At 69.7% G+C, this 55248-nt stretch carries 56 protein-coding genes and 1 pseudogene (1 of these 57 running past the window's edge); 30 read left to right on the top strand and 27 right to left on the bottom strand.

Annotation, left to right across the window (positions count from 1 at the left end; all coding sequences use genetic code 11):
• Positions 1–246: the final stretch of a GNAT family N-acetyltransferase gene (locus ACWDMM_RS07330; protein WP_449936479.1), read on the top strand. The gene continues 327 nt to the left of window position 1, outside the view; only the last 246 of its 573 coding nucleotides appear in the window; the start codon falls outside the window, past its left edge; it ends in the stop codon at positions 244–246.
• 22 nt (positions 247–268) lie between these two features.
• On the opposite strand, the gene ACWDMM_RS07325 is transcribed toward ACWDMM_RS07330, so the two are convergent.
• From ACWDMM_RS07325 to ACWDMM_RS07300, 6 genes are all read right to left on the bottom strand, one after another.
• The gene (locus ACWDMM_RS07325; RefSeq protein WP_357103925.1) at positions 269–799 is read right to left on the bottom strand and encodes a hypothetical protein; all 531 of its coding nucleotides are present in this window, start codon (positions 797–799) and stop codon (positions 269–271) included.
• A gap of 93 nt (positions 800–892) precedes the next feature.
• Positions 893–1693: a family 1 encapsulin nanocompartment shell protein gene (locus tag ACWDMM_RS07320; RefSeq protein ID WP_449936476.1), complete on the bottom strand. Its 801-nt coding sequence runs from the start codon at positions 1691–1693 to the stop codon at positions 893–895.
• A complete protein-coding gene (locus ACWDMM_RS07315; protein WP_449936473.1) occupies positions 1690–2748 on the bottom strand; it encodes a Dyp-type peroxidase in 1059 nt (352 codons plus the stop codon). The genes ACWDMM_RS07320 and ACWDMM_RS07315 overlap by 4 nt, the downstream gene beginning before the upstream one ends.
• A gap of 58 nt (positions 2749–2806) precedes the next feature.
• Positions 2807–3133, bottom strand: a complete 327-nt coding sequence (locus ACWDMM_RS07310) for a cupin domain-containing protein (RefSeq protein WP_449936470.1) — start codon at positions 3131–3133, stop codon at positions 2807–2809.
• A 183-nt stretch (positions 3134–3316) separates the two neighbouring features.
• Positions 3317–3817: a dihydrofolate reductase gene (locus ACWDMM_RS07305; protein WP_449936467.1), complete on the bottom strand. Its 501-nt coding sequence runs from the start codon at positions 3815–3817 to the stop codon at positions 3317–3319.
• Positions 3814–4641: a thymidylate synthase gene (locus ACWDMM_RS07300; protein ID WP_357103910.1), complete on the bottom strand. Its 828-nt coding sequence runs from the start codon at positions 4639–4641 to the stop codon at positions 3814–3816. The genes ACWDMM_RS07305 and ACWDMM_RS07300 overlap by 4 nt, the downstream gene beginning before the upstream one ends.
• A gap of 98 nt (positions 4642–4739) precedes the next feature.
• Here ACWDMM_RS07300 and cobF point away from each other — a divergent pair, with 98 nt between their 5' ends.
• Together cobF and ACWDMM_RS07290 are read left to right on the top strand one after the other, a co-directional pair.
• On the top strand, positions 4740–5483 hold the full coding sequence (cobF, locus tag ACWDMM_RS07295) for a precorrin-6A synthase (deacetylating) (RefSeq protein WP_449936464.1): 744 nt from the start codon (positions 4740–4742) through the stop codon (positions 5481–5483).
• Between the two features lie 61 nt (positions 5484–5544).
• Positions 5545–6414, top strand: coding sequence for an Fpg/Nei family DNA glycosylase (locus tag ACWDMM_RS07290; protein WP_449936462.1), 870 nt, complete (start codon positions 5545–5547; stop codon positions 6412–6414).
• 9 nt (positions 6415–6423) lie between these two features.
• Here the strand turns inward: ACWDMM_RS07290 and ACWDMM_RS07285 are convergent, their stop codons facing one another.
• The 4 genes from ACWDMM_RS07285 to pdxR form a co-directional block, all read right to left on the bottom strand.
• The gene (locus ACWDMM_RS07285; protein WP_357103901.1) at positions 6424–7932 is read right to left on the bottom strand and encodes a carboxylesterase/lipase family protein; all 1509 of its coding nucleotides are present in this window, start codon (positions 7930–7932) and stop codon (positions 6424–6426) included.
• Positions 7933–7945: 13 nt separating this feature from the next.
• The gene (locus ACWDMM_RS07280) at positions 7946–9382 is read right to left on the bottom strand and encodes a dihydrolipoyl dehydrogenase family protein (protein ID WP_449936459.1); all 1437 of its coding nucleotides are present in this window, start codon (positions 9380–9382) and stop codon (positions 7946–7948) included.
• A gap of 8 nt (positions 9383–9390) precedes the next feature.
• Entirely contained in the window at positions 9391–9636 is a 246-nt protein-coding gene (locus ACWDMM_RS07275) for a DUF2630 family protein (protein ID WP_357103896.1), read from the bottom strand.
• Between the two features lie 155 nt (positions 9637–9791).
• Positions 9792–11162 carry a MocR-like pyridoxine biosynthesis transcription factor PdxR gene (gene pdxR, locus ACWDMM_RS07270; protein ID WP_449936455.1) on the bottom strand — a complete coding sequence of 457 codons (1371 nt, stop codon included), beginning with the start codon at positions 11160–11162 and terminating at the stop codon, positions 9792–9794.
• 80 nt (positions 11163–11242) lie between these two features.
• Here pdxR and ACWDMM_RS07265 point away from each other — a divergent pair, with 80 nt between their 5' ends.
• Complete coding sequence (locus ACWDMM_RS07265) at positions 11243–11923, top strand: pyridoxamine 5'-phosphate oxidase family protein (RefSeq protein ID WP_449936453.1); 681 nt, start codon at positions 11243–11245, stop codon at positions 11921–11923.
• Between the two features lie 101 nt (positions 11924–12024).
• On the opposite strand, the gene ACWDMM_RS07260 is transcribed toward ACWDMM_RS07265, so the two are convergent.
• The 3 genes from ACWDMM_RS07260 to ACWDMM_RS07250 form a co-directional block, all read right to left on the bottom strand.
• A complete protein-coding gene (locus tag ACWDMM_RS07260) occupies positions 12025–12789 on the bottom strand; it encodes an MspA family porin (protein ID WP_357103886.1) in 765 nt (254 codons plus the stop codon).
• Positions 12790–13170: 381 nt separating this feature from the next.
• Entirely contained in the window at positions 13171–14412 is a 1242-nt protein-coding gene (locus ACWDMM_RS07255) for a hypothetical protein (protein WP_449936450.1), read from the bottom strand.
• 5 nt (positions 14413–14417) lie between these two features.
• Complete coding sequence (locus tag ACWDMM_RS07250; protein ID WP_397071548.1) at positions 14418–15191, bottom strand: crotonase/enoyl-CoA hydratase family protein; 774 nt, start codon at positions 15189–15191, stop codon at positions 14418–14420.
• Positions 15192–15244: 53 nt separating this feature from the next.
• On the opposite strand from ACWDMM_RS07250, the gene ACWDMM_RS07245 reads away from it, so the two are divergent.
• The 4 genes from ACWDMM_RS07245 (at position 15245) to ACWDMM_RS07230 (ending at position 19437) form a co-directional block, all read left to right on the top strand.
• Complete coding sequence (locus ACWDMM_RS07245; RefSeq protein ID WP_449936446.1) at positions 15245–15889, top strand: TetR/AcrR family transcriptional regulator; 645 nt, start codon at positions 15245–15247, stop codon at positions 15887–15889.
• On the top strand, positions 15876–17495 hold the full coding sequence (locus ACWDMM_RS07240; protein WP_449936444.1) for an acyl-CoA dehydrogenase family protein: 1620 nt from the start codon (positions 15876–15878) through the stop codon (positions 17493–17495). The genes ACWDMM_RS07245 and ACWDMM_RS07240 overlap by 14 nt, the downstream gene beginning before the upstream one ends.
• A gap of 261 nt (positions 17496–17756) precedes the next feature.
• On the top strand, positions 17757–18467 hold the full coding sequence (locus tag ACWDMM_RS07235; RefSeq protein WP_323124148.1) for a nucleoside/nucleotide kinase family protein: 711 nt from the start codon (positions 17757–17759) through the stop codon (positions 18465–18467).
• Positions 18468–18897: 430 nt separating this feature from the next.
• Positions 18898–19437: a potassium channel family protein gene (locus ACWDMM_RS07230; protein ID WP_195078360.1), complete on the top strand. Its 540-nt coding sequence runs from the start codon at positions 18898–18900 to the stop codon at positions 19435–19437.
• 9 nt (positions 19438–19446) lie between these two features.
• Here the strand turns inward: ACWDMM_RS07230 and pgi are convergent, their stop codons facing one another.
• Entirely contained in the window at positions 19447–21084 is a 1638-nt protein-coding gene (pgi, locus tag ACWDMM_RS07225) for a glucose-6-phosphate isomerase (RefSeq protein WP_449936441.1), read from the bottom strand.
• A gap of 103 nt (positions 21085–21187) precedes the next feature.
• On the opposite strand from pgi, the gene ACWDMM_RS07220 reads away from it, so the two are divergent.
• Positions 21188–22645: an NAD-dependent succinate-semialdehyde dehydrogenase gene (locus tag ACWDMM_RS07220; protein WP_195078362.1), complete on the top strand. Its 1458-nt coding sequence runs from the start codon at positions 21188–21190 to the stop codon at positions 22643–22645.
• 181 nt (positions 22646–22826) lie between these two features.
• Entirely contained in the window at positions 22827–24035 is a 1209-nt protein-coding gene (locus tag ACWDMM_RS07215; protein ID WP_357103868.1) for a hypothetical protein, read from the top strand.
• Positions 24036–24143: 108 nt separating this feature from the next.
• On the opposite strand, the gene ACWDMM_RS07210 is transcribed toward ACWDMM_RS07215, so the two are convergent.
• Positions 24144–24437, bottom strand: coding sequence for a chorismate mutase (locus ACWDMM_RS07210; protein ID WP_062977356.1), 294 nt, complete (start codon positions 24435–24437; stop codon positions 24144–24146).
• 385 nt (positions 24438–24822) lie between these two features.
• On the opposite strand from ACWDMM_RS07210, the gene pcrA reads away from it, so the two are divergent.
• The 3 genes from pcrA (at position 24823) to ACWDMM_RS07195 (ending at position 28554) form a co-directional block, all read left to right on the top strand.
• Complete coding sequence (gene pcrA / locus ACWDMM_RS07205; RefSeq protein ID WP_449936438.1) at positions 24823–27405, top strand: DNA helicase PcrA; 2583 nt, start codon at positions 24823–24825, stop codon at positions 27403–27405.
• A 57-nt stretch (positions 27406–27462) separates the two neighbouring features.
• Positions 27463–27888 (top strand): hypothetical protein, encoded by a 426-nt coding sequence (locus ACWDMM_RS07200; RefSeq protein ID WP_357208073.1) that lies wholly within the window; start codon positions 27463–27465, stop codon positions 27886–27888.
• A 357-nt stretch (positions 27889–28245) separates the two neighbouring features.
• The gene (locus ACWDMM_RS07195) at positions 28246–28554 is read left to right on the top strand and encodes a hypothetical protein (RefSeq protein ID WP_449936435.1); all 309 of its coding nucleotides are present in this window, start codon (positions 28246–28248) and stop codon (positions 28552–28554) included.
• Positions 28555–28626: 72 nt separating this feature from the next.
• On the opposite strand, the gene ACWDMM_RS07190 is transcribed toward ACWDMM_RS07195, so the two are convergent.
• The gene (locus tag ACWDMM_RS07190; protein ID WP_195078368.1) at positions 28627–29844 is read right to left on the bottom strand and encodes a M23 family metallopeptidase; all 1218 of its coding nucleotides are present in this window, start codon (positions 29842–29844) and stop codon (positions 28627–28629) included.
• A 15-nt stretch (positions 29845–29859) separates the two neighbouring features.
• Here ACWDMM_RS07190 and ACWDMM_RS07185 point away from each other — a divergent pair, with 15 nt between their 5' ends.
• From ACWDMM_RS07185 to purH, 7 genes are all read left to right on the top strand, one after another.
• The gene (locus ACWDMM_RS07185) at positions 29860–29988 is read left to right on the top strand and encodes a hypothetical protein (RefSeq protein WP_323124150.1); all 129 of its coding nucleotides are present in this window, start codon (positions 29860–29862) and stop codon (positions 29986–29988) included.
• 392 nt (positions 29989–30380) lie between these two features.
• Positions 30381–31547 (top strand): ADP-forming succinate--CoA ligase subunit beta, encoded by a 1167-nt coding sequence (sucC, locus tag ACWDMM_RS07180; protein WP_195078369.1) that lies wholly within the window; start codon positions 30381–30383, stop codon positions 31545–31547.
• 25 nt (positions 31548–31572) lie between these two features.
• On the top strand, positions 31573–32487 hold the full coding sequence (gene sucD / locus ACWDMM_RS07175; protein ID WP_195078370.1) for a succinate--CoA ligase subunit alpha: 915 nt from the start codon (positions 31573–31575) through the stop codon (positions 32485–32487).
• A gap of 411 nt (positions 32488–32898) precedes the next feature.
• Complete coding sequence (locus ACWDMM_RS07170) at positions 32899–33981, top strand: DUF5336 domain-containing protein (RefSeq protein ID WP_195078371.1); 1083 nt, start codon at positions 32899–32901, stop codon at positions 33979–33981.
• Between the two features lie 92 nt (positions 33982–34073).
• Positions 34074–35564 (top strand): cell division protein PerM, encoded by a 1491-nt coding sequence (locus ACWDMM_RS07165; RefSeq protein ID WP_195078372.1) that lies wholly within the window; start codon positions 34074–34076, stop codon positions 35562–35564.
• 58 nt (positions 35565–35622) lie between these two features.
• On the top strand, positions 35623–36279 hold the full coding sequence (purN, locus tag ACWDMM_RS07160; RefSeq protein WP_195078435.1) for a phosphoribosylglycinamide formyltransferase: 657 nt from the start codon (positions 35623–35625) through the stop codon (positions 36277–36279).
• Complete coding sequence (gene purH, locus ACWDMM_RS07155) at positions 36276–37847, top strand: bifunctional phosphoribosylaminoimidazolecarboxamide formyltransferase/IMP cyclohydrolase (RefSeq protein WP_195078373.1); 1572 nt, start codon at positions 36276–36278, stop codon at positions 37845–37847. The genes purN and purH overlap by 4 nt, the downstream gene beginning before the upstream one ends.
• 215 nt (positions 37848–38062) lie before the next feature.
• Here purH and ACWDMM_RS07150 read toward each other — a convergent pair whose 3' ends face one another.
• Positions 38063–38524, bottom strand: coding sequence for a hypothetical protein (locus ACWDMM_RS07150; RefSeq protein WP_449936431.1), 462 nt, complete (start codon positions 38522–38524; stop codon positions 38063–38065).
• 213 nt (positions 38525–38737) lie between these two features.
• On the opposite strand from ACWDMM_RS07150, the gene ACWDMM_RS07145 reads away from it, so the two are divergent.
• A complete protein-coding gene (locus ACWDMM_RS07145) occupies positions 38738–39313 on the top strand; it encodes a LysM peptidoglycan-binding domain-containing protein (protein ID WP_449936429.1) in 576 nt (191 codons plus the stop codon).
• Between the two features lie 87 nt (positions 39314–39400).
• Here ACWDMM_RS07145 and rpsR read toward each other — a convergent pair whose 3' ends face one another.
• The 4 genes from rpsR to rpmB are packed head-to-tail and all read right to left on the bottom strand — an operon-like array spanning position 39401 to position 40414.
• Positions 39401–39655 carry a 30S ribosomal protein S18 gene (gene rpsR / locus ACWDMM_RS07140; RefSeq protein WP_011211513.1) on the bottom strand — a complete coding sequence of 85 codons (255 nt, stop codon included), beginning with the start codon at positions 39653–39655 and terminating at the stop codon, positions 39401–39403.
• A gap of 34 nt (positions 39656–39689) precedes the next feature.
• Positions 39690–39995, bottom strand: a complete 306-nt coding sequence (rpsN, locus tag ACWDMM_RS07135) for a 30S ribosomal protein S14 (RefSeq protein ID WP_195078376.1) — start codon at positions 39993–39995, stop codon at positions 39690–39692.
• A gap of 1 nt (position 39996) precedes the next feature.
• Complete coding sequence (gene rpmG, locus ACWDMM_RS07130) at positions 39997–40167, bottom strand: 50S ribosomal protein L33 (protein ID WP_019049259.1); 171 nt, start codon at positions 40165–40167, stop codon at positions 39997–39999.
• 10 nt (positions 40168–40177) lie between these two features.
• Positions 40178–40414, bottom strand: a complete 237-nt coding sequence (rpmB, locus tag ACWDMM_RS07125) for a 50S ribosomal protein L28 (protein ID WP_063052922.1) — start codon at positions 40412–40414, stop codon at positions 40178–40180.
• Between the two features lie 102 nt (positions 40415–40516).
• Here rpmB and mrf point away from each other — a divergent pair, with 102 nt between their 5' ends.
• The 3 genes from mrf to rpmF are packed head-to-tail and all read left to right on the top strand — an operon-like array spanning position 40517 to position 42295.
• Positions 40517–41863, top strand: coding sequence for a ribosome hibernation factor-recruiting GTPase MRF (mrf, locus tag ACWDMM_RS07120; RefSeq protein ID WP_449936427.1), 1347 nt, complete (start codon positions 40517–40519; stop codon positions 41861–41863).
• Complete coding sequence (locus tag ACWDMM_RS07115; RefSeq protein WP_195078377.1) at positions 41860–42120, top strand: type B 50S ribosomal protein L31; 261 nt, start codon at positions 41860–41862, stop codon at positions 42118–42120. Before mrf ends, ACWDMM_RS07115 begins: the two co-directional genes overlap by 4 nt.
• A gap of 1 nt (position 42121) precedes the next feature.
• A complete protein-coding gene (rpmF, locus tag ACWDMM_RS07110) occupies positions 42122–42295 on the top strand; it encodes a 50S ribosomal protein L32 (protein WP_067795428.1) in 174 nt (57 codons plus the stop codon).
• 416 nt (positions 42296–42711) lie between these two features.
• On the opposite strand, the gene ACWDMM_RS07105 is transcribed toward rpmF, so the two are convergent.
• From ACWDMM_RS07105 to ACWDMM_RS07080, 6 genes are all read right to left on the bottom strand, one after another.
• On the bottom strand, positions 42712–43809 hold the full coding sequence (locus ACWDMM_RS07105) for a glycoside hydrolase domain-containing protein (protein ID WP_449936424.1): 1098 nt from the start codon (positions 43807–43809) through the stop codon (positions 42712–42714).
• 101 nt (positions 43810–43910) lie between these two features.
• The gene (locus tag ACWDMM_RS07100) at positions 43911–44720 is read right to left on the bottom strand and encodes an MHYT domain-containing protein (RefSeq protein ID WP_195078379.1); all 810 of its coding nucleotides are present in this window, start codon (positions 44718–44720) and stop codon (positions 43911–43913) included.
• Positions 44713–45270 carry a GTP-binding protein gene (locus ACWDMM_RS07095; RefSeq protein ID WP_039801302.1) on the bottom strand — a complete coding sequence of 186 codons (558 nt, stop codon included), beginning with the start codon at positions 45268–45270 and terminating at the stop codon, positions 44713–44715. Before ACWDMM_RS07095 ends, ACWDMM_RS07100 begins: the two co-directional genes overlap by 8 nt.
• A gap of 100 nt (positions 45271–45370) precedes the next feature.
• Positions 45371–45742 carry a DUF742 domain-containing protein gene (locus ACWDMM_RS07090; protein WP_040782732.1) on the bottom strand — a complete coding sequence of 124 codons (372 nt, stop codon included), beginning with the start codon at positions 45740–45742 and terminating at the stop codon, positions 45371–45373.
• A 7-nt stretch (positions 45743–45749) separates the two neighbouring features.
• Positions 45750–46160, bottom strand: a complete 411-nt coding sequence (locus tag ACWDMM_RS07085) for a roadblock/LC7 domain-containing protein (protein WP_039801134.1) — start codon at positions 46158–46160, stop codon at positions 45750–45752.
• Complete coding sequence (locus ACWDMM_RS07080) at positions 46157–48922, bottom strand: ATP-binding protein (RefSeq protein WP_195078380.1); 2766 nt, start codon at positions 48920–48922, stop codon at positions 46157–46159. The genes ACWDMM_RS07085 and ACWDMM_RS07080 overlap by 4 nt, the downstream gene beginning before the upstream one ends.
• A 356-nt stretch (positions 48923–49278) precedes the next feature.
• Between ACWDMM_RS07080 and ACWDMM_RS07075 the strand changes: the two genes are divergently transcribed.
• The 6 genes and pseudogenes from ACWDMM_RS07075 to ACWDMM_RS07050 all read left to right on the top strand — a co-directional run.
• The gene (locus ACWDMM_RS07075; protein WP_067795419.1) at positions 49279–49965 is read left to right on the top strand and encodes a response regulator transcription factor; all 687 of its coding nucleotides are present in this window, start codon (positions 49279–49281) and stop codon (positions 49963–49965) included.
• A 10-nt stretch (positions 49966–49975) separates the two neighbouring features.
• Complete coding sequence (locus tag ACWDMM_RS07070; protein WP_195078381.1) at positions 49976–51430, top strand: ATP-binding protein; 1455 nt, start codon at positions 49976–49978, stop codon at positions 51428–51430.
• Positions 51431–51678: 248 nt separating this feature from the next.
• Entirely contained in the window at positions 51679–53046 is a 1368-nt protein-coding gene (locus ACWDMM_RS07065) for a S1C family serine protease (protein ID WP_195078382.1), read from the top strand.
• Positions 53047–53147: 101 nt separating this feature from the next.
• Positions 53148–53642, top strand: a complete 495-nt coding sequence (locus tag ACWDMM_RS07060) for a MogA/MoaB family molybdenum cofactor biosynthesis protein (RefSeq protein WP_195044576.1) — start codon at positions 53148–53150, stop codon at positions 53640–53642.
• 691 nt (positions 53643–54333) lie between these two features.
• Positions 54334–55008 (top strand): MspA family porin, encoded by a 675-nt coding sequence (locus tag ACWDMM_RS07055; protein WP_195078383.1) that lies wholly within the window; start codon positions 54334–54336, stop codon positions 55006–55008.
• 66 nt (positions 55009–55074) lie between these two features.
• A pseudogene (locus ACWDMM_RS07050) lies at positions 55075–55248 on the top strand (MspA family porin); the annotation flags it as partial.

The following is a 55248-nucleotide window of genomic DNA, read 5'->3' as shown; positions in this document are numbered from 1 at the left end:
ACGCGCACATTCGGGCTCAGCGAGATCATGGTGTGTGCGGAATATGCCGGGCGGGGCATAGCGCGGGCAATGCATGACGAACTGCTTGGTGCCCGAACCGAACAGCGCGCGACACTGCTCGTCGAAGCGGACAACGAGCGCGCCTACCAGCGATATCGGCGTTGGGGCTGGGAAAGAGTCGGATGGCTACGCCCATCTTGGCCCGATGCCCCGCGTTTCGATGTGCTGATCCGCGAGTTGCGCTGAGCAGAAAGGCGAAGGATCCGGCTCAGTGCGTCGGCGGCGCGATCTGCCAGTGCTCCTGCAACGCGCCCGCGATCTGCGGCAGCACGGTCACCGGAATCCGCTTGTGCCGCAGGATCGCCCGGATTTCTGTGACCTGGTCGCGTTTACGCAGGTCGTAGGCGCCTGCGACCGGGCGGACCACCGGGGGGATGGACAGCAGCACCAGTTCGCCGTGTGGTTCGTCGCCGCCGGAGAGGTCCAGCGCCAGCGACCACCGGGCGCGCTCGTCCAGCGCGAAGCGCCCGGCTACCACCCGATCCCACGAGATCCGGGAGACCGTCCACGGCTTGCGCCGGTAGATGGCGTGATCGGTGAGCACGACGGCGTCGCGGGTGAACAGCGCGGCCAGCACAGCGATACCGACGACGGCTCCGGCCAGTAAACCGGTGAACACCCGGTTCACCCCGAACGCGGCGACGAACGAACCGCAGATCATGACCGTCGCCAGTATGCCGAGCACGCTGTAGAACACGGCACGCTGCGTCGGGACGACACCTGCCCGCACCGTCGTCATCTCACCTACCTGTTCATGGCGCATTTCCGGCCCACCGTACCGCCTGGAGCCCCGAGCGCACACACCCCGGCCGTTCCCAGTTCTGAACGGCGCTCACAGGGTGAGCGGGACCGCCGCCTCGGCGGTGTACACCAGGAACGTCAGGCTCTGCTGGAAGTACAGCTGCACCGAGTTGCTGTCATGTGACAGGTAACCGATGGACAGATCCTGGCCGATCCGCAGATCGAAGTCGCCGCCGCGGGTGGTGAGCACGATCGCGCCGTCGATGGCGGGCGCCCAAATGATCTCCCCTTCCGGGATCAGGCGCTCGATGTGCGTGCGGATCATGTGGCCGTGATCGGAGGTCTCGCTGACCGCAGTGTACAGATCGGCGCTGAGCAGCACCGAGTACGGTCCGTCCACACCGGCCAGCCGCAGGGCGCTCAACGCCTGCGCGATCGCCTCCGGCACCAGCCTGGTGTCACTCGGCAGGGTGATGGGGTCGTTGGACGAGCTGGCGCGGATGCCGGTGATGTGCGCGGCCGGATATCCCTCGAAGATCGCCCGGTCCTCGGCGAACGCGATTTTCTTCGCGGCGTCCTTCACCGGGTCCAGGTCGGTGTCCTGCGCGCCGCGCTCCACGTCGTCGAGTTCCTCGCGGGAGAGCGTGAACGGCACGCGCAGCTCGACCAGCGGCGCGACCACCCGCTGCCGGGCGAACACCCCGGCGTCCGGCGAGTCGATCGCGGTGGTGCTTCCCGTGCCCACCGCGGAGTAGTCGACGCCGTGCGGGCCGGACAGGTCGACGACGCGCCTGCCCGCGATGTGCCGCTTGAACGTGCGCTTCGCCTCCTCCTCGATGGCGGCCCACGCCTCGGAGGTGATCGGCGCTAGTTCGCGATGGAGGTTGTTCATGACCTGATGCTCCTTTTCAACGAGCCGATACCGAGGGCGCCGACGCCCGCGGGCGCGGCGGTGCCGGGCAGATCTGCGCGACCGGCGCCGTCGGTGTCCATCGACACCGAGGATTCCGCCGCCTCCCACGGCGCCGGGGGCAGGTCGTCGAGGAAATCGACGGTGGGTGCGAAGAACGAGGTGCCGGTGTGGGCGATGGAGAAGTCCAGGATGCGGTCGTAAGCCGCCTCCTCGGTGCCGAGGAACATCCGGGTGAGCATGCGTTCGGTGACGCTGGGCGTGGCCGCGTAGGCGATGTAGTAGGTGCCGAACACGCCCTCGCGCACGCTGCCGAACGGCATGTTGCCGCGCAGGATCTGGCGTTCGGTGCCGTCCGGATCGATCAGCGTGTTGACCTCGACGTGCGAGTCGGCGGGCTTCACCTCGTCGGGGAGTTCGAAGTCGTCCAGTTTGGTGCGGCCGATAACGCGCTCCTGCTCTTCCACCGACAGCGCGCGCCAGTCCTCCAGCGGATGGGTGTACTTCTGCACGATCACATAGCTGCCGCCGGTGAATTCCGGGTCGTCGTCGCCGACCAGCGCCGCCGCGAAAGCCGCGCGGCCCTCCGGGTTCTCCGTGCCGTCCACGAAACCGAGCAGGTCGCGCTGCTCGAAGTAGCGGAAGCCGACGGTCTCGTCCACGATCGTCCCCGCGCCAGCCAGCCGGTCACCGATGGCCATCGCCAGCTCGAAGCAGGCGTCCTGCACCTCGGACTTGATGTGGAACAGCAGGTCGCCCGGCGTCGCGGGCGCGGTGTGGCGTGCGCCGACGTAACCGGGGAACGGATGCAGCTCAGCCGGTTTCGGCCCGGCGAACAGGCGATCCCATGCGTCGGAGCCGATCGACGTGACGCAGGTCAGGTTCGCGCCGGGCAGGCGGAAGCCCACCGAGCGGCGCAAGCCGGTGATATCGGCGAGCAAGTCGCGGACCGCCGCTTCGCCACCCTCGTCGATCGTGGCGACCAAGAAGATCGCGGACGGTGTGAGCGGTTCGAGGATCGGCTGCGGCTCACCCATGATCGACACCCTAATGCCCGGCCGCGGCGGCCGGGGTGCCGACCCGCATCGTGGCGGACTACATCGCCACCGTCAGCAGGAACGCCACGTCGTCGATCGCCTTGACGCTGTGGCGCGCCTTGGGCACCACGATCAGGTCGCCCTCGGAGCCTTTCCATTCGTTGGCGCCGCTGAGCAACACCAGGGTGCCGCTGAGCACCAGCAAGGTGGCCTCGCCCGTGTTGTCGTGTTCGGCCAGACTGTGCCCGGCCCTCAGGCCGACCACCGTTTGCCGCAGCGTGTGCGTGTGGCCGCCATAGATTGTCTGTGAACTGCGCCCGCTCGTGGCGAGGGTGGCCAGCTTCAGTTGCTGGCGCGCTACCGCAGTCAGCGATTTCTTTTCCATGGACCGCCTTTCGCAGAGCACCACAGCCGATGCCGGGCTGGTGGCAACGGCTCAGGCGTTCGACCGGACGCGGGTCCGGCCGCCCGCATATCGCGAGTATGCCCGAGTCCGCCGCGACGCGGGCCGGGTTTCACCGGCCCCGCCCGTGACGGCGGCGTTCGCGGGTCGGCACGGCGTGGCGCGCTAAGCGGACCGCCGGGTGTAGTGCCGGATGCGGAAGCGCAGACCGGTGGTGGAGGTGCGCCACGGCTCCGGGTCGTCGGATCGCCACTCCGGTCCGATCGGCGGCGCGAAGGCGTCGCCCTCGACTTCGGTATCGATCTCGGTGACGCGCAACTCGGTCGCGAACTCGAGCGCGGCACGGTAGATCTCGCCGCCGCCGGCCACCCAGACCGCGTCCGGGGCGCATATGTCCAGCGCCTCCGGCACCGACGACGCCCGTTCGGCGCCTTCGGCCGACCAGTCCGGCTGCCTGGTCACCACGATGTTGCGCCGCCCGGCCAGCGGCCGGAACCGCGGCGGCAGCGAATCCCAGGTCCTGCGGCCCATCACGACGGGATGACCCCAGGTGACGTCCTTGAAGTGCGCCATGTCCTCCGGCAGCCGCCAAGGGATCTTGTTGCCGGATCCGATCACCCCGTCCAGGGTCTGCGCCCAGATCAGCCCGACCGTCCGCTCGCTCACACCGCCACCGGGGCCTTGATGGCCGGATGGTGCCGGTAGCCGTCCACCTCCACGTCCTCGTAGCGGTAGTCGAACAGCGTCGGCGCTGGATGCAGCCGCAGCGTGGGGAACGGGTAGGGGTCGCGGGCGAGCTGCTCGGCGACCTGCTCGAGGTGGTTGTCATAGATGTGGCAGTCCCCGCCGGTCCAGATGAAGTCGCCGGGGATCAGCTCGGTCTGCTGGGCCACCATGTGGGTCAGCAAGGCGTAGCTGGCGATGTTGAACGGCACGCCGAGGAACAGGTCGGCGCTGCGCTGGTAGAGCTGGCAGGACAGTTTCCCGTCGGCCACGTGGAACTGGAAGAACGCGTGGCACGGCGCCAGCGCCATCTTGTCCAAGTCGGCGACGTTCCACGCCGAGACGATGATGCGCCGGGAGTCGGGGTCGGTGCGCAGCGTGTGCAGCACCTGGGAGATCTGGTCGATGTGCGTGCCGTCCGGCGCGGGCCACGACCGCCACTGCACGCCGTAGACCGGGCCGAGTTCGCCGTCGGCATCGGCCCATTCGTCCCAGATGGAGACGCCGTGCTCGCGCAGCCAGCCGACGTTGGAATCGCCGCGCAGGAACCACAGCAACTCGTAGACGATCGACTTCAGGTGCACCTTCTTCGTGGTGACCAGCGGGAAGCCCGCCGCGAGGTCGTAGCGCAATTGGTGGCCGAAGATGCTGCGCGTGCCGGTGCCGGTGCGGTCGGCCTTCTTCGTGCCGGACGTCAGCACCAGCCGCAGCAAATCCTCGTACTGGGTGTCGGGAGCCGATGCCGGATCGAGCGCGTCGTGAGCCACGTCTGGCAACTCTAGTCTTCGTCCTCGCACTGTCCGCGAGCCGTTCGGGCGCGTCCCCGGCCCGGCCTGACGACGGCAGTCCTGGCAAGCTCGAGCCCATGCGCAAGCTCTACGTGATCGGCATCGGCGCCGGCGATCCCGACCAGGTCACCGTGCAGGCGGTCAAGGCGATGCGGCAGGTCGAGACGTTCTTCGTCATCGGCAAGGGGGAGGCCAAACGGGAACTGGCCGACGTGCGGACGGCGATCCTGGCCGAGCACATGGATCGGCCGTACCGGATCGTGCCGATCGCCGACCCGCCGCGGGACCGCACGCCGGCGGATTACGTCGACGTGGTCGACGACTGGCACGAGCGCCGGTCGGCGCTGCTGGAAGCGGCGTTCGCGGCGGCCGACGGCGTCGGCGGCATCCTGGTCTGGGGTGATCCCGCGCTCTACGACAGCACGCTGCGGATGGTCGAGCGGGTACTCGCTCGCGGCGCGGTGCGTTTCGAGTACGAGGTCGTTCCCGGCATCACCAGCGCGCAGGCCCTGGCCGCACGGCACCGGATCGTGCTGCACGGCATCGGTGAACCGGTGCGCATCACCACCGGCCGCCGCCTGCGCGAGGAGGGTATGGGCGCGGAGAACGCGCTGGTGATGTTGGACGGCGACTGCTCGTTCACCGCGATCGATGACCCGGACGTGCACATCTGGTGGGGCGCCTACCTCGGCATGCCGGACGAGACGTTGATCGAAGGGCCGCTGGCCGAGGTGGGGGAGCGGATCGTCCGGCGGCGCGCCGAGTTGCGCGAGCGGAAGGGCTGGATCATGGACATCTACCTGCTGCGCCGCGGGGCGTGATCCGCCCCGCCGCCGCGGGAGAACCGGCAGGTTGTCGGTAGGGCTGGGTAGTCTGAACCCCGTGCCTGAGCTACCGGAAGTGGAGGCGTTGGCTCAGTTCCTCCGGGAGCATGCGGTCGGCGCCGTGGTCGGCCGCGTCGACGTGGCCGCGTTGAGCGCGGTCAAGACGTTCGAGCCCCCGGTCACCGCCCTGTCCGGCCGAGACGTCACCGGCGCGGGGCGCTGGGGCAAATTCCTCGGCATGGAATGCGACGGGTTGTGGCTGGTCACGCACCTGTCGCGAGGCGGATGGCTGCGCTGGATCGATGACCCGAGCCCGATGCCGCCCAAACCGGGCGGCAAGAGCCCGCTGGCGTTGCGGGTGCACTTCTTCACCCCCGAAGGGGCGACGCCGGCGTACGACCTCACCGAGGCGGGCACGAAGAAGCGGCTGGCGGCGTACGTGGTGACGGACCCCAAGGCGGTGCCGGGTATCGCGCGCCTCGGCCCCGACGCGCTGGAAGTGACCGAGGCGCAGTTCGCCGACATCCTGCACGGCACCTCGCAGCGGATCAAGACCGCGCTCGTGGACCAGTCGCTGCTGGCGGGTGTCGGCAACGCCTACTCCGACGAGATCCTGCACACCGCGCGGATCTCGCCGTTCGCGAACACCAAAACGCTCCCGGCCGACAAGGTGGCCGAGCTGTACACCGCGATGCGCACGGTGCTCACCGACGCGGTGGGACGTTCCGTCGGCCAGGACGCGGCCCGCCTCAAGGGCGAGAAGCGCTCCGGCATGCGGGTGCACGCCAGGACCGGGCAACCATGCCCGGTCTGCGGCGACACGGTCCGCGAGGTCTCCTACGCCGAGCGGTCCTTCCAGTACTGCCCCACCTGTCAGACCGGCGGCAAGATCCTCGCGGACCGGCGGATGTCGCGCTTGCTGAAGTAGCGGCCCCGCTCAGGTCAGCGTGGGGACCCGCACGCCTTGCCAGGCGAGTCGTTTCTCCCGGTCCGGGTCGTGTTCCACGCGCGTGGGGTAGTCGATGATCAGAGTCGACCTGCGCGCCTCCGTGTACGCGGGCCAGGACGGCAGCGGAGCGCCGGTGCGGGCGAAAGCCAGCCAGTTGTCCTGGAACTGATCGGTGACCGCCCGCAGGCCGCGCCTGCCGCCCGCGGCCGTGAAGGCCCGGCCGATCGGAGTGTCCGTCACGCCGAACACCGGGATGAGGTCGGTCGCGTGCGTGGCGCCGATCCCGGCCAGCTGCAAGGCGCGCGGGGCGAAGTCGTAGCGGTAGGCGTAGGTCGGCGCGTGCTTGCTGTGACCTTCCATGACCGTCACCGAAGGACGCCAGAAGGTGTAGTCGCCGCCCGCTCGCACCGCGGCCTTCGGCTGCGGATAGCCGGGATAGGCCGCCTTGATCCGAGACTCGGCCTCGGTGGAGTTGCCGAGCGCCTTGCGCAGCCGGTCCGCGGTGGTGGGCAGTTCGTCGGCGAACCTGGCGAACAGCGTGCCCTCGTCCCGGTTCGTGCCGATGATCAGCGGCACCCGGTGCGCCGAGCCGTCGGCGATCGCGTCGACCGGGGAGAACGGCAGGAACGCACCGTCGACGACCGGGCAGACCGGGAAGGCGCCCGGGTGTTCGCGCACCACCTGTGCGATGGTGCGATCGACCGCGCGGCGGATGTCGTTGGCCCCCGCGGTGCGCAGCGCGGTGTGCGCGGTGTCCGGTGTGGCGCCCAGCGCGGCCACACAGCGGCGCGCGAAACCGCGGGCCTCCTCCGCGGTGACCGCCCAGTCGGCGGGCGGGCTCTGGGCGATGGCTCGATGGAACAGGCCCTTGGCGGCCGGTGTGGCGAGCAGGCTCAGCACGGCGTGCGCGCCGGCCGATTCGCCGAAGATCGTCACGTTGTCGGGATCGCCGCCGAACGCCGCGATATTGGTGCGCACCCACTCCAACGCGGCGAGCTGGTCACGCAGGCCGAGGTTGGAGTGGAACGGTTCTTCGTCGGTGCCGAACTCACTGAAATCGACATAGCCGAACGCGCCGAGCCGGTAGTTCAGCGAGACCACCACCACGTCGCCGCGCAGCGCCAGTCGCGCCCCGGAGTACAGCCCGAGCGCGGATGTCCCGATGAGATAGCCGCCGCCGTGGATGAACACCAGCACCGGGCGCGGGCTCGACGCCGTCGTCGCGGGCGCGGTGACATTCAGTGTCAGCGCGTCCTCGCTGGTCGGCTGATAGGCGCGCGCCCCGATCCGCGCTCCGGAGCGGTGCTGCATCGCCGCGGAGGTGAAGTCTGTCGCGGCCCGCACACCTGACCAGGGTTGGACCGGCTGTGGAGCGCGAAAGCGCAGGTCCTCGATCGGAGGAGCCGCGTAGGGAATGGACCGCCAGCGCAAGACGCGGCGGCCACGGCGACCGCGGACGACTCCGTCGGCGGTCGCGATATCCGTTGTTGCCACCATTTTCAAATGGTAGCTATGCGCGCCGCGCCTCCAACAGGCGCAGCCAGAACTCGCTGACCGCGGGGAATGCTGGCACGGCGTGCCAGAGGGTGGACAGCGGTACCCGGCCGACCACCGCGATGGTCGCCGCGTGCAGTTGCTCGCCCACGTCCGGCCCCACGAAGGTGGCGCCGAGCAGCGTGTCGGTGTCGCGATCGATCACCAGCTTCGCGTGGCCCGCGTAGTCGTCCCTGGACAGCGCCGATCCGGCCACCTCGATATCGAGTTCGACGGTCTCGACCGCATGCCCCGCGTCCCTGGCCGCGGCTTCGGTCAGGCCGACCGAGGCGACCTCGGGCGCGGTGAACACCACCTGCGGCACCTTGCCGTGATCGGAGCTCGCGACGAAACGCGGGTCGTCCAGCGGCTTTCCCTCGGCCCGCGCGGCGATCACGTCGCCGCACACCCGGCCCTGGTACTTGCCCATATGCGTGAGGGCGGCGCGGTGGTTGAGGTCGCCGACCACATACAGCCACTGGCCTTCGACATCGCGCGCGGTGAGATGGTCGTCGACCGCGACGTAACCGTCGGACAGCCCGACCGCGTCCAGTCCGAGCCCTTTCGCGGCGGGCGCGCGTCCGGCCGCGACCACGATCTCGTCGACCTCCAGCGCCGACTCGCCCTCGGGGCCGCGCAACCGGATCGTGACAGGCCCGCCGTGGATCCAGCCTTCGCCGGTGTCCTTCGCGGCCGGGCGTTCGACGGCGGTGGGCTCGGTGCCCATGCGCACTCGCACGCCCGCGTCGGTCAGCGCCGCCGCCACTCGCTTGCCCGCGAAGGGCTCGGCCGCGGCCAGCAGCGCCGAGCCGCGCACCAGCAGGGTGACCTCGGCGCCGAGGGCGGCCAGCCAGGTCGCGGCCTCACCGGCCACCACGCCGCCGCCGACCACGGCCACCCGGCGCGGGACCTCGTGCAGATTGGTCGCGTCGCGGGAAGTCCACGGCAGCGCGACGCGCAGGCCGGGCACGTCGGGCACGTTGGCGGTGGTGCCGGTGGCCAGCACCACGGCGTGCCGGGCCCGCAACTGCCGCCCGTCGACATCCACCGAACGGGGGCCGGTCAGTCGTCCGGCGCCGCGCACGATGTCGATGCGGTTGGCGCGCGCCCAGTCGGCCTGCGAGGAATCGTCATGGTCGTGCACGAAGGCGTCCCGGCGCCGCAGCACCGCCTCGACGTCGAGGCCGGTAGCCGAAACCCCCGGCATCGCCCGCGCGGCCGCGAGCACGTGGCCCGGCCGCAACAGCGCTTTGCTCGGGATGCAGGCCCAATAGGAACATTCGCCGCCGACGAGTTCACGCTCCACGATGGCGGCCGTGCGGTCGCTGCCCGCGACGGCGTAGGCGGCGGCGTTCTCCCCCGCCGGTCCGCCGCCGATCACGATGACGTCGTAGTCGGTCGGTGTGCTCGACATCGCCGCGCCTACTGCAGGTAACCCTCGACCTGCGAGACCGGATTGGCCTGGGCCGCGTCGGGGGACTGGCCCTGGTCGATCCGCGCACGGCGATGGCGGAGCAGGTCCCAGGCCTGATCCAGCATCACTTCCAGTTCGGCCAGGCGCTGGCGTTCGGTCTTGGGGTCCAGCTCGCCGTGGGTGGCCTGCGAGCGCAGCTGGTGCTCCTGGTCGACCAGATCCTTGATCCGCGCCAAGATGTCCTGTTCGCTCATGCTTCGTCCCTTCCGGCCAGAGCGGGCCCCTGCGTGGTCACACCGCGCTGCCGGCTCCGGGCCTGTTCGCTCATGCTTCGTTTCCGGCATGTGCGGGACCCCGCGTGGGCAACGCCGCGCTGCCGACTCCGGGCTGACCGCTCATGCCGACCATGCTACGGCCGGGCCAGGCACGCGGCGGCCCTCGGGACGGCCGCGGCGAGTTCCGGCCACGGCAGCGCGGTGTAGCCGAGCGCGACGCCGAAATGGTCCCGGCGGGATCCGAGGTGATACCTGGCCAATCCGTCGAGCGCGACGCCGTGCGCGGGGCCTTCGGCGACCACACGCCGCTCGTCCTCGGCCGACGCCACCGGCACGACGACGTGCGACCCGGCGTCGTCGCCGAGCACGTCGAGGCCGCGGCGGCGCAGTTCGGTCACCACCAGCGCACGGCGCGGTGGCAGCGCGCGGCGCAACCTGCGCAGGTGCCTGGCCAGATCACCGTGCGCGGCGAAGGCGACCAGCACGCGCTGACCCGCCGGGCTCGGACCGGTGCCGGTGCGCTCACGGTGGTCGAGCACCGCCGCGGCGATCTCCGGAGCGGCGAGCAGCCAGCCGACCCCGAGGCTGGGGGAGAGGATCTTGCTGGTCGTGCCCAAGTGGACGACGACGTCCGGAGCCATGGTGGCCAGCAGCGGCAGCGGCGCGGTGTCGTAGCGCAGTTCACCGTCGTAGTCGTCCTCGATGACGAAGATCCCGCAGCGGCGCGCGTGCTCCACCAGCTCCACCCGCCGCGCCGCCGGCATCCGCGCGCCGAGCGGAAACTGATGTGCTGGAGTGCAATACACCGCTTTGATGCGCGGCGGCAGCAAGTCGACGCGCAGACCGTTCGCGTCGACGGGGACCGGAACGACCTCGAGACCGGCCGCCGCGAACGCCCCCGCGGCGCGCTGGTAACCCGGGTCCTCCATGGCGACCGCATCGCCGGGCCGCAGCAGCGCGGCGGCCAATTCGCCTACGGCAGAGCTGGTTCCGGCCGTAGCGAGCAGCACGGTGTCGCTGCCCGCTCCGATCCCGCGGTGGCGCAGCAGGTGCTCGGTGACGGCCGTGCGGAACTCCGGTTCGCCCGCGCGGTCCTTGCGCACGAGGGGGGAGTGATCCGCCGCGGCCCGCCAGGCGCGGCGCCACGCGGCCGGATCGATGGCGTCGACGCACGGCGCGCCTGGGGCGAGGTCCAGCAGCTCTGACGTGGCGCCGGTGTCGTGCACGGCGTCCGGGCGGATGGGCGCGGCGGCCGGCGCGGTCGTCAGGTAGGTGCCGGAGCCGCGTCTGCCGCGCAGCCAGCCCTCCGCGTGCAATTGGTCGTAGGCTGCGGCGACCACGGTGCGGCTCACGCCCAGCCGCCCTGCCAGCGCGCGGGTCGACGGCAGCCGGTCGCCGCCGCGCAGCGGCCCGCTGGTCGCCGCGTGACGCAGTTGGTCGGCGATCTGCACCGACAGCGGTTGCGCCAGGTCGCGATCGAGGTCGAGGGGTAGGTCCTCCAGCACGGCTGCTCCTGGAAATGGACTGCCGAGAATCACTCGGATTGGCACTTTGATAATGCCATTCGCGGCTCGATGCTGGGTGCATGACCGAAACAGCCAGCCAACGGGCGCCCCTCTCACCGACGCCGCGCAGCACGCCGACCCGGTTGACCGATCGCGCAAGGACCGATCGCGCCGACTTGGACGCGGTGCTCGACGCCGGGCTGATCTGCCACCTGGGCGTGCTGCTCGGCGGCGCGCCGGTCGTGCTGCCGACCGCATACGGCCGCGACGGCGACACGCTCTACCTGCACGGCTCCACCGGCGCGGGGAACCTGCGCGCGGCGCTCGCCGCCGACATCTCGGTGGCGGTGACGTTGGTGGACGGCGTGGTCTACGCGCGTTCGGCCATGCACTTCTCGATGAACTACCGCTCCGCGGTCGTGCTCGGCCGCGCGCGGGAGGTGACCGAGCACGAGGAACGCCTGCACGGGCTGCGGGTGATCGTCGAACACGCCGCGCCCGGCGCGTGGTCGCGCGTGCGGTCTCCGAGCAAGAAGGAACTTGCCGCCACGAAGGTGCTCGCCCTCGATCTTCTCGAGGCGTCGGTGAAGGTCCGCGCAGGCGGGCCGAAGGACGACCCGTCGGACATCGACAACGGGGGTGTGTGGGCGGGGGTCCTTCCGCTGCGCCAGATCTGGGAAACCCCGATCGACTCCGCGGACCTCGACCCCGGCGTCTCGGTCCCCGCGGACGTTCTGGAGCGCGCGGTCCCCGCCCGGTGACGACTACCGCACATGGCAACGGCCGAATTCCGGCGACAGCCGCGCTGTTCCGCACGGTCGCCGGAGGCTTCGCGCCCGTCCGAGCGGGCGCGGTGCACCGGTCAGAACCAGAACGCTGCGCCGTAACCCGTCGTTTGCGCTGTGGTCTTTCTCGAATCGGCCCGTACGGTGACGAAAGGCATGGCCGAGGCCGGGGAAAGGCAGCCGCTGATATTCAACGGGGTATTGGTGTGTGCGAACGTGTAAGGGAATTCGGATTCCCCGTCGAGTTCCGCCGCGCCGATCACCGCCGCCGTGACCGAACCGGGGGCGAGATTCACCGCGAGTTCGCCGGCGACGCCCGCCTCGACGCCGATGCTGGGCTGGATGGCGACGGCGGCGCCGACGGAGATGCTCGGCGGCGCGATCAGTTGCAGGGAGGGCATCATCATCTGCTTGTCGGGCATATTCATCTCCAGGGAGGGCGCGTCGAAGGTGAGCGATCCCTCCAGTCCGAAGGAGGGCGCGATCCCGGCGTTGATTCCGACGCTGGGTGAGATGCCGATCGAGATGCCGTTGGAGATGTCGACCGCGCAGCCGACCAGATAACCGATGGCGATTTCTCCGCCGCGCAGCGCCGTGGGGCCGTCGAGCGTCACCGAGAAATCGCCGGACACTCTCGCCGCGTGTACGAACGGGACTCCCGGCGCGATGTCGCCCGCGGGCGCGACGTTGTTGGCGTTCGCGGACGCGACCAGATGCAGCCCTCCGGCATTGATCTCTCCTGGCGCGGCGCCGGCCACGGAATCAGAAACAGCGAAAGCGCCCGTAGCGGCCATGGCCACCGCGATGAGCGCGGCGAGAGTGCGCGAATGCTTTCGGTTCATCATGCTCCAGTCGAGTATCGATGGAATCGGAACTTCCTGCGCGAAACGGACTTGCACGGCGAATGGGGCAGGCACGGGCTTCATTCGGCGTACGCCGCAGACTTTATCGGCAGGTGTGGCCGACGCAGCTGATCACGCCACACGGCGAGTCGGCCGACGCGACTGATCGCGGTCGTCGTCGGCATTCGTCCCGATCACCGGTGCGGGGCGAGCGAAACTATCGGATTTTCATACCAGGTCACCGAATTTCCCGGCTGTTCGCCGAAATATTGCGCGTGTCGCGTGAACCCGCCGCGATCGGCTGCCTGTGGGTATTCCCGCGGCCCGGCGAGGTGAGCCCAGGGGGCGACCGGGGCGCATCGGCGTGCGCGTCCGCGGGACTCACCACGGATCGGCGTGCAGACCCACGGAACGTACCGCGCGCACCGCCAGCCGGCGCAACGCATCAGCGGACTCGATTCGCTTCGGGTCCAGGGAGACCAGGCTCAGCACGTAGTCGTCGCCGATGCGGCACAGGTAACCCGACAGACGGGTGCGGGGCAGTCGCGCGGTGGTGAGCCCGGGATGGATGGCGCGGGCGGCGACGCCGGTGCAGCGGTGCGGGCCGAGTTCGAGCAGCGAGGCGGGGAGCGTCCCGATGTTGGAGCACAGGATGTCTCGTTCGCCAGCGCCCTTGGCCAGCGCGTAGGCCCAGCGGTCCGGGATCACCTGGAGCAGTTCTTCGGGCATGCCGCCCGGCGCGGACATGCGGTGCTCGTAGGCGGAGCGAGCCAGCGCCCGGATGGTCGCCGGGGTGTCGCAGCGGGTGATCGCGATGCGCGTCATGGCGAGATCGTTGTCGACGCGGGGTTCGTCGCGGGTGTCGACGGGCAGGCTGGCCTCGATCGTCTCGCCGCGGAACCCGCTGTCCCGCAGCACCGTCGCCACGAGGTGGATGAACAGGCTGTTGGCCGTCCCGCCGTCGCGCGCCGCCACGCGGTCCCACTCGGCGGCCGGGCATTGCAGGATCGCGCTGCGCGTGGCGTCGCCCGCCGCGCGCGGCTGTTCGTCCCGGCTCGGCGCGGCGAGTCGCCGCGGTATCCCGTGCCGCAGCGCCGCCGCGGTGTCGCGCAGCACGATCGACCACTGGCGACGGGCGTCGGCCCAGTCCGATTCCTGGGCGGGGAACCGCGCCGGACGCACCCGTGCACCGCCGAGCGCGTCGTCCACCGCGAGGACCAGCGCGCGTCCGTCGGCCAGCGCATGCGAGCAGGTGAGGGAGACGATCGAACCGCCGTCGTCCAGGGCGGCGGTGGAAAGCCGCCAGCCCGGGCCGTATTCCGGATCGAGCCCGGCGCCCTGCGCGTCGGCCCAGTCGAGCAGCTCCGCCACCGGCATGACGCCCTCGGCGCGGTCGATCGGATACGCGCGCACGTTCGGTCGCCAGGCTCGGCGCGCGCCGGGCACTCGGGGGCGAACGACTCTGCGACCCAACGGCCCCGACCGCAGTGCCTCGTGCACCCGCGTCAGCAGCGCTGGGTCCACCCGGTCGGCCGTCCGCCACAGGCCCTGCAACGCGATCGGTGTGCCGAGCCCACGGTGACTGCGCAGGAAGATCTCGTCGACGACGCTCAGCCGGCGCATGGGCCTCAGGCGCGAGTGCCGTGCCGGCCCGCGCCCGCGGCGAACCGCTGCGCGCCGTCCAGCGCGCCGTCGGCCAGTGCGGTCAGACCGTGACGGAATTCGTTGCGCAGCGCGGACTCTTCCGTCATCCCCTCCTGCTCGAGCAACGACATGCGATCCGAGCGCAGGCAGGTCTGCGGCAGCGCGGCCAGTTCCGCGGCCAGCGCCTCCGCGGCGCGGCGGCCTTCACCACTGGGCACCACGCGATTGACCAACCCGATCCGCAACGCCTCCTCCGCGTCGACCGCGCGTCCGGTGAGGATCAGGTCCATCGCGCGGCCCGTGCCGATGATCTGCGGAAGCCGCACGGTGCCGCCATCGATCAGCGGGACGCCCCAGCGGCGGCAGAAGACGCCGAAGGTGCTGTCCTGTTCGGCCACGCGCAGGTCGCACCACAGCGCGAGCTCGAGCCCTCCGGCCACCGCGAAGCCGGAGACCGCGGCGATCACCGGCTTGGACAGCCGCATCCTGGTCGGTCCCATCGGGCCGTCCCCGTCCTCGGCGGCGCGGTTGGAGCGCTCGGTGCCGAGTGCCTTCAGGTCGGCGCCCGCGCAGAACGTGCCGCCGTCGCCCCACAGCACCGCGACCGCGGCCTCGGGGTCGGCGTCGAACTCACGGAAGGCGTCGGCCAGCGCGGCGGCGGTCGGCCCGTCCACCGCGTTGCGTGCTTCGGGCCGGTGCAGGATCACGGTCGTCACGGGGCCGTTGCGTTCGATGAGTACCGTCACGCGCTCGAACATACGCCGTAAAAGCCCTCTTGTGTGAAGAAATGAATTCATGCTTCACTTCTTGGGTGGCCTACCGGAGAACACCCGCCGTGCAGGCCCGCCTGGACGCTCAGGCGGGGCTGATCGTGCAGGCCGCGACCAAGGTGCTCTCCCGCGGCGGCTACGCGGCGCTGTCCATGGCTGCGGTCGCGGCCGAGGCGGGCTTGGCCACCGGCACCGTCTACAAGAACTTCGACGGCAAAGCCGCCTTGGTGCGCGCGGTGTTCCGGAAAGTGGTCGCCCGCGAGGTCGCCGCCGTGGCCGCGGCGGGCGCGCGGGGAACGGCCGTCGAGCGGGTCACCGCGGCGGTGGAGACCTTCGCCGGCCGCGCTCTGAAGAACCCGAACCTGGCCTACGTGCTGCTCGCCGAGCCCGTCGACGCGGCCGTGGACAGCGAACGCCTGCGCTTCCGCCGCGCGTTCGCCGAAACGTTCGAATCGGCGGTGGCCGAAGGCATCGCGCGAGGCGAACTCCCACCGCAGGACCCGAGGATCAGCGCCGCCGCGCTGGTCGGGGCGATCGGCGAGGTGCTGGTCGGCCCGCTCGCCGACGCGCCGCACGGCGAAGCCGTCGTCCCCGAACTCACCGCTTTCGCGATCCGCGCGCTCGGCCTGCGCGACCACCCGGGTGACGCCCGGCAGGAATCAGGAGTGTCAGATGCAGACGCATGAAGTCTTCAACCAGGTGCCCGACATCGTGCCCTTCGACGTCTCGCGCAATCCGGCCCTGCTGGAGGGCCTGCACCGCGAAGGGGCGGGCTGGGCCGAAGCCGAAGTGCGGGAACTCGGCGCGCTCGCGGGCGGCGCGCAAGCGCAGGAGTGGGGCAGGCTGGCCAACGAATACCCGCCGGTGCTGCGCACCCACGACCGCTACGGCCACCGCATCGATGAGGTCGAGTTCCACCCGCACTGGCACGACCTGATGCGCGTCGCCGTCGAGCACGGCCTGCACGGCGCTCCGTGGCTGGACGACCGGCCCGGCGCGCACGTGGCGCGCGCGGCGAAGTTCTACACCTGGGGCACCGCCGACGCGGGCCACATGTGCCCCATCTCGATGACCTACGCGGTGGTCCCCGCGCTGCGGCACAACCGGGAACTGGCGGCGAAATACGAACCGCTGCTGGGCTCGCGCGTCTACGAATTCGGGCTGCGCGAACCGTCCGCCAAGGCCGGGCTCATCGCGGGCATGTCGATGACCGAGAAGCAGGGCGGCTCGGACGTGCGCGCCAACACGACCACCGCGACGCCGCAGCCGGACGGCTCCTACCGGATCGTCGGCCACAAGTGGTTCACCTCCGCGCCGATGTCGGACATGTTCCTCACACTGGCCCAGGCGCCCGGCGGCCTGTCCTGTTTCCTGCTGCCCCGCGTGCTGCCCGACGGCGCCCGCAACCCCATCCGCATCCAGCGGCTGAAGGACAAGCTGGGCAACAAGTCCAACGCCTCCTCCGAGATCGAGTACGAGAACGCCACGGGCTGGCTGGTCGGCGCCGAGGGCGCGGGCGTCAAGACCATCATCGAGATGGTGAACATGACCAGGCTGGACTGCGTGATCGGCTCCGCGACCGGCATGCGGGCCGGCGCGGTGTACGCGGTGCACCACGCACGGCACCGGAAAGCCTTCGGCGCCGAGCTGATCGACCAGCCCGCCATGCGCAACGTGCTGGCCGATCTGGTGATCGAGTCCGACGCCGCGACCACCGTGATGATGCGGCTGGCCGGGGCCACCGATCGCGCGGGCGGCGATCCGGCCGAGGCGGCGCTGCGGCGCATCGCGCTCGCCGTGACGAAGTACTGGGTGTGCAAGCGCGCGCCCGCGCACGCGGCCGAGGCGCTGGAATGCTTCGGCGGCAACGGATACGCCGAGGAGTCCGGAATGCCGCGGCTGTACCGGGAAGCGCCGCTGATGTCGATCTGGGAGGGCTCGGGCAACGTCGCCGCGCTGGACGCGCTGCGCGCCATGGGGCGGCAGCCGGAGACGGTCGAGGCGTACTTCAACGAAGTGTCGCTCGCCAAGGGGGAGAACCCGCGCCTGGACGACGCGATCGCCCGGGTCGGCAAGGAACTGTCGGATCTCAACGACATCGAATACCGCGCACGGCGGGTCGTCGAGCTGATGGCGCTGGTGCTGCAAGGCGCGCAACTGGTCCGGCACGGACACCCCGCCGTCGCCGACGCGTTCTGCGCCACCCGGCTCGGCGACGACTGGGGCATCGCGTACGGGACCCTGCCCACCGGCGTCGACACCGGCGCGATCATCGAGCGTGCGTTCGTCTGAGTTCGAGCTACCGGGGACCGGTTCAGGTGCGGCGGTCCCCGGAGGCGAGACATCCGGATAAAGAGACCCGGCGCCGCGCCCTCAGCGGGTGTCGAGCCAGGTGAACGTGTGGTGGAGCAGGGGGGAACGTGCGCCGTAGACGCAGTGCTCCCCGGCGCCGTCGGCGCTGTGGACGGGGATCAGCATCACCAGCGCGACCCCCGACCAGCTGCGACGACGATGGATCGCGGGCAGCCATGAGGCGGCGGTAGTGTGACGGCGGTGGCAGCGGAGTTCGTCGACAGACCGTTGAGCTGGCTGGTCCGGCGGGTGCTGGACCGGGCCGCGCGGGGGAGGTATCTGCTCGGCATCGCGGGGCCGCCCGGGGCGGGTAAATCCACGTTGTCGGTCGCGCTGCGGGACGCGATCAACCTCGCGGCGGGCGACGCGGTCGCCGAAATCGCACCCATGGACGGCTACCACCTGAGCAACGACGTCCTGCGGGCGACCGAAAGCCTCGCGCGCAAAGGCGAGCCGGACACCTTCGACGTCGACGGTTACGTCTCGGGGCTGCGCCGCCTGCGCGCTACCCCGGTGGGCGAGCCGGTGCCGTGGCCCACCTTCGACCGGTCCATCGATGCCCCGGTGCCCGGGGGAGTGGTGTTCGACCGGCAGTCCATCGTCCTCACCGAAGGCAACTATCTACTGCTCGACGACTTCGGCACGCGGCGGTGGTCGGTGGTCCGCCCGCTGCTGGACGAATGCTGGTATCTCGACGCCGCGCGCGAGGTGCTCGGGAAGCGCCTGCTGCACCGCCACATTCGCGGTGGCCGCACGCCCGCGCTGGCGCACGACAAAGTGCACAACAGCGACTTGCGCAACGCCGATCTCGTCGCTGCCACCAGGCAGCGCGCCGACCTCGTGCTGCGCTGGAATGCGGGAAGCCACACGGTGGCCGTCCCGCCCTCGGCCGCCGATCCGAGCAGCTCTTAGCGTGCGCACATCGTCCGAGCTGGTCGACGTCTCGTCGGCGGGCAGTCGACGCACCGCGTCGGTGCGAGCGAGCGATCCGGCACAACCGAATCCGGCGATCCGGGGTCTCGGCATGCGTTCAGCCGAAGACTCGGCGCGACAGGTTGCTGCCACTGGCCCAGCATCACAGCACTACGGGTCGCAGCGGCGACCCTGGTCCGCGCGGCGCGGTCACGTTCGGTTCCCATTCAGGTGAAGCCGTGCGTGCCCGCGCAGAGGTGCTCCGCCAATTCGGAGACCACTCAGTGCCGGTCCGTGAAGGTTCCCGACCGTGGCGCGATCCGGGCACCCGTTCGCGTGCCGGTCCCTGCCGCATCCGAGCGGGCGGGAACTTCGCATCGTCCGGCGCGTGTTGTGGCTCATGCGCTCTACCTGGCCCGATGATGGGAAAATGACGGAGAATCGCGCGGTCGGCAGGGCGTCGCGGGCACTGCACAACCTGTTCGCCGTGGTGTGCGCTCTGCTGTTCTACTACTTCCTGCCGCTGCAGGCCGTGCCGCTGGGCCGGTTGTCCGGCGTGCCGGCGTTGCTCGCGTTCGTCGTCGGCGTCGCGGGCCTGATCTGGCTGGCCCGGTGGCGGATCCGGCGGTACATCAGGGATCCGCGCGCGACCGTCGGGCGGATCAACGACGTGCTGCTCGTCGTCTGCGTCGTGGTGACGTTCTTCGCCCTCTACTACTACGTGCTCGAACTGCGCGCACCCGGCCAGTTCGAGGGTCTGCACACGCGGACCGACGCGCTCTACTACACGATGGTCACGCTGGGCACGGTCGGCTACGGTGACGTGCACGCGGTCGGAACCGCCGCCAAGGTGGCCACCATGGTGCAGGTCGCCTTCGACCTCGGCGTCATCGGCATCCTGATCGCGATATCGACCTCGCACATCATCCAGCAATTGGACCAGGCGCAGCGCGACCGTCCGACGGACTAGCGAACGAGATCAGCGGTTGGCGCGGTACCAGCGGATCAGCGAGTCGGTCGACGAGTCGTCTTGCGGTTCGTGCTCTTCCGCCGAGGTGAGCAGCGGCGCCAAAGCGAGCGCCTGCTGTTTGCCGAGCTCGACACCCCACTGGTCGAAACTGTCGATGCCCCAGATGGTGCCCTCCACGAACACCTGGTGCTCGTAGAGCGCGATCAGCTGACCGACCACCGACGGCGTGAGCCGCGGCGCGAGGATGGTGGTGGACGGACGGTTGCCCGGCATCACCTTGTGCGGCACGATCGCCGGATCGGTGCCCTCGGCGGCGATCTCCTGCGCGGTCTTGCCGAACGCGAGCACCTTGGTCTGCGCGAACAGGTTGCTCATCAGGATGTCGTGCATGCTGCCGGTGCCGTCGCTGGTCGCCAGATCGTCGGTGGGCTGCGCGAAGCCGATGAAGTCCGCCGGGATGAGGCGGGTGCCCTGATGCAGCAATTGGTAGAAGGCGTGCTGGCCGTTGGTGCCCGGTTCGCCCCAGAAGATCTCGCCGGTGGAGGTGGTGACCGGCGTGCCGTCGGCGCGGACCGACTTCCCGTTCGACTCCATCGTCAACTGCTGCAGGTAGGCGGGGAAGCGGGCCAGATCGTTCGAATACGGCAGCACCGCATGGGATTCCGCGCCGAAGAAGTTCGAGTACCAGACGCCGAGCAGGCCGAGCAGCACCGGGGCGTTCGCCTCCAGCGGCGCCTCGGCGAAGTGCCGGTCCACCGCGTGCATACCGGCGAGGAACTCCGCGAAGCGCTCCTTGCCGATGGTCGCCATCACCGAAAGGCCGATCGCCGACGCCACCGAGTAGCGTCCGCCGACCCAGTCCCAGAAACCGAACATGTTCTCGGTGTCGATCCCGAATTCCGCGACCCGCTCGGCATTGGTGGAGACCGCGACGAAGTGCTTGGCCACGGCGTCCTCGCCGAGCGCGGCGACCAGCCAGCGCCGGGCCGCGGTCGCGTTGGTGAGCGTCTCCAGGGTGGAGAAGGTCTTGGACGCGACGATGAACAGCGTGGTGGCCGGGTCCAGCCCGTCCAGCTTCGCGACCAGGTCGGCGGGATCGACGTTGGAGACGAATCGGGCGCCGATGCCGGCGTCCTCGTAGTGCCGCAGCGCTTGGTGCACCATGACCGGCCCCAGATCCGAGCCGCCGATGCCGATGTTCACCACCGTCGTGATGCGCTCGCCGGTCGCCCCCCGCCACGCGCCGGAGCGCAGCGCGTCGGTGAACTCGCCCATCCGCCGCAAGACCTCGTGCACCTCGGCGCCCGCGTCGACGCCGTCTATGATCATCGTCTCGCCTTCCGGCAGCCGCAGCGCGACGTGGCCGACCGCGCGGTCCTCCGAGGTGTTGATGTGCTCGCCGCGGAACATCGCGTCGCGCCGCTGCGGCACGCCCGCCTCGCGCGCCAATTCCACCAGCAAGTGCAGGGTTTCGCGGTTCACGCGGTGCTTGCTGTAGTCGATGTGCAGGTCCGCCACCTGGACGGTCAGCTCGCTGCCCCTGGCCGGGTCGTCGGCGAAGAACTCCCTCAGGTGTCGTCCAGCGACGGCGCCGTGGTGATCGTGCAGTTTCCGCCAGGCCGCCGTCGCGGTGATGTCGCTGCTCACGTTCGCCGAGAGTACAAGCAGGCGCCGCCGCGCGCACGGCTGCGGGCGCGGAGAGTCGGCCGGACCGCCGGAACTGTTCCCCCATCGGGCATAGGCTGGCGTCATGGTGTCCGAACGTGAACTTCTCGAATCCGTACCGAAGCAGTTGTGGATCGGAGGGCGGGCCGTCGACGCCACCGGCGCGGGCACCTTCCCGGTGCACAACCCGGCGACCGGGGAGGTGTTGGCGAACGTCGCGGACGCGACGCCGGAGGACGCGCTGCGCGCGCTCGACGCGGCCGTGGCGGTGCAGGACGAGTGGGCGGCCACGCCCGCGCGGGAGCGCGGGGAGATCCTGCGCGCGGTATTCGAGCAGATCACCGCCCGCGCGGAGGAGTTCGCCCTGCTGATGACCCTGGAAATGGGCAAGGCGCTGCCGGAGAGCCGCAACGAGGTGCGCTACGGCGCCGAGTTCTTCCGCTGGTTCAGCGAGGAGGCCGCCCGGGTGCACGGGCGCTATCTGCACGCCCCCTCCGGCACCGGCCGGATCATGGTGCACAAGCAGCCGGTCGGCCCGTGCCTGGCGATCACGCCGTGGAACTTCCCGCTCGCCATGGGCACGCGCAAGATCGGCCCCGCGCTGGCCGCGGGCTGCACGATGATCGTCAAGCCCGCCTCCGCGACGCCGCTGACCATGCTGCTGCTCGGCAAGCTGTGCAGCGAGGCAGGCCTGCCCGACGGCGTGCTGTCGGTGCTCACCTCCAGCCGCTCCGGCGCGGTGACCCAACCGCTGCTCGACGACTCCCGGCTGCGCAAACTCACCTTCACCGGTTCCACCGAGGTGGGCAAGAAGCTGGTGGAGAAATCCGCGAACCGGCTGCTGCGCACCTCGATGGAACTCGGCGGCAACGCGCCGTTCGTGGTGTTCGCCGACGCCGACGTCGACGCCGCGGTGCAGGGCGCGATGCTGGCGAAACTGCGCAACGGCGGCGAGGCGTGCACCGCCGCCAACCGCTTCCACGTGCACAACAGCGTGCTGGAGGAGTTCACCAGCAAACTGGTCGAGGCGATGTCGAGCAGCGTGCGGCTCGGGCCGGGCGCCGACCCGGACACCACGCTGGGCCCGCTGATCAACGAGGAGCAGCTGCGCACGGTCGGCGAGTTGGTCGACGACGCCGTCGAGAAGGGCGCGCAGGTGCTGATCGGCGGCAAGGCGCCCGACGGGCCCGGCTGGTTCTACCCGGCCACCGTGCTGCGCGACGTCCCGCCGCAAGCGCGGATCCTGCGCGAGGAGGTCTTCGGCCCGGTCGCGCCGATCGTCGGCTTCGACACCGAGGAAGAGGGGCTCGCCGCCGCCAACGACACGGAATTCGGGCTCGTCAGCTACGTCTACACGCGCGACCTCGAGCGCGCGCTACGGATCGCCGAGGGCCTGGAATCCGGCATGGTCGGCGTCAACCGCGGCGTCATCTCCGACCCCGCCGCCCCCTTCGGCGGCGTCAAGGAGTCCGGCTTCGGCCGGGAGGGCGGCACCGAGGGCATCGAGGAGTACCTGTCCACCAAGTACATCGCGCTTACGTGAGAGAGTGCCGCGGTACCGAACGCGATCGGTCGCGCACCTGAATCTGTCGGCGGCGATCGCCCACATCCCCATGCTTTCCGGGGGACGACTTCGTCGAGCTTCGACACTAGCCTCGACCTGGGGTCGGAGGAGGCGGCGAAGGGGCTGATCATGAGAAGGCGCGGGCGCCGGTGATGCCGGATTGAGCAACGGCATCGTCAGAGCCTTCTTGCGGGTCGTGGACGATCTGAAACGGCTGACCGAGAAGGGAGCCGAGGGCGTCGCGGACATGAAGACAGGCGCGGCCCGCGGTTCCCGGCACGTCATCGAGGCCCATACGCACGGCGACGCCGACGGTGACCTCGCGATCCGGCGTGCGGCAGGTGGCGATGCCGGTCCCAGGCGGGATTTGTGCCCCCCGCCGCCGGACCGAGCGTCGCTGAGCCGGGCCGGACAGCGACTCGAAGCCGACCTGAATCGACGTTTCGGCGAGAGAACACCGACCAACGAGGAATTGGGCGACTTCATAGCCAACCGTCGGCTGTCGCGGCTGGAGCAATACGCCCTCATCGACCGGAGAATCGAGGAAACGGCGGCTTCTCTCGGCCGGGACAGCGCCGAGGTACGCGAGCAGATGCGGCGTGAGCTGAAAGACGCGCTCGACGGGAAACCGCTCGCTATCCGCGTCCGCGACGACAAACTCCTGGCAATCCTCGAGGAAGGGCGGATCAGGGGCATTCGCAACCCCGCGGGCGTTCGCGCCCATGCCGAGGCCGAGTGGTTCGGCCCGCACGTCCACGACAACCCGCCCGTCTACGGCTACGTCGCCGTGGACGGAGTGCGACCGTCCCAAGACGGCATGATCGATGCGTTGTCGGAGCTGAACTACGGCGACAATCAGATCTACCTGAAGCCGGAGGTCCGGTCACGAACGACCATCACGTTCGGTGACTCGCTGGTGGAGAGGGAACTGGCGATACCCTCCCCCGTGGACAACCCTTCGGAATACTCCTATGGCGCCGGAGTGAACGGTATGGCTCCCATCGGCCGCGACTATCTCGGAGCGGACTTTCGCGCCGGCCATTTCTTCGAAGCCCAAATGTTCGATCTCACGACCGCGGACATAGATTTCATCGGGTTGCATCAGCCGCCCGGTGCGGCGTTGCGACAGGCGCTGGACGAATCGGGAATAGATTGGCGTGTTCTGACCAATCGCACGATCGCGGCCGAGGGCACCCCCGCGGAACGAGCGGCCGCGATCGAACGGACGAGTCAGGACCTCGAGTATCTTCGCCACGTTCATCCCGCCATTCGCTCGCATGCGGAACCTATCGAAGCCGAGCTGAGGGCCGACCTGCGTGTCCTGAACGATTCCACCGCAGGGCAGGCAACGGCCGCGGAACCCGGATAGCGTCGGTGGGCCGGCATGGGCGGACATGAAGCGACCGCCCCGGGGTGCAAGACACCCGGGGCGGCCTGTTCGGAAGCGACGGTCTCGCGAGCGCCGCGTGCTATCGGTTCAGTGGCCGAGGCGACCGCGGCCGAGGCGAAGCAGCAGCATGGCGAGGGTGTGGCCCTCCTGGCCGAGTTCGCTGAAGCGCTCCAGCACCTTCATCTCGCGGCTGTGCACCAGGCGCGGCCCGCCCGACGCCATGCGCGTCCGGCCGATGATCCGGGAAATCTCCGTCCGGCGCTTGATCGCGGCCAGGATCTCCGCGTCGAGACGGTCGATCTCCTTGCGGAGCTTGTCGATCTCGGCCTCGGTCTGCGGCAGCGCGGATTCGGACCCGGTCGTCGTGGCAGGGGTGCTCATCATTCATCTCCTCGTGTCAGAACTTCGATCGGCGCGTGCCGACGGCTCGTTACCGATCAGTTCTTTCACCGTGAAACAGACCTGGTGGGGCCTTGTATTGTCCCCCCAAGTAGGTGTGCTCAGGTACAGGCTCCGCGATCCCGGCGTTCGGCTGGCCGCCGAATCGGATGTCTTGCGAAAGCGCTGAGCATGTCGCCAGTGTGCCACGGGCTGGGGGGTATGCAAAACGGGTACGTTTGGCAATCGCGCGAGAATCGCTGGTCGTTTCACGCACCCTTCCCACCAGGGGGAGTTCACTCGCCGTTCAGTCGGCCGGGGCCGAACCGATACCGATGTCACCCGGGGCTTCATCTCTGTCGGTGGCCGCCGGTAGCGTGGATGGACGATGGACATCACGGTGGCTCCCAAGACGCAGGCCGGTCGGGTCGTGCACCCGGATCCGACATCGAAACCGCAGCTCGCCGGCGGTAAGGCAGCGGAGGCGGCGCAGCCTGCCGCCATTCCGGAGGCGCCGCCGACGGATGCCGAGCGCGAGCGGCAGCGTGTCGAGCGGGAACAGCGGCGCGCCGAGGAGGCCGAGCGCCTGCTCGACGGCCTGAATCCGCAGCAGCGCGCGGCGGTGGTGCACACCGGTTCCCCACTGCTCATCGTGGCGGGCGCGGGCTCGGGCAAGACGGCCGTGCTCACCCGTCGCATCGCCTACCTGCTGGCCGCCCGCGGCGTCACGCCGGGCCAGGTGCTGGCCATCACGTTCACCAACAAAGCCGCCGCGGAGATGCGGGAGCGGGTGACCGGGCTGGTCGGCCCCCGGGCGAACGCCATGTGGGTCTCCACCTTCCACTCCAGTTGCGTCCGCATCCTGCGTACCCAGGCGGCGCTGCTGCCCGGCCTGAACTCCAATTTCTCCATCTACGACGCGGACGATTCCCGCCGCCTGCTCACCATGATCAGCCGCGACCTGGACATCGACGCCAAGAAGTACTCGGCGCGGCTGCTGGCGACGGCGATCTCGAATCTGAAGAACGAACTCATCGACCCGGCCCGGGCCACCGCCGACGCGGAATCGGACGACACGGAGCTGCCCGGCCTGGTGGCGCGGGTCTACACCGAGTATCAACGCAGGCTGCGCTCGGCGAACGCGCTGGACTTCGACGATCTGATCGGCGAGACGGTGGCGCTGCTGCAGAACCACCCGCAGGTCGCCGAGTACTACCGCCGCCGGTTCCGGCACGTGCTGGTGGACGAGTACCAGGACACCAACCACGCGCAATACGTGCTGGTCCGCGAGCTGGTCGGCCACCACGCGGAAGACGCGGCGCAGGACCGGGTGCCGCCGAGCGAACTGTGCGTGGTGGGCGACGCAGATCAGTCCATCTACGCCTTCCGCGGCGCGACGATCCGCAATATCGAGGAGTTCGAGCGCGACTTCCCCGACGCGGAAACCATTCTGCTGGAGCAGAACTACCGCTCCACCCAGCACATCCTCTCCGCCGCCAACGCGGTGATCTCGCGCAACGAGAACCGGCGCGACAAGAAGCTGTGGACCGATTCCGGCGAGGGCGAGCTGATCACCGGCTACGTCGCCGACAACGAGCACGACGAGGCGTCGTTCGTCGCCCGCGAGATCGACCGGCTGGTCGACCAAGGCGATGCCAATTACGGCGATGTCGCGGTGTTCTACCGCACGAACAACAACTCCCGCGCGCTGGAAGAGATCTTCATCCGGATGGGCCTGCCTTACAAGGTGGTCGGCGGCGTCCGTTTCTACGAGCGCAAAGAGGTACGCGACGTGGTCGCCTACCTTCGCGTGCTGGAGAACCCCGACGACGCGGTGAGCATGCGCCGCATCCTGAACACCCCGCGCCGCGGCATCGGCGATCGGGCCGAAGCCTGCGTGGCGGTGCATGCCGAACAGCGCGGAATCGGTTTCGCCGCCGCCTTGCGCGACGCCGCAGAAGGCAAGGTGGCGCTGCTGAACACGCGCGCGCAGCGCGCCATCGCGGGCTTCCTCGAACTGCTCGACGACATCAGGGCCGCGGGCGAACAAGCGGAATCCGACTTTCCCGATGTGGGCAACGTCGTCGAGGCGGTGCTCGAGCGCACCGGCTATCGCGCCGAGCTGGAGGCTTCCGACGACCCGCAGGACGGCGCCCGGCTGGACAACCTCAACGAGTTGGTCAGTGTCGCACGGGAATTCAGCTCCGAGGCGCGCAACAACGCGGAGGCGGCCCGGCAGGAGGGGCTGTTGCCCGAGGTGGGCGAAGGCGAGCCGGATCCGGGTTCGCTCGCCGCGTTCCTGGAGCGCGTCTCGCTGGTGGCCGACACCGACCAGATTCCGGACGAGGGCTCCGGCGTGGTCACGATGATGACCCTGCACACCGCCAAGGGGCTGGAATTCCCGGTGGTGTTCGTGACCGGCTGGGAGGACGGGCAGTTCCCGCACATGCGGGCGCTCGGCGATCCGACCGAGCTGGCCGAGGAACGCCGCCTCGCCTACGTCGGCATCACCAGGGCCAGGCAGCGGCTGTATCTGACGCGCGCGGTGGTGCGTTCCGGCTGGGGCCAGCCGGTGTCGAACCCCGAATCGCGTTTTTTGCAGGAGATTCCGGGTCACCTCATCGACTGGCGCCGGCTCGAGCTCGCCGGTTCACCCGGAACGCGGGGTCTGCGACGGCGCGGCGACGACGACGGATTGGAACGGGACTGGACGCGCGGCGACGGATGGTCGGAGCCGCGGCCCGGCTTGCGTGATCGCGGACCGCGCAGGCCCGCTCCCGGCGGCGCGACCCGCAACAACACCAATCTGGTTCTCGCCGTGGGCGATCGGGTCAGCGACGACAAGTACGGTCTCGGCCGGGTGATCGCCGCCGAGGGCTTCGGGCCACTGGCCACCGTGACCATCGACTTCGGCACCGCGGGCAAGATCCGGTTGATCCCGCAGTACAGCCGCACGCTGGTCAAGCTGTGAGCCGCGCGGGCCTTTGGACCCTGCCCGCATCCGCCGCGCGCCGGTAGGGTCCGCGACGTGGATACGATCGCACAGCATCTCCTGTGGTTCCTGCCCATGCTCTGGCTCGGCATGGTGCTGGCCATCTCCTTCCTGGAAGCGCCCCTGAAGTTCCGCGCCCCCGGCGTCACACTGCCGCTGGGTCTCGGCATCGGCCGCTTGGTGTTCCGCGCGCTCAACACCGTCGAAGCAGTGCTCGCGGCACTGCTGGTACTCGCGGCCCTGATCGTCGCCCCCGGCACCGCGACCTGGGTGTGGCTCGGCATCGCCGCAGTAGTGCTGGCCGTCCAAATCGTGGCGGTTCGCCCGCCACTGTCCCGCCGGTCCGATCGCGTACTGGCCGGCGAGGATCTGCCGCGCTCCCACGCGCACTACTGGTACATCGGCTTGGAGGTCGTCAAGGTCGCCGCGCTGATCGGCCTCGCGATCGCGGCAGCGCCGTAGACGTGGCTGGTTCGCACCTGCGGCCGACGTGGTCGCACACGTCGATCACCACCGCGCGAGCCGCCAGCCGCGATGGGCGGACACTCCCGCCACCGACCCCTTCGGCCTCCTGAGCCACGGCTCCGGCTACGGCGTAGTCCCGCCCTCGCCGAAGCGGCCGTAACTCGGGACGGCGGCCGACTCGGACCGGATGTGGCGGCATTGCTCACGATCGCAGTCGCACGCTGCCACGCCGAAACCGGCGACCACAGTCGAGCACTGGCCGCTCTGCGCACCGCTGAACCCCACATAACTCCTGACCTGACCAGCGAACAGCCCCGCTGGGTGTCGATGTGGTGCCCCAACAAGGGGACGGTTGTGGACCAGACCGCAAAGACGTTCCTCGCCCTAGGCGACCTCGCCAATGCCGCACGTTGTTACGAGCTGGCCACCACCATCTGGGATCGCGAGACGCACGCCCGTGTGTGGGCGCTCAGCGCTGCTGAAACCGGGCTGCTGCGCTGGAAACTCGGCAAGCACACCGACGCTGTCGACATGTGGCGCACCGCCGTACCCGCTCTGCACGCCGTGAAATCCGCGCGTGCCACCACTGCCTTGGGCAAAGTTCGTCGCACGGCCCCCGAACTGTTCAAGGACACCGGCCCTACCGGCATCCCTGCCATGTGAGGCCGTTCCGCCCACCGTATCGCGATCGGCCGTCGCTGGATGCGGGTCAGCGATGTGCGGACGGCTGCCGTTTCAGTCGCGCTGCGGGCCCAGGCTGATGCCGCGGGTGGCGAGCCAGGGCAGCGGATCGACCTTGTCGGTGCCGTTCAGCCAGACCTCGAAGTGGCAGTGCGGGCCGGTGGAGAACCCGCGGTTGCCGATGGTGGCGATCTGGTCACCGGCGAGCACCCGCTGGCCCGCCGACACCGTGGCGGTGTCGATGTGGCCGTAGATGGTGATGGTGCCGTCGTCGTGCAGCAGGCGGACCCACATGCCGAAGCCCGACGCGGGACCGGCCTCGATCACGGTGCCGTCGGCGACGGCGTAGATCGGGGTGCCGATCGGGCCCGCGATATCGATGCCGAGGTGCTGCACGCCCCAGCGGGCGCCGAAGCCGGACGTGAAAGTGCCTGCGGCGAACCTGCTGAAGAGCGGCCGCAGCTTCGACGCCTCCTGGGCGGCGAGGTCTTCGGCGTACTTCTGGCCCTTCTGCAGAATGTCGTTGAACTGATCGAGGTTGGCCGGCGCGGAAACGCTCAGCACCTGGGGGGAGTCCGGCGAGGCCGTCGGATCGGCCACGTTCATCGACTGGGCGGCGATCTCGTGGATCTGCCCCGCGGCTTCGTAGTCGACCGCTTGCGACGGCTGCTCGGGCGAGGCGAACGCGGCCTGCCCGGCCGCTACCACGGCGCCGGCGGCGACGGCCGCCACCGCGGCGCGCCCCTTCAGCGCGGCGGGCGGCGCTGCCACCCGATGCGCGCCACCGCGCTTGTTCGCCGCGCGGCGCGCCGGGATGACGGTCGGGAGAGCGGGTGCGCTCGGCTCTTCGGGCTCGGGCTCGGTGGTCTCGGTCGCCCAGGACTCCTCGGGAGCCCAGCAGCCGGTGTCGGACACCCAGGACCGCTCGTCGGGCGCCCAGGTCTCCTCTTCGGCCCACGCCTCGCCGGAGTTCCAGGCGGCGCCATCGGACCAGGCCTCTTGCTGCGTCCAATTCTGTTGCGCCCACGCGTTGTTCGTGGCCCAGGAGTTGTCCGCGGCCGCGTTCGCGTAGGCCGATTGGTCGTAGCCACCGTCGTGGACGGGCTGCTCGGCCTCGAAGCCGTATCCGGCATCGGCGGGCTGGAAGTCGTACTCGCCCTGCGGAGCCTCGTAGGAGGCGTAGCTCGCCGGGGCGAACGGCTCGTCATCGGGGCGGTAACGATGTCCCGTCCGCGAGCGATCGGTGAGAGCGAAAGTGGAGCTGTGGTTCATCGGCGGTGCCACATCGTGAAGCTGGTGGAACTCGAATGCCGCCTGACCAGCGGCGTCGATCGGTCGAATGCGGAGCGGCTCTCCGTCTGCGGAGCGCTGTGCTGCGTCAAACTTGCCGTCCTCCTAGTCGTGACCGTGTTGTGACATCGACCGCAATGACGGTAACGAAACGATTGAGCCGCGACAAGCGATGCGCAGGGTTCGTAACAAACATGTGAGATTCATCACTCTTCTTCCTCGGAATATCTCACTGCGGTATGGGCATCCCGGAGAGGTCGATCAACGACGATTTGTAGTAGACGGCGCCGTCGCCCTCGGGCGCCCGCTCTACCTGGCGCGCCGCCAGCAACCTACTCGCCAGTAGCGTTGGCCAGCGGTTTTGCCGCTCCGGACGTTGCTCCGTGACCTGCGCCACTTAGGATGAACGTGGCCGATTGGCCCTCCATGTGACTGGTTAGAGTCCGACCCGACCCGCTTCCGACGTCGGGCCGCCAACAAAGACGTTGTCATCACAACGCAGACGAGACGGTGAGTACATGGATCTCTTCGAATATCAGGCGAAGGAGCTCTTCGTTAAGCACGGAGTGCCTTCGTCCGAGGGCCGCGTCACGGACACGGCCGAGGACGCCCGCGCCATCGCGGCGGAAATCGGCAAGCCGGTGATGATCAAGGCCCAGGTGAAGGCCGGTGGCCGCGGCAAGGCCGGTGGCGTCAAGTACGCCGCGACCCCGGACGACGCGCTCACGCACGCGCAGAACATCATCGGCCTGGACATCAAGGGCCACATCACCAAGAAGATCCTGGTGGCCGAGGCCAAGGACATCGCGGAGGAGTACTACATCTCCTTCCTGCTGGACCGGGCCAACCGGACCTACCTGGCCATGTGCTCGGTCGAGGGCGGCATGGAGATCGAAGAGGTCGCCGCCACCAAGCCGGAGCGGCTTGCGAAGGTTCCCGTCGACGCGGTCAAGGGCGTCGACCTGGCGTTCGCGCGTTCGATCGCCGAGCAGGGCCACCTGCCCGCCGACGTGCTGGACGCCGCGGCCGTGACCATCCAGAAGCTGTGGGAGGTCTTCGTCGCCGAGGACGCCACCCTGGTCGAGGTCAACCCGCTGGTGCGCACTCCGCAGGACGAGATCCTCGCGCTGGACGGCAAGGTCACCCTGGACGAGAACGCCGGATTCCGCCACCCGGAGCACGAGGCGTTCGCCGACAAGGACGCGACCGACCCGCTCGAGCTGAAGGCCAAGGAGAACGACCTCAACTACGTCAAGCTCGACGGCGAGGTCGGCATCATCGGCAACGGCGCGGGCCTGGTCATGTCCACCCTGGACGTCGTCGCCTACGCGGGCGAGGGCCACGGCGGCGTGAAGCCGGCCAACTTCCTGGACATCGGCGGCGGCGCCTCGGCCGAGGTGATGGCGGCGGGTCTGGACGTCATCCTGAACGACAACCAGGTCAAGAGCGTGTTCGTCAACGTGTTCGGCGGCATCACCGCGTGTGACGCGGTCGCCAACGGCATCGTGAAGGCGCTGGAGATCCTGGGCGACGAGGCCAACAAGCCGCTGGTCGTCCGCCTGGACGGCAACCGCGTCGAGGAGGGTCGCAAGATCCTGGCCGACGCCAACCACCCGCTGGTGACGCTGGCGCAGACAATGGACGAAGGCGCCGACAAGGCCGCCGAACTGGCAGCCGCCCGATAACGACGGCCGAGTAAGGACGAAAAGAATGTCTATCTTCCTGAACAAGGACTCCAAGGTCATCGTCCAGGGCATCACCGGCGGCGAGGGCACCAAGCACACCGCGCTGATGCTGAAGGCGGGCACCCAGATCGTGGGCGGTGTGAACGCGCGCAAGGCGGGCACCACCGTCGCGCACACCGACAAGGACGGCAACGCGGTCGAGCTGCCGGTCTTCGGCACCGTCGCCGAGGCCATCAAGGAGACCGGCGCAGACGTGTCCATCGCGTTCGTGCCGCCGAAGTTCGCCAAGGACGCCATCATCGAGGCCATCGACGCGGAGATCCCGCTGCTGGTGGTCATCACCGAGGGCATCCCGGTGCAGGACACCGCCTACGCGTGGGCCTACAACGTGGAGAAGGGCAACAAGACCCGGATCATCGGCCCGAACTGCCCCGGCATCATCACCCCCGGCGAGTCGCTGGTCGGCATCACCCCCGCCAACATCACCGGCAAGGGCCCGATCGGCCTGGTCTCCAAGTCGGGCACGCTGACCTACCAGATGATGTACGAGCTGCGCGACTTCGGCTTCTCGACCTCCATCGGCATCGGCGGCGACCCGGTCATCGGCACCACCCACATCGACGCCATCGAGGCGTTCGAGAAGGACCCGGAGACCCAGCTGATCGTGATGATCGGCGAGATCGGCGGCGACGCCGAGGAGCGCGCCGCGGCCTACATCAAGGCCAACGTCACCAAGCCGGTCGTCGGCTACGTGGCGGGCTTCACCGCCCCCGAGGGCAAGACGATGGGCCACGCGGGCGCCATCGTGTCCGGCTCGTCGGGCACCGCCCAGGCGAAGAAGGACGCGCTGGAGGCCGCGGGCGTGAAGGTCGGCAAGACGCCGTCCGAGACCGCCGCGCTGGCCCGCGAGATCCTGGAGAAGGCCAGCATCAGCGCCTGATCTCCCACCGTGCACGAAGGCCGCCTCCGAGTTCGGGGGGCGGCCTTCGTCATGTGTGGCGGTGGGCTCAGGCTTGGGCAGAAGCCGAGCGTCCTGACCGGCCACTCGTGGTTCTCCTCGTCAGCCATCACGACGCAGCCGGGCGGATGGTTCATCGGATCGTCACCCGGAATTCCCCGCCGTTGAGAATCCGTGTGGTGTGAAAAGCGCCATCGCGGGCAACAGTTTCAATGAGCGGTAGGTGGTCTCGCTAGGAACTCCGCGCCGGACACCGGCCGCGACCTGCCGGAACGCGGGCGAACCCGTCTCTTCCGGCCGTCGCGGCGGGATGACCCGAGCGAGGGAGTGCAGTAGCGTCAGAAGTAATCCAGCCGTGAAGACCATGTACGACTCGATTTAGGAGACGACGACATGTCCTACCCGACCGGGGGCTCCGGGTACACCACACCCTCGCCCTCAGCGCCATCCAGCCAGAGCCCGGCCGCGGGTGGTGCCACTTCAGGTTCGAGCGCTACCGGTTCCGATGCCAAAGGTCTGCCGTTCTTCCTGGTGGTCGGCGTAGCGGCGCTCGGCGTGATCAACTTCCTGCTCGGCTTCCTGCCATTCCTCGGCAGCAAGCCGATCGATTTCGGCGGCACCAGGGTCAGCGGTGCGGAGACGCGCAACGCCTTCGAGGTGGCGTCCGGCTCGCCGCTACTGGGCCTGCTGCTGCTCGGCGGCCTGCTCGCCGCGCTGTCGCTGCTGCCCAAGCAGAACTGGACCGGCGCGGCCGCGGCGGTTTCGACCGCTGGCTTCGTCGCGCTGCTGTTCCAGTCGTTCAACTTCGGTGCGGGCAGCGAGCTGAAGGCGGGTGCGTACGTCCTGCTGGTGCTGTCGTTCGTGCAGGCGGCGGTGGCGATCGCCGCGACGCTGTTCGAGGTGGGCATCATCAAGGCGCCCGCACCGCGTCCGGCCGCCGCGCCGGGCGGGTTCGGCCAGGGCGGCTACGGCCAGCAGGCGTCGTTCGGGCAAGGGCAGCCGTCCTACGGGCAGCCGGGCCAGCAGCCCGGCTACGGCGCGAGTTCCTACGGGCAGGGCGGGTACGGCACGCAGTCCGCGCCGCCGCAATTCCCCTCCCAGCAAGGGCAGCCGTCGCCTTACGGGCAGAGCCAGCCGGGCTACGGACAAAGCCAGCCGGGCCAGGCGTACGGACAGCCGCAGTCGCCCTACGGGCAGAGCCAGCCGACCACGGCCTACGGCGCGCAGCAGCAGCCGGGTTCGCCCTATGGCGCGCAGCCGCGTCCGGACGAGAGCGTGACCCAGCACTTCGGGGGCCAGCAGCAGTCCGGCCAGCAGTCGCCCTACGGTTCGCCCAGCTACGGCCAGCAGCAGGGCCAGCAGGCCCAGCAGGGCCAGCAGAGCCAGCAGAGCGGTCCGTTCGGCGGCGAGCAGAGCGGCGACCCGTCCTCGGACGCCACTCAGGCGTTCCGCCCCTCGGACGACAAGAACAAGTAGCGAACTCGGCGGACTCCTCCCCGGTGCGGCGATCGCGTGCCAGCGGCGCGCCTGACCCGTTCGCGCCGGGGAGGATGCCACGCTGAAATGTCATGAGCTCCTCCAGAAACTCCTCGGCCCGCCGGATCGGCGGGCCGCGCTCGTCGCAGCCGCACCCCGACGCGGACGAAGCCGGGTTTCTGTCCCTCACCCCGGAGCGCTCCAGAGTCCTCATCGCCGTCGCGGGCCGCCCGTCCGCGTTCGGGCTGACCACCCTGGTCGTCCTCGTGCTCGCCACGCTGCTGGCGGCGGGCAGCGATCTGGACGGCGCGTCCGGCGCGATCGCCGCCTCCTGGCTGGGCGTGCACCAGGTTTCGCTGGTGATCGGCAAGACCTCGCTCGGATTGCTCCCGCTGTTGCCCACCGGATTGCTGGTGTGGCTGGCCGCGCGGGAATGCGCGCGCGCCGTGGAACCCGAATGCACCCGCGCGGATCTCGGGTGGATCGTCGGGGCCGCGGTGGGCGGTCCGCTGCTGGTCACGTCCGTCTGCCTCGCGGTCACCGAGGATGCTTCCGGCGTCTTCGCGCTGCAACCGCCCAACACCCTCGCCGCGTTCGCGTGGGTGGCCGCGTTGTATCTGCTGGCCGCCGCGATCGGCATCGCCGTCCGGCTGCGGCGCGAGCTGTTCGTGGTGCTGCGCTTGCCCGATTGGGCGGTCTCCGGCCTCTACGGCGCGGGCCGGTCCGTGCTGCGCCTGCTGGGTTGCGCGACCGCGGTGGTGGTGGTGTCCTTCCTCGCGCACGTGTCGCGGCTCGGCGATATGTATCAATCGGCGGGCAATGCCGGGGGCGTCCTCGGCCTGACGCTGCTCTCGGTGGCCTATCTGCCGAACCTGGTGATCCACACTGTCGGTGTGCTGGTCGGTTCCAGCGCGCAGATCGGCGTCGCCTCCTTCGGGGTGTTCGCCGTCGTGGGCGGCCCGATCCCGGCCTTTCCGTTGCTCGCCGCGGTGCCGACCGGTCCGGCTGCGGGATGGTGGCCGGTGTTGCTGCTGATCCCCGCTGCGGTCGGCGTGCTCGGCGGGCTGGACATCGCGCGCACCTCCACCGACCGGATCGGCGCACCGTGGGCCACGCTCGTCTCCGCCGCGCTCGCCGCGCTCGCGCTGACCGTGGCGGGCGCGGTCGCTGGCGGCGAACTCGGCGAGGTGGGCAGGGTCGGCCTGCGACTGCCGATCTTCGCGCTGGTCACGTTCGCCTGGCTCGCGATTCCCGGCTACGCGGGCCTGGTGTTCGCCCGCTGGTTCCTGGTGCCGGTCGGCGTTCCACCGGCCGACTACACCGATCCCTACGACGACTACCGCGACGAGGACGATTACGACGACTACTACGCGGCGGACGACGGCGACTATTACGAGGACGACGACTACTACGACGACTACGACCGGCCCGAGCTGGAAGGCCCGCTGGACGCCGAGCTCGTCGACGAGCCGCCCGCGATCGAGACCGGCGTCCGCCGCCACGAGCACGGCGCGGGCGACATCGTCGACGCCGAGGTGGTCGAGGCGGACCTGCCGGACAGTGACCGGGTGGACGGTCGTTAGGCTCTAACCCGGCGGTGCCGCATCCGTCCGCCATCCGACCGATCAGGGGAGTAGAGCGCTGACGTCCCAGCCTGCCTCGTGGAAGCCCGTGACGACGCCGGCCACCGTTGTCGTCCTGGCGTCGGGCACCGGTTCGCTGCTGCACGCCCTGCTGGAGGCCACGGCCGAGCCCGGCTATCCGGCGCAGGTCGTCGCGGTCGGCGTCGACCGGCTCTGCGCGGCGACCGCCCACGCAGACGCCGCGGGCGTACCGCATTTCCGGGTGGCGCTGAAAGACTTTCCCGACCGCGCCGCGTGGGACGCCGAACTCACCGACGCGGTCGCCGCGCACCAGCCGGATCTGGTGGTGTCGGCGGGCTTCATGAAGTTGCTCGGCCCCGCGTTCCTGGACCGGTTCGGCGGCCGGATCATCAACACCCACCCCGCCCTGCTGCCCGCGTTCCCCGGCGCGCACGGCGTGCGCGACGCGCTCGCCTACGGAGCGCGGGTCACCGGCTGCACCGTGCACCTGGTCGACGAGGGCGTGGACACCGGGCCGATCCTGGCGCAGGAGGCGGTGCCGGTGCTGCCGGGTGACGACGAGGCCACCCTGCACGAGCGCATCAAGATTGTCGAGCGACGGTTGCTGGCGGAGGTCGTCGCCGCCGTCGCGACGCGAGGCATTGTCTCCGACGGACGAAAGGCAGTTATCCCAGATGAGCGAGTTCTCCGGTGAGTGAACGCAAGCCGATCAGCAGGGCGCTGGTGAGCGTCTACGACAAGACGGGTCTCGTGGAGCTCGCGACCGGTCTGCACGCGGCGGGCATCGAGCTGGTCTCGACCGGGTCCACCGCGGGCAGGATCGCGGACGCGGGCATCCCGGTGACCAAGGTCGAGGACCTGACCGGGTTCCCGGAGACCCTCGACGGCCGGGTCAAGACGCTGCACCCGCGGGTGCACGCGGGCATCCTGGCCGACTCGCGCAAGCAGGAGCACGTCGACCAGCTGGTCGAGCTCGGCGTCGAGGCGTTCCAGCTGGTGGTGGTGAACCTGTACCCGTTCACCCAGACCGTGGCGAGCGGGGCGACCCCCGACGAGTGCGTGGAGCAGATCGATATCGGCGGGCCGTCCATGGTGCGCGCCGCGGCGAAGAACCACCCGTCGGTGGCGGTGGTCGTGGACAGCGGCGACTACGACGACGTGCTCGCCGCGGTGAAGTCCGGCGGCTTCACCTTGGCCGAGCGAACGGCACTGGCGGCCAAGGCTTTCCAGCACACCGCGAGTTATGACGTGGCGGTCGCGAGCTGGATGACCGACGTGCTGAGCGCGGGCGACACGGCCGAGGACGCGGCGACCCGGTTCCCCGAGTGGCTCGGCGGCACTTGGGAGCGCTCGGCGGTGTTGCGCTACGGCGAGAACCCGCATCAGTCCGCCGCCCTGTACGTCAACGGCGACGGCAAGCTCGGGCTGGCGCAGGCGCGGCAGTTGCACGGCAAGGAGATGTCGTACAACAACTACGTCGACGCCGACGCGGCCTGGCGCGCCGCCTACGATCACGAGGCCCCGGCCGTGGCGATCATCAAGCACGCCAACCCGTGCGGCATCGCGCTGGGCGCCGACATCGCCGAGGCGCACCGCAAGGCGCACGCCTGCGATCCGGTGAGCGCGTACGGCGGGGTGATCGCGGCGAACCGCGAGGTCACCGTGGAGCTGGCCGAGCAGGTCGCCGAGATCTTCACCGAGGTGATCGTCGCGCCGTCCTACGCCGACGGCGCGGTGGAGGTGTTGCAGCGCAAGAAGAACGTGCGCATCCTCGTCGCCGAGCCGCCGGCGCGCGCTGGCGCGGAACTGCGCCCGATCAGCGGCGGCGTCCTGCTGCAACAGCGCGACGTGCTGGACGCGCCGGGCGACGACCCGGCCCACTGGACGCTGGCCGCGGGCGAGGCCGCCGACGCGGAGACGCTCGCCGACCTGGCGTTCGCCTGGCGCGCTTGCCGGGCGGTGAAGTCCAACGCCATCCTGCTCGCGCACGACGGCGCTTCGGTCGGCGTCGGCATGGGCCAGGTCAATCGCGTGGACGCGGTCGGCCTCGCGGTCCAGCGGGCGGGGGACCGGGCCAAGGGGTCGGTGGCGGCCTCCGATGCCTACTTCCCGTTCCCGGACGGTCCGCAGACCCTGATCCAGGCCGGTGTCCGCGCCATCGTGCAGCCCGGCGGCTCGGTGCGCGACCGGGAGACCATCGACGTCGCCCGCGAGGCGGGTGTGACCCTCTATCTCACCGGGGCTCGCCACTTCGCCCACTGAGGACGGCAGTTCGCCGAACGCCGCGCCGGATCGAGGATTCGGCGCGGCGTTCTTCGTTCGCTTTCCAACGGTGTCGCGCGGTCCGGCAAGGTTTCGGGCGGCTGGCAACCGTGCCGAGGTGAGGCCGTGTTCTTCGTGCCGACGCCCATCGCAAGTCGACAGCTATCCGGTTGCGGACGGGGGAGTATGGGCAGGCCCGCCGTGCGCGCGGCGTCCTAGACCGCGCTGAGCACGGTGCGGTTGCCGAGCGGTTCCTTCAGCGGCAGCTCGAGGGTGCCGAACACCGCGATCATCGCGCACATCCGGCCGACCGCCTCGGCGCGGCTGCCGGAGCGCAGTTCCACCGTGACCGTCGACGCGGTCTCGGTGACCGTGGCGTCCACGCCGTAGCACTCCGGCGACCCGGTTTCGAAGTTCACGGCTATCTTGTTGTCTCCCAGTCGAGTCCACGATCGGAAGGGGATCGGGTGCGCGCCGACGATGGCCGGGTCCGCGGTGAATTCGTTGCCCTGGTTCCCGCGTGGGTCCTCGGTCGGCGTGCTGGGCGCCGCGGACGTGGCGGCGCTCGTGCTCGGCGTCTTCGTTCCGTCGTCCGAGCCGCCGCAGCTCGCGGCGGCGAGACAGGCGAGCACTACGGCGACAGCTGTGGCGGCGCGTCCGGCCTGGATCCGATCCATACCGATCACCCTAGTCTCGGCGGCGGTTCACGGAGTTCGCCGCGGGTGGATGGTGCACTGGGACGAACCCCACAGTGAACGTTCCGCGAACCGTGCGCGTAATAGCTCCCAAAACCGTTCGAGCCCAGTAAGTTCTGCGGGGACGCGCGCCGAAACCGTTGCGGCGCTCGTCATGTCGGATGCTCTACCAGCTTTTTCCGGAAAGGAACCAACGTGGTCGACACGCTGCGCGTAGGCGAAGAACTCGGACGGGGTCAGTCCCTCCAGGGCGGGGCTTACACCCTCACCCTGCAGGAGGACGGCAATCTGGTGCTGTCCGAGCCGGGCGGGAATGTGGTGTGGGCCACCCAGACGCACGACCAGGGCGTGGAGCGGGCCGTGCTGCAGGACGACGGCAACTTCGTCCTCTACAAGAGCGACGGCGCCGCGTGGGCGACCGAGACCAACGGTCAGGCCGCCGACCGCCTGGTCGTGCAGGCGGACCGCAACGTCGTGCTGTACGGCAACGACGGCAGCGCGCTGTGGGCCTCCGGCACCAACACCGACACTCCGCTGCCGGCCCCGGAGCCGGAACCGGTGCAGGAGGAGCAGCCCGCGGCTCCGGCCGCCGAGGAGGTCCCGCCTCCGCCGCCCGCGCCGCGCACCTACACCGTCGAGCCGGGCGACACCCTGTGGGCCATCGCCGAGCGCTTCTACGGCGACGGCAACCGCTACCAGGAGATCGCCGATGCCAGCGGCATCCCGAACCCGGACGCGATCAACCCCGGCCAGGTGCTGACCATCCCGTGACCCGGCCGGTTCGGTAGCGACGACGACAAAGACCCCCGGTGCTCGCGCATCGGGGGTCTTTCCGGTTCGCTCGTGCGCGGGGCGCGCCTAGCGGCTGGTGAACGGCAGCAGCGCCATCTCACGGGCGTTCTTCACCGCGACGGCGACCTGACGCTGCTGCTGCGGGGTGAGCCCGGTGACCCGACGGCTGCGGATCTTGCCGCGATCGGAGATGAACGTACGCAGCAGGTTCACGTCTTTGTAGTCGACCGTCTCGATGCCGGCCGCGATGAGCGGGTTCTTCTTCGGACGGCGGGCCTGCTCTGCGCGAACCTTCTTCGACGGTGCTCGCTTGACTGCCATATGACGAGTTCCTTCTCACGAGATCAGTGGTTGTCTACCAGCTCGATTTGTGCACACCGGGCAACTCGCCCCGGTGGGCCATCTCGCGCACACGCACACGGGAAAGTCCGAACTTCCGGAGATGACCGCGCGGTCGTCCGTCGGCGGCGTCCCGATTGCGCAATCGTACCGGACTGGCGTCGCGGGGCTGCCGCCGCAGTTCGGCCTGGGCGGCCGCCCGCTCGTCCTCCGGCGTGCCCGGCTTGCGGATGATCTCCTTCAGTTCGGCGCGGCGCGCCGCGTAGCGCGCCACGATCGCCCTGCGCTGCTGATCGCGCTCGATCTTCGACTTCTTGGCCATCTCAGCGCTCCTCGCGGAAGTCGACGTGCTTGCGGACCACCGGGTCGTACTTGCGCAGCACGAGGCGGTCGGGGTCGTTGCGGCGGTTCTTGCGGGTCACGTAGGTGTACCCGGTACCGGCTGTGGACTTCAGCTTGACGATCGGGCGGATGTCGGTCGATTTCGACGCCATGGGTCGCTCCTCAGATCTTGTCGCCGCGGGCGCGCAGGCGCGCCACCACGGCCTCGATGCCGTCCCGGTCGATGGTCTTGATGCCTTTGGCGGAGACGGTCAGCGTGATGCGCCGGCCTTCGCTGGGCAGGTAGTAGGTCTTGCGCTGGACGTTCGGGTTCCAGCGGCGGCTGGTCCGCTTGTGCGAGTGCGACACGGACTTGCCGAATCCGGGCTTGCGCCCGGTGACCTGGCAGTGGGCCGACATCCGGACTCCCTCCAGTAGATGACAATCATTTTCGACAACAACTGCTCGACAATGTACCGTTGCCGTACAGCAAATGAAAATCGTTACTGAAAGGGGTTTCCGGTGGCGGCGGCAGATTCCACCCTGGTCCCACCCGGCTCCGACCGCAGAACGCCCGTGGTGGTGCTCGCCGGTTTCGCCGGACTCGCCGCGGCGGGCGTGGATCGCGCGGCCGCGATGCTGGGCATGGCCGCGGGCACCGTCGTGGTCCGCCATGATCTGACCCAGCTGCGGGAGGGCATCGTGCATCGCACGGTGCGCACCGCGACGCGCGAGACTTCGGCCGTGCTCGAACTCGCGCACGGCTGTGTCTCCTGCACCTTGCGCATGGATCTGCTGCCGCTGCTGTGCACCCTGGCCCGGCGCGAATCCGTGGATCGCATCGTGCTCGCGCTGGACCCGGCCTTCGAGGCCGAAGCGGTGTGCCAAGCCATCGAGCACGTAGTGGTCACCGGGGTGCACGGTCGCGTCGACGGCCCCGCCGGGCGCGACGTGCGCGTGGATGCCGTGCTGACCTGTCTGGACGCGGCGGTCTGGCTCGCCGACGCGACCGGGGACGAGACGCTCGCCGAACGCGGCCTCGCCGCCGCGGAGGACGACCGCACGGTGGCTCAGGTCGCCGTCGGGCAGGTCGATTTCGCCGATGCCGTCATCGTCCTCGGTGCCGCGGCCGCGGCCCCGTTCGCCGACGCCGCGGTCGAGCGGGGCAAGCTCGCCGCGATCCTGGCCAGGCTGGTTCCCGGCGCGCCGGTCGCCTGGGTGGACGAGCCGAACTCCGTCACACCAGCCCTGGTCGAGTCCCTGCTCGCGCGCGTGCCCGCCGATTCGCGCCGCGGCCGGGTCTTCGACGCGCACGCACCGCTTCTACGCGGCCGACCGCCGCTGACCAGTGACTATGGCGTGGAACTCGTGGAATTCGCGGCGGCCCGGCCGTTTCACCCCGCCCGGCTGCACGAGGCGCTCGACGTGTTGTTCGACGGCGTGGTGACCGCCCGCGGACGGTTGTGGCTGGCCACCCAGCCCGACGAGGTGGTGTGGCTGGAATCCGCCGGCGGTGGCCTGCGCGTAGGCGGTGCCGGGCGCTGGCTGGCCGCGATGCCGGAAGCGGAACTGGCCGAGGCGGACCCGGAGCGCCGGGCGATGGCCGCGCTGCGCTGGGACGAGCGCTTCGGCGACCGCGACGTCTCGCTGTCGATCCTGGTGCACGACGCCGATCCGGCGCAGATCCGCGAAGCGCTGCACTGGGCGCTGGTGGAGGACGACGAACTGCGCCTGGTCGAGCGCGCACCCGAGCGCGTCGCCCGATGGGAGGACCCGTTCGGCGAGTGGCACGCCGACCCGTGCGCGAGCGACGAGGAGTCCGGGCAGCCCGCGCAGGACCTGAAAACCCCGAAAGGAGAGGCGAAATGAAGAAAGGTATCCATCCGGACTACCACCCGGTGGTCTTCGAGGACGCGGGCACCGGCAAGCGGTTTCTCACCCGGTCCACGGCGACCAGCGCGCGCACCGTGGAGTGGACCGACGGCAACACCTACCCGCTGCTGACGGTGGACGTCACCGCCGACTCGCACCCGTTCTGGACCGGCGCGCACCGCGTGCTGGATGCTCAGGGACGGGTGGAGAAGTTCGAACGCAAGTACGGCAAGCGCGTGCGGAAGGAGGCCTGAGATGGCGGTGCCGAAGCGGAAGATGTCGCGGTCGAACACGCGCAGCCGCCGGTCGAATTGGAAGGCCGCGCCGGTGGATCTGGTGCCGGTCACCATCGGCGGCGTTGTGCACCGGGTGCCGCGCAGGTTGGTCGCTGCCGTGCGGCGCGGCTTGATCGACGTCGAGAAACTCTGAGCGGTACGCCCGCGAGCCGGCCTCCCGGCCCGGCGCCGACGCCGCGACCGGTGATTGCTCGACCGATGCCACTGACGCCCGGAACCCGTGAGGTGCTGGTCGACCGTCCGGAAACGGCCACTTCGGCGCCTTCTGGAAAAAAATTTCCGGGCCATCAGGAAGTGTGTAGCTAATCCATAGCTATCAATGTGTCCGGCATCACGTCGCACTATTGCGCCAGGGGCGATTGCGACCGAATAGCCACCGGCGGGATCCCGGACCGTCGGTTGGTTTTCGGTCACAGAAAAGTTCGCCGAAAATGGTGCGCTCGCAGCCCGATACCGGTACCCTCGTCGTCGAGGGCGGGTTCTCTTGGTTCCCAAGAGAACCCGCTCATCGCCAATTTTGGGGGCAGTCAGCCGGTTTCACTCTCCCGGTCACTCGCGTTCACCGAACGGCGCGCGTTCGTCGATCGCGCCGGCGTGGGCTCGGTTTTTCGAGGTCAACGCCGCCGGTCCGGCGTCGTCGTCCGCCGCGCGCCGGGTGCCGTCGTGGCCGGGCAGGCCGGGGAAGTCCGGCAGCAACGCCTCCAGGCGAGCCAGCTGTTCACCGACCAGCGCCGCCGGGCCCTCGATCAGCGACAGCGGCCACGGCCAGTGGCGTCCGTTCCAGCGCTCCACCTGCTCGGTCAGCTCGGCCGTCGTCGCTTCCAGTTCGCTGATCTCGGTACGCAATTCGCCTACTTGCGTTCGCAATTCAGCGGCTTCGTGCTCCAATGTCGCGATGCGCGCCAGCGCCGCGGCCAATCCGTCCACCAGCGTACGATTCCGGCCGTCCGCGTCCGCGCCCAGTTGCGGCCAGCCGGACAAGTCGGGTCCGCGCAGCTGGATCTGGATGTCGCGCAGCACTGCCTCTTGTTCCGGCGTCACGTCCGGCTCCTCCTGTTCCACGAAATCCCACTGGCCGAAATCGATCGTCTCGGCCTCGTTCACGTCACAGCGCACGCCGCCGACCGTCACTTGGCGCCGCGTCTGATGAATGGCACGCCTGGTCTCCACGTTCGTGCCGGACCATGCGTCGGTCTGCCAGGCCCAGGTCGCGTACCCGGCGTCCAGCGCGCGGCTGACCGCCCAGTACCCGCCGTAGATGCCGACGTTCGCGCGGCCGAGCACGGTCGCCGCGCCGTCCAGATAAGCGTTGATGCGCAACTGGTCCTGTTGCGTCGCGTCGAAATCCGCGGAGAAATAGATCGGACGGTCCACCCGGCCGCCGCAGCGCAGCACTTGCGCGAGAGCCGCACGCGCGTCGACGATGCCGGCGCCGTAACCGTCCAGCATTCGCGCGGCCGTGGTCTCCCAGTTCGAGACGATCGAGATTCCGTGCGCACGCAGATCGTTCGCCTCGGCCGGGGTGAGCAGCTTGCCGGGCAGACTCGGGCCGCCGTCGGACAGATACCGTACAACGAAGTCGTACCCCGCCGCCCGAATCGCCGCGCCCCCCGGGCGTCCCGCGGCGTAATCGATACCGAAACGCATGGCCTCCACTGTAAGTGGGCCGGGCGGGTGCGACCGTGGCATCGCCGAATCCCGCTCGCCCACGGGGATCGGCCAGCGGGAAACCGTCGATCAGTCGCGGGTCAGCGGGCTGGCTCCAGCTTCGGCCTGCGCGGCTTCGGCGGCGCGGCCAGTTCGCGGCGATCCGGGGCGATCAGCACCGCGGAGATCGGCACGGTCAGCGCGAGCAAGCCGATGACGAACATCGGGAACACGAAGTCGAACAGCTCCACGCCGCCGGGCACCTTCGCCGACCGGTTGACGTCGAAATGCAGGGCGGCCACCGCCGTGTAGTACGTGGCGGCCACGCCGACACCGAACAGCAGCACCGTCGCGGCGCGAGCCAGCGGGAAGCGCATGGTCTGGAACAGCCACAGCACCGCCGTCGCGGTGATCACGCCGATCACGGCGGAGACGGAGGCCAGCCAGGCCGTCACGCCGACCGAGCCCTGGATCTCCAGCGAGCCGATGCCGAGGTAGTGCGTGAGTCCGATGCCGAGGCCGAGCACCAGTCCGCCGGGCAGCAGCAGTGCGAGCCGGGGCGTGCGTCCGACGATCAGCAGCGCCGCGAAGACCGCCACGATGGCGACCACCAGGGCGGCGACCAGCCTGCCCGGGTCGTAACGCATCGCGCTGCCGGGAACTTTCAGGCCGAGCATGGCTACCGAGGTGGCCAGCCACACACCGACGCCGCCCAGCGATATCGCCGCCGAGACCAGCCACACCAGCCGGAACTGAACCGAGCGCGCGCCGTGCACGATGCACGCGAGGCCGACCACCGCGCCGAGGACCGAGATGCCCAGCGACAGCGCGATCAGCCAATAGCCGAGCGCGAACTGGTCGACGGACGTCGCGGCGGCACTCTCCGCGGCCAGCACCGCGACCTCACGCATGGCGGGCGGTTCCTTCCAGTTCGCTGGCCTTCAGCTGAGCGATCGCGTACTCGGTCACCGCGGCGAGCGCCTGGCGCACCTCGATCGCGTTGCGCGCGTCGATGTCGACGATCGGCACGCCCTCGCGCACCGACAGCGCCTCGCGCAGTTCCGCGATCGGGAAGCGCGGCGCGTCCGGGAACCGGTTGACCGCGATCAGGAACGGCAGCTTGCGCGCCTCGAAGAAGTCGACCGCGGCGAAGCTGTCTTCCAGCCGCCGGGTGTCGATCAGCACCACGGCGCCGATCGCGCCACGGATCAGGTCGTCCCACATGAACCAGAACCGCCGCTGGCCCGGTGTGCCGAACAGATAGAGCACCAGGTTGCCGGGCAGGATGATCCGGCCGAAATCCATGGCGACCGTGGTGGTCTCCTTCTCCGGCGTCTCGGCGAGATCGTCGATGCCGTCGGAGTAGCGGGTCACCATCGCCTCGGTGCGCAGCGGAACGATCTCCGAGACCGCGCCGACGAACGTGGTCTTGCCCGCGCCGAAGCCACCGGCGACGACGATCTTCGTCGAGGCGACCCGATTCTCGAAGCCGTCCTGGCCGGGGGCGTTGCCCGGTGCGAGATTTCCACTTGGCCCGGGATGTCCACTGGGCCCCGAATTCCTATAGGGCGCGGAGTCCACGCAATGTCCTCTCCATCAGGGAACGGCGCTCGTCATAGCTCGCCTCTTCGGTCAGGGTCGAATGCACGCGCATGGTGCCGTCGACGACCAGGTCGCCGATCACCACGCGGACCATGCCCAGCGGCCGGTCCAGATGCGCCGCGATCTCCGCGACCGACAGCCGATGCGTGCCGAGTCGCAGTATCTCGGTGCGGATGTCGCCGGTCGGCCAGTCGAGATGTGCAGTGTACGACAACGTTTCGATGACCGCCTCCAACGGCAGGTCGATCGCGGGTTCGGTGCGCCCCGAGGTCAGGGCGTAAGGCCGGACGCGCGTGGTCGGGCGTGGTCCGGGGCCGTATGGGTTGGACATCTCACGCTCAGACAGCGGTACGCGCGGTCGCGGTGACCACCGAGCCCACCCGATCGACCAGCAGGGCCATCTCGTATCCGATACGGCCGATGTCGTGGGACTTGTTCGCCAGCACGGCCAGATGCGAGCCGTTGCCGACGCTCATCACCAGCAGGTAGCCGCGCTGCATCTCCACGATCGACTGCATCACCTTGCCGCCGTCGAACAGCGACGCCGCGCCCATGGACAGACTCGCGAGTCCGGCCGTGACGGCGGAGAGCTGCTCGGCGCGATCGCTGGGCAGGTGCGGACTGGTGGCCTGCAACAGGCCGTCCGCGGAGACCAGCACCGCATGGGACACGCCGGGTACATCTCGGGTGAAGCGGGCGACCAGCCAGTTCAGATTCTCGTCCGTGGTGCTGTTGTTCGCGTTGGTCATGCAAGCCCTCCGTCGTTGTACTGCGCATTGGCCCGCCCGCTGCGGACCCCACTGAGATGCCTGGTCAGATTGTTGCGGATTTCTTCCGGATCGCGCGTGCCCGCGTCCTCCGCGGGAGCCAGGCCGCCGGGCACCAGCTGGGCGCCCGGCCTGCGGATCGGCAGCCCGCCGACGGTGCGCGCGGTGGTGGTCGGATGGCTGGCGTCCTCGGCGGCCAGCCATCCCGCGTCACCAGGCGAGGACCACGAGCTGTCCGGCGATGGCGAGGTCGAGGGCTCGACCAGCCATTCCGAGACCATGCGTTGGTAGATGGGGGTCGGGGACGCGCCCGCGACCGGCTGCAGCCGGGACGAGGTCACCGTCGCGGGTTCCGGTGCCGGCTGCTGCGGTGGCTCGGCGGGTGCGGCCGGCTTCCGGATCGGAAGGCCGGATCGAGCGGTGGTCTGCGGCGCGGGCGGCTGGGCCGGCACGGCGGGCGTCGGCCCGGTGGTCGGCTCGTCGTCCTTGACCTCGGTCCACAGATCGGTGCGCGCGGGCTGCTGCTCCCGCTCGACGGGCTGCTCGCCCGCGCCGGGCGGCACCGCGGCGAACGGCCCGGAGGGAGTGCGCTCGTCGGCGCGCGGAGCCAGCACCGGCCATGGCTGGGTGGCCGGCTGGTCCGCCGGGCTGACCGCGCGGCCGACCGGTGTGGAGACCGTGGGCTGGTCGGGGGTGTCGGCGACCCGGATGGCCGGACGGCGCTGCGGCAGGCCCGAACTGGTCACGCCGAAGCGCGCGGTGTCGCGCTGCGGCAGGCTCGGCACCGGAACCAGGTTGCGCGGCTGCCCACCGGTGGGCGGGGTGGCGAGCGAGGGCAGCGGATGCTCGGCGGTGATGTCCAGCGGCTTGCCCGCCGGGTCGGTGGCGTCCATCGGCGGCGCCACCAGCGCGCCGGGCAGGTGGACGCTGGCGGTGATGCCGGGCTGCTGCGCCATCGTGGACGTGCGGCGCAGGCTGACCGTGATGGTGTGGCGCTTGGCCAGGCGGCCGACGACGAACAGGCCCATGCGGCGCGCGGTCTCGACCGTGACCTCACCACCGGAGGCGAGCCGGTCGTTGGTGGTCTGGAGGTCTTCCAGGGACATGCCGAGGCCGCGATCGGTGATCTCGATCAGGTAGCCGCCGTCCACCGCGCGCGACACCATCACGGTGACCGGCGTGGTCGGCGGGGAGTAACGCAGCGCGTTGTCGATCAACTCGGCGAGCAGGTGCTCGATGTCGACGGCGGGCTCGCCCGCGACGATGCCGTCGGGCACCGCGCCGATCTCGACGCGCTGGTAGTCCTCCACCTGGGAGACCGCGCTCCAGAGCATGTCCGACAGCGGCACCGGGTGCAGCTGGCCGCGGCGCAGCGCGGTGCCGGCCAGCACCAGCAGGTTGTCGCCGTTGCGGCGCATGCGGGTGGCCAGGTGGTCGAGACGGAACAGGCTCTGCAACCGGTCGGTGTCGTCCTCGTCGTGCTCGAGGTCCTCGATCAGCGCCAACTGCTGCTCGACCAGCGATTGGCTGCGCCGCGACAGGGTCTCGAACATGTTGCCGATCTGCAGGCGCAGACGGGCCTGGTCGGCGGCGAGGTTGAGCGCCTGCTCGTGGATCTCGTCCACGGCGCGGGCCAGCTGGCCGATCTCGTCGGTGGTGTGCACCGCGACCGGGGTGATCTCGGGGGTGGTGCCGCCCGCACGCACCACGGCGAGTTCGTCGGGCAGTTTGATGTGCGCCACTTCCAGCGCGTCGCGCCGCAGGCGGCGGACCGGGACGACCAGGGTGCGCGCGACCGAGAGCGCCAGCGCCAGGCCCGCGAGCAGCATGCCGATGACGATCGTCGTCTCGCGCAGCGCACCGGCCTGCGCTTCGGTGGTGCGGTCGGCCAGCGCGCCGTCGATGGTGTCGATCAACTGCGCGGTGGTCTTCTCGTAGGTGTCCGAGCTGATCAGCAGCGAGTCGATGACGGCGGGATTGGTCGCCGGGTCGGCGGCGTTCTGGCTGAAGGTGCCCAGGCGGGTCTGCACCGCGTCCAGCAGCGGACGCATATTGCCCGCGTAGTCCGGCAGGATCTGCGCGTACTGGTAGATCATGGTGATCTCGGCGCCCGCGGCGACCAGCACGCGGGGCCGCACGCTCGGGTTGCGGCCCGCGTCCGGCGAGCCGATCAGCATGCGCTGCTGGGTGAGCACCCGCCGCGCGGTCTGCACCGACGCCAGCTGCAGGAAGTACCGCTGGATGACCAGGTCGTCCACCGAGGGCGACAGCGCGAGCGCGTTGCCGATGCGGACCATGATCTCGTCGGACTGCTCGCCGACCATGGCGGGCGAGCCGTTGCGCAGGCTGTTGCGCATCGTGGTGCCGGTGGCGATGGCCGAGGCGAGCTCGGAGGTGACCCGGCCGCTGACCTTGGTGGTCTGCAGCGCCGCTTCCAGTTCGGCCAGGGCCTGGTCGAACTTCGTCAGCGCCGCGTCGGTCTGCGGGTCCGCGGTGTTGCCCCAGGTGGCGGTCGCGGTGACGCCCAGTTGCTCGGTGGCCGTGCCGAACTTGACGATCGGGCGGATGATGATGGCTTGTTCGGTCGCCGCGTCCAACTGCGCCATGGTGCGCAGTTCGTTGTTGATTCGGAGCACGGCGAAGACGGTCGCCAACAGCACCGGAAGCACCAGCACGACGCCAACCTTGCGGGTGACCGACCAGTTCGACAGGCTGAATTGCCAGGACCGCGGTGCAGCTTCCATCCGCTTCCGTCGCCTCCGCTTCACCAGTGACCTCGGGCGCGCGTGGCTGTTCGGTATTGATTCAACCCGCAAAGAACCAACTAGAGGTCTTCTTTTTACCGCACGGAACATACCGTGCAGAGTGGTCATCGGCAATCCGGGGGAGTCGGCGCGCAAATTACCGAATATGGCTATAGAGAACATGATTCGCGGTGGAATGCGTAAGGGACGCGTCAACTTCCCGTCGGCGCCATGGAAGGCCCTGGTCATGCCCCGTTGACAGGGACGACGCGCCGGGGAGTGTCGCCGCTGCTCACCACGGCGTGTCGGGAGCGCCCTCTCAGTTACCTCTCAGTCGCTGCGGTCAAACTGGTGGCATGCGCATTCTGGTGGTCGATGACGATCGGGCGGTCCGGGAATCGCTGCGCCGGTCGCTCACCTTCAACGGCTACTCCGTCGATCTCGCGGTGGACGGCGTGGACGCGCTGGAGAAGGCAACCGTCCAGCGACCCGACGCCCTCGTCCTGGACGTGATGATGCCCCGGCTCGACGGGCTCGAGGTCTGCCGCCGTCTCCGGAGCACGGGCGACGATTTGCCGATTCTCGTTCTCACCGCGCGGGATTCGGTATCGGAGCGGGTCGCCGGGCTCGACGCCGGGGCGGACGACTATTTGCCGAAGCCATTCGCGCTGGAGGAACTGCTGGCAAGGCTGCGCGCGCTGCTGCGGCGCACGGCCGCGGGGCCGGGGGACGCCTCGGAGGCGATGAAGTTCGCCGACCTGTCGCTGGATCCGGTGACCCGCGAGGTATCCCGGGGCGCCAGGCCGATCAGTCTCACCCGCACCGAGTTCTCACTGCTGGAAATGCTGATGGCGAACCCGCGCCGCGTGCTCACCCGCAGCCGCATTCTCGAGGAGGTCTGGGGCTACGATTTCCCGACCTCGGGAAACGCGCTCGAGGTCTACATCGGTTATCTGCGCCGCAAAACCGAGGCCGAGGGCGAGCCGCGGCTGATCCACACGGTGCGCGGCGTCGGCTATGTGCTGCGTGAAACGCCGCCGTAGGTCCGCGGTCATGGCACGAACACCCCCCAAACGCCCCGCCGTCGCCGCGCTCGGCCAGCGCCCGCCCGAGCCCGTGGACATGCGGCCGCCGATGCCGCTGACCCGCTCGGTCTCGCTGCGGTGGCGGGTGACGCTGCTGGCCGCCTCCGTGGTGGCCATCGCGGTCGCGGTCACATCGATCGCGGCCTACGCGCTGGTGGCGCGCGCGTTGTACGCCGACGTGGACGCCCAGTTGCGCAGCCGGTCCACGGCCGTGATCGCCAGCAATCCCTACGGGTTCAACAACCTCAACCTGATGGTCGCCGCGGCCTTCTACGACGACACCGGCATCGCGCTGATCTACCCCGATCTGCGGCGCTGGCTGCCGCCGCAGTCCACCGATCCGCCGGTGGGTCCGCAGGAGCTGTCCGTGGCGCGCGGGGAGCGCAGTTCGTCGCTGCGCACCGACGGCGATCAGCGCGTGCTGGCCGTGTACACCAATTCCGGTGCCACACTGGTCATCTCGCAGCGGCTGGATCGCACCAGGGAGGTGCTCGACCGGCTGGCCTGGCTGTTGTTCGTCGTCGGCGGCTGCGGGGTCGTGCTGGCCGCAGCGGCGGGCACGGCGGTCGGGCGCACCGGTCTGCGGCCCATCGCGCGGCTGACGGCGGCCACCGAGCGGATCGCCCGCACCGACGACCTGACCCCGATCCCGGTCACCGGAGACGACGAACTGGCAAGGCTCACAGAGAGTTTCAACACCATGCTGCGCGCGCTCGCGGAGTCGCGCGACCGGCAGCGCAGGCTCGTCGCCGATGCCGGGCACGAGCTGCGCACACCGCTGACGTCGTTGCGGACCAACATGGAGCTGCTCATCGCGTCGAGCCGTCCCGGCGCTCCGCGCATCCCGGACGAGGACATGGCCGGACTGCGCGCCGACGTGATGGCGCAGATCGAGGAGTTGTCCACGCTGGTGGGCGACCTGGTCGACCTCGCGCGGGAGGACGCGCCGGAGACGGTCTACGAACGCGTGGACCTGGGCGAGGTCGTCGAACGCGCGCTGGAGCGGGCCCGCCGCCGTCGCACCGGCATCGAGTTCGTCGCCGACCTGCGCCCGTGGTTCGTCTACGGGCACGAGGCGGGTTTGGAGCGCGCGGTGCTGAACGTGCTGGACAACGCGGCCAAGTGGAGTCCGGCGGGCGCGCAGGTGCGCATCCTGATGCGCGAGAGCGGCCCCGGGTTGCTGGAGCTGTCCATCGACGACGCCGGCCCAGGAATTCCGGCGGCGGAGCGGGAGCTGGTGTTCGAACGTTTCTATCGGGTCATGTCGTCGCGGTCGATGCCGGGCTCCGGTCTCGGCCTGGCGATCGTCAAACAGGTGGTGACGAAACACGGCGGCACCATCGCCATCGATACCTCGCCGCGCGGGGGCGCCGTCGTTCGCATCGTGTTGCCCGGCGAGCCGGGCGCGCCCGTGCCGGATTGACGCAATAGCGGGCGGCGGAACTCCATTTCCGGCACAATCTCGAGTTTCGTGCGGAATATTCGCCGTCGGTGGGGTATTTCGGACAATGCTCCGATTGGTTTGCGGCAGGATTTGAGACATCAAGTTGCCGGTGGTTCTTTTCGTGCCCCGGTTCCTTGGCAGCTCTCGGAAAACTGAAAGCACGGTCTCAGTCCGCTCTCAGTCCCCGCGGCCAACCTGGACGAGACGTGAGCAGAAACGAGGAGTCCATGACCGAGGATTCGAAGGATCGCCGGGAGCCGGACGCGCCGGGCACGGGCGCGTTCGGGCCGGGGCAGGCGCATGCCCCCGGTTACGGTCCGCAGGAAGCGCAGCACCACACCGCGCAGTTCCCGCCGCAGCACCATCCGGCCGCGCCGTTCCCCGGGTATCCCGCGTCCTTCGGTCCGCCGAACGACGCCACGCAGGCGCACGGCCCCGGCTACGGCGCGCCCGCACCGGCCCGGCGTCCGTTCCGCGCGGGCCTCGCCGTCGGCGCGGTCGCGCTCGCGCTGGTCAGCGGCGGCGTCGGCGGTGCGGTCGGTGCGCTGGTCACGCACGGCGACGACGGCCGCACCCCGGTGACCAACGCGCTGGACGCTCCGAAGCCGAACGTGAGCAACGCGGTGAACGCTCCGGCCGGTTCCACCCAGGCGGTCGCGCAGAAGGTGCTGCCCAGCGTCGTGATGATCAAGGTGGCCAGCAGCAAGGCCGAGGGCGAGGGCTCCGGGGTGGTCCTGTCCTCCGACGGCCTGATCCTGACCAACAACCACGTGGCCGCGGGCGGCGGGCCGAGCGCCAGGATGGAGGTCGTGTTCTCCGACGGCAGCAGCGCGCCCGCCACGCTGGTCGGCGCCGATCCGGTCTCCGACCTGGCCGTCATCAAGGTTTCCGGCAAGTCCGGCCTCACTCCCATCGAGCTGGGCAGCTCGGGCGATCTGCAGGTCGGGCAGCCGGTCGTCGCGATCGGCTCGCCACTGGGCCTGGCGGGCACGGTCACCACGGGCATCGTTTCGGCGCTGAACCGGCCCGTCGTCACCACCGGCGACGGGAGCGAGGCCGCCGCGGTCAGCCCGGTGATCGACGCGATCCAGACCGATGCCGCGATCAACCCGGGCAACTCCGGTGGGGCGCTGGTGGACGGCAGCGGCAAGCTGATCGGCATCAACACCGCCATCGCCACGCTCGGCCCCACCGAGATGGCGGGCGGACAGACCGGATCGATCGGACTCGGCTTCGCGATCCCCGTCGATCAGGCGCGCCGGGTGGCCGACGAGCTGATCAAGACCGGTAAGGCCACCTACGCGCAGGTCGGGATCACGGTGTCGCGGCAGCAGGACCCGGCACAGCAGGTCTCGGGCGCCAAGGTCCGCGACGTCACGCCGGACGGCCCCGCCGCGCGCGCGGGCATCCCGCCGGGGGCGGTGGTGACGAAGCTCGACGACCGCCCGATCGATTCCGGGAACGCGCTCGTCGCCGCGGTCCGCTCGCACCAGCCGGGAGACAAGGTGAAAGTCACCTACACCGATGATCAGGGCAACAATGCCAAGACCGTCGAGGTGACCCTCTCCGGCGCGCCCGCGGACGGCGGCCGGTGATGCGCGCGGCGCCCGGCGGACGTGGTCCGATGATCGATGTCGACGCCGACGTTCTCGGCGCGGCTGCCGAGCTGCTGGACGTAGGCGCTACGGTGAGCACCATGGAAATCGATGCTCCTGTGGCGGGGCGTGCCCTGGTGGTGGTCGTGGACGATCGGACTGCGCATGGAGGTGTTGACTCGCTCGGCCCGCTGGTCACCGAGCTGCTCACCGAAGCGGGTTTCCTGGTGGACGCGTCGGTGTCCGTGCAGGCCGACGAGGTGGAGATCCGCAACGCGCTCAATACGGCGGTGATCGGCGGCGTCGATCTGGTGATCTCCGTCGGCGGCACGGGCATGTCCCCGCGCGACGTGACGCCGGAGGCCACCTCGCAGGTGCTCGACCGCGAGCTGCCCGGGATCAGCGAGGCCCTTCGTTCCTCCGGCCGGGTGGCGGGCTCGCTGGACGCCGGGCTCTCCCGCGGTGTGGCCGGCGTGTCCGGCAGCACGTTGGTGGTCAACCTGCCCGGCACCCGTTCCGCCATTCGCGACGGCATGGCGACGCTCGGCCCGCTCGCCAGCCGAGTGATCGGCGAACTCTCCGGATTGGTCGAGTAATCATCGCGACGCCCGCTGAAGACCCTCGCCCGGCCGCTCGCCGGGCGAGGGATGCCGCGCGCTTGGCGAAGGTTTTCGGCGACGCGCTGCCCGACACCACCGCCGACGAGCGCGACGACCGTGACGACGCCGGGTCCGCTGACGACTGGCTGCGCGCTCAGGTTCCCCCGCATCACGGCTGAGTCCGTTATCTACGTAGTAGCTACGTAATCATTACTCCTGGCTTCGTAACCCGCCAGTGATCACTTTCCGCCGGAAGTAATCCGAACTGGATCAGTACGGGCACGGCCCGTATCCGTCCCTGGCCCTGTTGTGCCGTCATCCCGCCGCCCCGGCTCGGCGCGGCTGTAGCGATCCAGTATTTATGCACGTCAAGCCATATTCGGATGTGCGCAACTGTGACGGGGCTCACCTTGAACTTTACGAAACTTTTCGTTGCGGGCGTCGTTATAGAACGTTTAATCTCCCATCGAGCCACCCACCATGGGACCCGCAGCTCGTGGGTACCGGCACGCACGAAGCCCGCTCGGCGGAACCCGGCTCGGTTCCGTTGCCAGCTATGTCCGTTGCGCCGAAATAACAACCGGTTACACATCGGCAACAAAGGGGCGACACACTGAGCTGGGCCTGAGAGGACCACTGTCCAGCCTCGATGGTCGAGGTTGACTGTTTGAACCTGATGAGGGGAAGTATGAGCGAGAACCGCACCAAAGGTCTGCGCCGCGGTGCCCGCGTCGCGGGCGTCGGCGCTGCCGCGGCTGTTGCCATGGGCCTGCTTTCGACCGGTGCCGCCAATGCCGATACCTTCGTGCCGTTGCCGGACGGCCAGAAGGTAGGGCCCGGCGTGACGATCACCCGGAACGGAGAGCGGGCCTTGATTTCGCCGTCGCTGGCCGCCAACGGCGCAGGTCGTGTGGTCTGGGTGTCGGGCAACGCGGTTGCCGATGTCACCGAGACGCCCGAAGGCACTGTCGGCCCCAACAACGGCCCCTCCGGGAACCCCGGAACCAACAACTCCTCGACGCACGGCGCGTCGCAGTTGAGCACCGGTTACATCGTCGGTTGCCAGGTGAGCATCGCCGATGACGCGATTTCCGCGGGTGTGTCGGGCAGTGTCAATCTCAGCGGCGCGAGCGCCGGTGGTTCGATCGGTATCAACCTGGGCCCCGGTGAGGTCAAGTTCGTTCAGATCGATTACAAGGACATTCTGAAGCCGGGTGTGTACGCGGTGGAGTATCAGGATGCCGAGATTCAGATCCAGGGTTGCGCGGGTTACGCGCAGGCGCGTTCGTACACGGTCGTCGAGATCATCGGTGATCACTACTCGAAGACCAGCCTCTACGGGATGCCGTTCAGCATCGGCTGACGTCCGTCGAAACCAAACGAACCATCCTCCCGCTGAAGCGGACTCAATCCTCGAGGGATATCAACCATGATCAACCGTAAGAACCTGGCGCGGATGGCCGGTGTCGGCGCCGCTGCCACCATTGCCATGGGCCTGTTCTCCACCGGTGCGGCGAACGCCGACACCTTCGTCCCGCTGCCGGGCGGGGAGTTGACCAAGACGCTGTCCGACGGCACCGTCGTCACCATTCGCTTGGTCGGT

Source organism: Nocardia sp. NPDC003726 (assembly GCF_053586955.1).
Note: the sequence above shows the minus strand (reverse complement) of the source record. Positions and strands in the feature narration are given on the sequence as shown.

What these genes read in the sequence shown, in the direction of transcription:
- ACWDMM_RS07325 (WP_357103925.1), bottom strand. Translation starts at nt 799, where the DNA reads ATGACGACGGTGCGGGCAGGTGTCGTCCCGACGCAGCGTGCCGTGTTC.
- ACWDMM_RS07320 (WP_449936476.1), bottom strand. Translation starts at nt 1,693, where the DNA reads ATGAACAACCTCCATCGCGAACTAGCGCCGATCACCTCCGAGGCGTGG.
- ACWDMM_RS07315 (WP_449936473.1), bottom strand. Translation starts at nt 2,748, where the DNA reads ATGGGTGAGCCGCAGCCGATCCTCGAACCGCTCACACCGTCCGCGATC.
- ACWDMM_RS07310 (WP_449936470.1), bottom strand. Translation starts at nt 3,133, where the DNA reads ATGGAAAAGAAATCGCTGACTGCGGTAGCGCGCCAGCAACTGAAGCTG.
- cobF (WP_449936464.1), top strand. Translation starts at nt 4,740, where the DNA reads ATGCGCAAGCTCTACGTGATCGGCATCGGCGCCGGCGATCCCGACCAG.
- ACWDMM_RS07285 (WP_357103901.1), bottom strand. Translation starts at nt 7,932, where the DNA reads ATGGTGGCAACAACGGATATCGCGACCGCCGACGGAGTCGTCCGCGGT.
- ACWDMM_RS07280 (WP_449936459.1), bottom strand. Translation starts at nt 9,382, where the DNA reads ATGTCGAGCACACCGACCGACTACGACGTCATCGTGATCGGCGGCGGA.
- ACWDMM_RS07275 (WP_357103896.1), bottom strand. Translation starts at nt 9,636, where the DNA reads ATGAGCGAACAGGACATCTTGGCGCGGATCAAGGATCTGGTCGACCAG.
- ACWDMM_RS07265 (WP_449936453.1), top strand. Translation starts at nt 11,243, where the DNA reads ATGACCGAAACAGCCAGCCAACGGGCGCCCCTCTCACCGACGCCGCGC.
- ACWDMM_RS07260 (WP_357103886.1), bottom strand. Translation starts at nt 12,789, where the DNA reads ATGAACCGAAAGCATTCGCGCACTCTCGCCGCGCTCATCGCGGTGGCC.
- ACWDMM_RS07255 (WP_449936450.1), bottom strand. Translation starts at nt 14,412, where the DNA reads ATGCGCCGGCTGAGCGTCGTCGACGAGATCTTCCTGCGCAGTCACCGT.
- ACWDMM_RS07250 (WP_397071548.1), bottom strand. Translation starts at nt 15,191, where the DNA reads ATGTTCGAGCGCGTGACGGTACTCATCGAACGCAACGGCCCCGTGACG.
- ACWDMM_RS07240 (WP_449936444.1), top strand. Translation starts at nt 15,876, where the DNA reads ATGCAGACGCATGAAGTCTTCAACCAGGTGCCCGACATCGTGCCCTTC.
- ACWDMM_RS07230 (WP_195078360.1), top strand. Translation starts at nt 18,898, where the DNA reads ATGACGGAGAATCGCGCGGTCGGCAGGGCGTCGCGGGCACTGCACAAC.
- ACWDMM_RS07220 (WP_195078362.1), top strand. Translation starts at nt 21,188, where the DNA reads ATGGTGTCCGAACGTGAACTTCTCGAATCCGTACCGAAGCAGTTGTGG.
- ACWDMM_RS07210 (WP_062977356.1), bottom strand. Translation starts at nt 24,437, where the DNA reads ATGAGCACCCCTGCCACGACGACCGGGTCCGAATCCGCGCTGCCGCAG.
- pcrA (WP_449936438.1), top strand. Translation starts at nt 24,823, where the DNA reads ATGGACATCACGGTGGCTCCCAAGACGCAGGCCGGTCGGGTCGTGCAC.
- ACWDMM_RS07190 (WP_195078368.1), bottom strand. Translation starts at nt 29,844, where the DNA reads ATGAACCACAGCTCCACTTTCGCTCTCACCGATCGCTCGCGGACGGGA.
- sucC (WP_195078369.1), top strand. Translation starts at nt 30,381, where the DNA reads ATGGATCTCTTCGAATATCAGGCGAAGGAGCTCTTCGTTAAGCACGGA.
- sucD (WP_195078370.1), top strand. Translation starts at nt 31,573, where the DNA reads ATGTCTATCTTCCTGAACAAGGACTCCAAGGTCATCGTCCAGGGCATC.
- ACWDMM_RS07170 (WP_195078371.1), top strand. Translation starts at nt 32,899, where the DNA reads ATGTCCTACCCGACCGGGGGCTCCGGGTACACCACACCCTCGCCCTCA.
- ACWDMM_RS07165 (WP_195078372.1), top strand. Translation starts at nt 34,074, where the DNA reads ATGAGCTCCTCCAGAAACTCCTCGGCCCGCCGGATCGGCGGGCCGCGC.
- ACWDMM_RS07150 (WP_449936431.1), bottom strand. Translation starts at nt 38,524, where the DNA reads ATGGATCGGATCCAGGCCGGACGCGCCGCCACAGCTGTCGCCGTAGTG.
- rpsR (WP_011211513.1), bottom strand. Translation starts at nt 39,655, where the DNA reads ATGGCAGTCAAGCGAGCACCGTCGAAGAAGGTTCGCGCAGAGCAGGCC.
- rpsN (WP_195078376.1), bottom strand. Translation starts at nt 39,995, where the DNA reads ATGGCCAAGAAGTCGAAGATCGAGCGCGATCAGCAGCGCAGGGCGATC.
- rpmG (WP_019049259.1), bottom strand. Translation starts at nt 40,167, where the DNA reads ATGGCGTCGAAATCGACCGACATCCGCCCGATCGTCAAGCTGAAGTCC.
- rpmB (WP_063052922.1), bottom strand. Translation starts at nt 40,414, where the DNA reads ATGTCGGCCCACTGCCAGGTCACCGGGCGCAAGCCCGGATTCGGCAAG.
- ACWDMM_RS07115 (WP_195078377.1), top strand. Translation starts at nt 41,860, where the DNA reads ATGAAGAAAGGTATCCATCCGGACTACCACCCGGTGGTCTTCGAGGAC.
- rpmF (WP_067795428.1), top strand. Translation starts at nt 42,122, where the DNA reads ATGGCGGTGCCGAAGCGGAAGATGTCGCGGTCGAACACGCGCAGCCGC.
- ACWDMM_RS07105 (WP_449936424.1), bottom strand. Translation starts at nt 43,809, where the DNA reads ATGCGTTTCGGTATCGATTACGCCGCGGGACGCCCGGGGGGCGCGGCG.
- ACWDMM_RS07100 (WP_195078379.1), bottom strand. Translation starts at nt 44,720, where the DNA reads ATGCGTGAGGTCGCGGTGCTGGCCGCGGAGAGTGCCGCCGCGACGTCC.
- ACWDMM_RS07090 (WP_040782732.1), bottom strand. Translation starts at nt 45,742, where the DNA reads ATGTCCAACCCATACGGCCCCGGACCACGCCCGACCACGCGCGTCCGG.
- ACWDMM_RS07085 (WP_039801134.1), bottom strand. Translation starts at nt 46,160, where the DNA reads ATGACCAACGCGAACAACAGCACCACGGACGAGAATCTGAACTGGCTG.
- ACWDMM_RS07080 (WP_195078380.1), bottom strand. Translation starts at nt 48,922, where the DNA reads ATGGAAGCTGCACCGCGGTCCTGGCAATTCAGCCTGTCGAACTGGTCG.
- ACWDMM_RS07075 (WP_067795419.1), top strand. Translation starts at nt 49,279, where the DNA reads ATGCGCATTCTGGTGGTCGATGACGATCGGGCGGTCCGGGAATCGCTG.
- ACWDMM_RS07070 (WP_195078381.1), top strand. Translation starts at nt 49,976, where the DNA reads ATGGCACGAACACCCCCCAAACGCCCCGCCGTCGCCGCGCTCGGCCAG.
- ACWDMM_RS07065 (WP_195078382.1), top strand. Translation starts at nt 51,679, where the DNA reads ATGACCGAGGATTCGAAGGATCGCCGGGAGCCGGACGCGCCGGGCACG.
- ACWDMM_RS07060 (WP_195044576.1), top strand. Translation starts at nt 53,148, where the DNA reads ATGGAAATCGATGCTCCTGTGGCGGGGCGTGCCCTGGTGGTGGTCGTG.
- ACWDMM_RS07055 (WP_195078383.1), top strand. Translation starts at nt 54,334, where the DNA reads ATGAGCGAGAACCGCACCAAAGGTCTGCGCCGCGGTGCCCGCGTCGCG.